Consider the following 57,671-nt stretch of genomic DNA (forward strand, 5'->3'; position numbering starts at 1 on the left):
CATCGATCTCGAGTGTCACGTTCTGCCGGTTCATGAGGCGCCCTCCCCTGCTTGCCGTGCTCATTGAGATGAGTGTAGGCAGGCGCCTTCCCTGCACTCCAATGCTCATGTCCGGCCCCGGCTTTGCCCTGCACCCAGCCCACCGGCAATCAGGTGCGCCGTGCGCAGCGGCTCGGGAATCGTGCCGTTGACGGCAGTGCTTCGCAGCACTGCCTCGGCCTCGCGCAGGCTGAGCCCCACGCGCTGCACGTGCACGCCGGCCAGGGGTTCCATCGGCCCGAGGCGTTCGACGCGCGCCCACTTGGCACCACCGCCGGGAATCCGCTCGAGCAGGGCCCGCCGCATCGCCGCCGGTCGCGGCGCATGGCGGGACACCACCAGCACCGGCACGCCCAGCGCAGCATGTAACCGAGGCACGTCGACGACATTGAAGCCCGCCAACGCCACGCCCTGGAGCATGACGAGCTGCAGGTGCGCGCCGAACTTGCTGTCGCGCACCAGTTCGATGAGCACCCGGGTCGCGTTCACCCCGTCACGCTGCACCTTGCCCGAGACGACGCCTTCCAGTCGCAGTCCCGAATAGATCGTGCCGACGATGGAAACGTCGCCCCGATGATCGCGGGCGAAGGGAAAATCATCGAAGCCGACGATATGCGAGAAGGTGCGAGGATGAGCTTCCCTGCTTGAACGGCTCATGACGATTCATCGCCCAGGCCATGCTTCTTGAGCTTGTTGGCAACGGTCGTATGCGATACGCCCAGGCGGCGCGCCAGCAGGCGGCTGGAGGGAAACTCGGGATACAGCGCCGCCAATACGCGGCGTTCCACCTCGCCGAGGATATCGCCCAGCGAGCCCTCCAGGTCGACCCCGGCAAGCCCGGGCGCCTGGCCGACATCGGGCAGGCGCAGGTGCTGGGGCAGCAGTTCGTCGCCTTCGCACAGCGAGACGGCCTGGAACAGCACGTTCTCCAGCTGGCGCACATTGCCCGGCCAATGGTACCCGGCCAACCGGGCCACGGCCGCCGGCGACAACGAAGGAAGACGACAGCCGATCTGGCGGGCGGCCCTGTCGACGAAGTGCGCGGCGAGCTCCTCGATACCATCGAGGCAGTCGCGCAACGGCGGGATATGCACCGACAGCACGTTGAGGCGATGATACAGGTCCTGGCGAAAGCGCCCCTCGGCGCACAGCTTGGGGAGGTCCTGCTGGGTGGCACAGATCACGCGCACATCGAGATAGGTCTCCTCGTCGCTGCCCACCCGGCGGAACCCGCCATCCTGCAGGAAGCGCAGCAGCTTGACCTGCAGCCGCGGGCTCATCTCGCCCACTTCATCGAGAAAGATCGTGCCGCCGGCGGTCAGTTCCAGCAGGCCCAGCTTGCCTTCCGGACGCGCGCCCTCGAAGGCGCCCGGCGCATAGCCGAACAGCTCGGTCTCGGCCATCGACTCGGGCAGGCCCGCGCAGTTGAGCGCCATGAACGGCGCCTGGCCGCGTGGACTGGCCAGATGGCAGGCGCGAGCCAGGAGTTCCTTGCCGGTGCCGGTCTCGCCCTCGATCAGCAACGGCGCATCCAGCGGCGCCATGCGCCGCGCCTCGTGAACCACCGCTGCCAGCCGCGGGCTGGCCTGGAAGATCGCCTCGAAGCCGCGCAGTTCCTGACGCTGGACATGATAGATACGCTCGCCGACGCGGTCGGCGCGGTGCAGCGTGACCACCGCGCCGGCCAGCGAGGCGACGTCATCCTTCTCGGTGTGCAACGGAGCGATGTCGGCCAGGTAGATCGCGTCCTTGAGCACCAGGCGCAGGCCGTTGACGCGCGCGTTGTTGCGCCTGACCAGGTCGGGCAGGTCGATATCGTGGACGTAGCGGTCCAGCGACAGGCCCGGTACTTCATCGACACGCACCCCGAGCATCTGACCCGCCGCACGATTGGCGGCAACGATGCGTCCGTCCATATCGATGGACATGACGGGATCGGACAGTGACGAGAGCAACGCGTCGAGCTCCAGGTGTCGACGCTCGCTGGGCATCAGGCTCACCCGCTTGACGCTGAACACCCCGGGCACCGCCTCGAGACGAGGCCGCAACGTCGCCAACTGGGCATTGAGCAGGTTGGGCACGAAAAGGTAGATCGTGTTGCCCTGATCCCCGCCGACCTCGCCACGCGAGACGTTGAGGCCGTAATCGGCAAAATGCGCGACGATATCGCGCAGGATGCCGATGCGATTCTGGCAGTGAAACTTGAGACGCATGAAAAGCTCATCGATGAAGATAAACACGTCACGTCGCCGTGACTCGTCTGTCACGATAACTTGACGCCATCGCCCTCTCAATTCGCCAAAGATCGATAACCCCCGCATTCCTGACGGCCAGCAAGTCCAAGCTGTCAGGAAAGGTTTACGAAGACAGGCCCGCGCTACCTGGCCCTGGCTGCCTGACAGGCTTTGCTTCGTCAGCGCTCCCCCTATGCTGGAACCAGATCCCGCACAACGACAACGCGATGGGGAGCCCGACATGAACGACAAACCCGCCAAGAAACCGAGCAAGTACCAGGCCCACCAGCCGGACGCCGACGGGTTCATTCAATACAGCGACACTGAGCACAGCACATGGCAGACGCTGATGCAGCGCCAGCTGGGCATGATCGAGGGCCGGGTGTGCCAGGAATATCTCGACGGTCTCGAGCGCCTGGCCCTGCCCGAGGATCGCATCCCGCAGCTCAAGGACATTGACCGCGTGCTGCTGAAGTCGACCGGCTGGCAGACCGCCCAGGTACCGGCCCTGATACCCTTCAACACCTTCTTCGAGCTGCTGGCCAGCAAGCGTTTTCCGGTGGCCACGTTCATCCGTACGCCGGAAGAACTCGACTATCTGCAGGAGCCGGACATCTTCCACGAGATCTTCGGCCATTGTCCGATGCTGACCAACCCCTCGTTTGCCGAGTTCACGGCAACCTATGGCAAGCTGGGCCTCGCCGCCAGCAAGGAAGAACGCGTCTATCTGGCACGGCTATACTGGATGACTGTCGAGTTCGGCCTGGTCGACACGCCAGCGGGACGGCGCATCTACGGTGGCGGCATCATCTCCTCGCCCAAGGAGACCCTGCATTCGCTCTCGGATGTGCCGACCCATCATCCCTTCGACCCGGTGGACGCGCTGCGCACGCCCTACCGCATCGATATCCTGCAGCCGCTCTATTATGTGATCGACGACCTGCGCACGCTGCATGACCTGGCCAATCGCGACATCATGGCCCTGGTTCATGAGGCCATGCGTCTCGGCCTGTTCGCCCCGACCTTCGAACCCAAGCAGGCAGCCAACGCCTGAACAACGACTACACTGAAACCCTGACAGGAGACATTGCAATGAGCCAACTTTCCGAACAGGCCTGCGAAGCCTGCAGTTGGGATGCGCCGCATGTGACGCCCGAGGAGATGGAAACGTATCGCGCCGATATCCCCGATTGGCAGATTGTCGAGCGCGATGGCATCATGCAGTTGGAGCGTGTCTTCAAGTTCCGCAACTTCAAGCAGGCCCTCGCCTTCACCAACCGCGTGGGTGACATCGCCGAGGAAGCCGGCCATCATCCGGCGCTGCTCACTGAATGGGGCAAGGTCACCGTGACCTGGTGGTCCCACGAGATGAAGGGCCTGCACAAGAACGATTTCATTCTGGCCGCCAGAACCGACGAGGTAGCACAGTAAAATGTTCGAGCAGATAGAGCGCGTGCCCGGGGATGCGATCCTCGGGCTGATCGAGGCCTTCAACAAGGATAGCAATCCGCAGAAGGTCGACCTCGGTGTCGGCGTCTACCGCGATGCCCACGGCAACACGCCGGTGATGCGCGCCGTCAAGGAAGCCGAGGCGCTGCTGCTGAAGAACGAGACCACCAAGAGCTATATCGGTTCTCACGGCGATCCGCGCTATGGCCAGGCCATCCTGTCCATGGTGCTGGGCGATGCGTCGCCGGTGCTGGCTGCCAAGCGTGCCAGCGCGACCCAGTCGCCGGGCGGCACCGGCGCCCTGCGACTGGCGGCAGACTTCATCAAGACCCATTTGCCCGGCAAGGGCATCTGGCTGTCCGACCCGACCTGGCCCAACCACCTGGGCATCTTCCACGCCGCCGGCGTCGAGATGCACAAGTATCCCTATGTCGATGCCGATAACCGCCTCGACTTCGATGGCATGCTTTCCACCCTCAAGCAGATTCCGCAGGGCGATGTGGTGCTGCTGCATGCCTGCTGCCACAACCCCTCCGGTTTCGACCTGAGCAAGGAGCAGTGGCAACAGGTACTCGAAGTGGTTCGCGAGCGCGGCCTGCTGCCCCTGGTCGACTTCGCCTACCAGGGCTTCGGCGACGGCCTGGAAGAGGACGCCTACGGCGTGCGTCTGATGGCCGAGAATCTCGACGAAGTGCTGGTTACCAGCTCCTGCTCGAAGAACTTCGGTCTCTATCGCGAGCGTACCGGCTGCCTGATCGCCATCGCCAAGAACCAGGAGCAGATGGAAAACGTGCGTTCGCAGTTCGCCATCGTCGCCCGCGAGAACTACTCCAACCCGCCGGCTCACGGCAGCGCCATCGTCGTCGAAATCCTCGACTCCGCCGAACTGGCTGCCCAGTGGCGCGACGAACTCACCGAGATGCGTGACCGAATCAACGGCCTGCGCCGCGACTTCGTCGACGCGCTCAAGCCCTACGGCCTCGATCAGCAGTTCGCGCATATCGCCGAGCAGCGCGGCATGTTCTCCTACACCGGCCTTACGCCGGAGCAGGTCGACCGCCTGCGCGACGAGTACGCCATCTACATGGTGCGCTCGGGACGCGCCAACGTGGCCGGCCTGGCCACCGAGAACCTGCCCTACGTGGCCAAGGCGATCGCCGCCGTCGTCAAGTAAGGCTTGCCATGCTTGCCTAGCAGACCAGACGCCCGGGCCATCCCGGGCGTCTTGCGTAGAGGCAGGCCTTCGAGGATAACCATGGGGCACTCGCCCCCTTTCGCCTGCCTCACCGCTAGGCCTGAGGCTGAGCATCCTGCCGCGCCTGCCAGAACAGGGCAAACAGCTCCGATTGCGAATTGATGCCCAGCTTGGTGTAGAGGTGCTTCTTGTGGGCACGCACCGTCTCGACGGAAATATTCAGCCGTCGTGCGATTTCCTTGGTCGAACAGCCGCCCAGCATCAACTGGCTCACTTCGCGTTCCCGATCGGTGAGACTGTTCACCGCAGGCGGTGGTGACTGAACCCCCTGCGGATGCCAGGGATGTGGCCCCGAGACTTGTTCGGCCAACGCTTCGAAGTGCATGCGCTGGCGCATCAGCGGCAGCAGCCAAGGCTGGATCAGCAGCAGCGTGCCCATTGCCTCGCTGTCGAAGCGCTGCGACGAGCCTAGCGACAGGCACAGCACCTGCTCGTGGTCCAGGGCGACATTGAACTGGATCTCGTCGGCGACGATATTGCGCCGGAAATAGCGCTGGTAATACTCGGTACTCGTGAAGCATTCGGGCGCCACATCATCGAGACGCAGCAGGCCACTACGCGCACGGGCACACGCTTCGATGTAGAACGGGTCGAGCAGATAGAGTCCCCGCTGATAATCCTGGAACAGTTGTTCGTCGCTGCCGTCCTCCTCGTCGCTTTCGGCGAAGATCGTCGGCGGCCGATGCGGTGAGAACAGCAGCGCCACCCAGGTGTCGAACGCCACGTGATCGCCTAGCAGACGCGCCACACCAAGCCAGAAATTCGGCGCGTCGAGCTTGTCGACCAGCAGCCCGAAGCCGCGATGCCATACGAGTCCTTCATGCAGCCTCGAGGCGTTATCCCCCACTTGCGTTACCCCTCACATGGAATAGGCAGTCGTGTCGCAATAGGCATACTGAAAGCATCCCCAGCACCCAAGAATAACCCAACAGGAGTGGTCGAATGCAGATCGAACTCGCCCAGTTGTCAGGACGAGAGGGCGATATCGCCTATAACCTCGACCGAGCCCTGACTCAGATCGAACGCAGTCACGACGACACGCAACTGATCGTGTTTCCCGAAACCCACCTTACCGGCTTTGCCGAACCAAGCCATGTCGAGGATCGCGCCCTGGCCATCGACGGACCGGAGCTGACTGCCCTCAAGGAAGCCAGCCGGCAACGCGACCTGGCCATCGCCATCGGCTTTCTCGAACGTGACGCCCAGCGGGTCTTCAACACCACGGTGCTGATCACACCCGAGGACGGTATCGCCCTGCGCTATCGCAAGACCCACCTGTGGCCCGACGAGCGCGAGCTGGTCACACCGGGCGATCGCATGGTGTGCGGCGTGTGGCGCGGCCGACGCATCGGCCTGCTGGTCTGCTACGACATCGAGTTTCCCGAGACTGCCCGGGCCCTGGCGGCGATGGACACCGAACTGATCGTGATCACCAACGGCAACATGGATCCGTACGGTCCGGTGCACCGCAGCACAGCCATCGCTCGCGCGCTGGAGAACCAGGCCTTCGTGGCCATGACCAACCGCGCCGGCAACGGCGTCGACATGACCTTTGCCGGCGAGAGCGCCATTGTCGATCCACTTGGCCAACTGGTGACCGAGCTTGGCCGCGATGAGGGGGTGGCACGCGCGACGCTCGACTTCTCGCGTCGCGATGTGGCAAGGCGCGATTACCACTATCTCGACGACCGACGCATCCCGTTGTTCGGCCGGCTCGATGAACTGCCCGACGGCCAGCGCCACTGGTTGCTGAACTGACAACCCATTCCCCACTCCACCACAACAACGACAGCAAGGAGCCGACCATGTCGGAACTCAAGAAAACCCTGTCTCTCAGTCAGGTCGTCCTGTTCGGCCTGGCCTACATGACCCCCATCATTGTGCTGGGCACCTTCGGGGTGCTTGCCGTGGTTTCCGAAGGCGCCGTGTCCGGGACCTATCTCATTGCGCTATTGGCCATGCTGTTCACCGCGCACAGCTATGGGCGCATGGCTAGTGCCTATCCCGTGGCCGGCTCGGCCTATGCCTACGTGCGTCATGCCATCGATGACCGGCTGGGTTTTCTGGCCGGCTGGGCGATTCTGCTGGACTACCTGTTCCTGCCCATGGTGATCTGGCTGATCGGCGCTGCCTACCTGTCCTCCGCCTTTCCCGCCATTCCTCAGGCCGTCTGGCTGCTGGCCTTCATTGCGGTAACCACGCTCATCAATATCCTTGGCCTCAAGCTCGCCAGTGTCGTCAACAGCGTAATGATGCTGGTTCAGGTCCTGGTACTGGTCGCCTTCGTGGGCCTGAGCATGCACTACATCCTCGGCGACCCGACGCAGCCGTTCTGGAGTCTGGCACCGTTCCTCGGCGCCGAGTCCTCGGCCTCGCTGTCGACGCTGATGGCCGGGGCGGCCGTGGCCTGTTACTCCTTCCTGGGCTTCGATGCCGTGACTACCCTGACCGAGGAAACCAAGGACCCGAAGCGCACCCTGCCGCGCGCAATCCTGTTGATTACCCTGATCGGCGGCCTGATCTTCATCATCGTGTCCTACTTCGTGCAGCTCGCCGCCCCCAGTACCGATTTCGCCAATCCAGATGCTGCCGCCTATGGCATTGCGCGCAACATCGGCGGTGACATCTTCGTCTCGATCTTTCTGATCGGCCTGATCGTCGGCCAGTTCGCCTCGGGCATCGCCGCCCAGGCCAGTGGCGCCCGCCTGCTCTACGCCATGGGCCGTGACGACGTGCTGCCCAAGCGCCTGCTGGGTCGGCTGGGAAAGTTCGGTACGCCGGTTGGCGGACTCTGCCTGAGTGCGGCGGTGGCCCTGCTGGCACTGACCATGGACGTGCTTTCCGCGGCCTCGTTCATCAACTTCGGCGCCTTTTTGGCTTTTGCCCTGGTCAATACGGCAGTCATCTTCCATTACTACCTCAAGGAACGCCGTCGTGGCGGTCTCGATACCCTGTGGTTCCTGATCTGTCCGTTGATAGGGTTAGGGGCCATCCTGTGGCTGATGGCGAGTCTTGATCACTTGGCCATCACGCTTGGAAGTCTCTGGCTGGCCTGCGGACTGGCCTGGCTGGTCTGGCTGACCCGCGGCTTCCGCCAGCCGCCGCCGGCGCTACACTTCGACGAAGGGTGACCAGTCACCCTGACACGAAAACACCCACCACGGTTTGTGGTGGGTGTTTTCGTTTACCGCAAATCATTACACGGCGTGGCTACCGTCACGCCTCGCCAGCTAGAAGCCACGCTCCTTGAGCCGGTTCTTCTGACGCTGGGTGTTCGGGCGCCGGCGGCCGTGGCTGCCACGAGTGATCTTGCCACGCTTGCTACGATGATCGCCTTTGGCCATGGAAAAGCCTCCTTGCGGTAAAAATGAGCGAATAGCGAAGAATCAATGACCGGGTTACCGGCTATCCCCAGTGTTGGAGGTGATACCCCTCATCGTCAAGGACATCCCCGAAGCATTCGTAAACCTCCAACACGAAAAAGGCCGGAGCATTCGCTCCGGCCTTTGAGGGGCAGATCCGTTTGGCAATCAGGCGCGCGAGCTGCGGCGGATCGGCGCGTCACCATCGCTGGTGCGGCGACGCGGTGCACGTTCCGGCGCGCCACGGTCCTCAGCGATTTCCAGGGAGCGACCGGCCACCCGCGCCCGAGCCATCTTGGCCAGGATGCTGGCCGGCAGACTGCTGGGCAGTTCGACGACCGAGAAGGCGTTGCGGATGTCGATACGACCGATCCGCGAACCTTCGATGCCACCTTCGTTGGCCAGCGCCCCAACCAGTTGGCCGGGTTTGACGCCATCCTTGTGACCGACGGAAACCCGGTAACGGGTCATGCCCTCAGACGGACCGCTGTCGCGGCGACGCGGCGGCTTGCCGTCACGCGGGGCACGCTCGCGATCGTTGCGTGCGCCCGGCTTGGGCAGACGACCGATCGGCGCTTCATCGGCTCGCGCCATGGCAGCAAAGGCACAGGCCAGCTCGACCGGATCGTGACCTTCCTCGACCAGGCGCTCGACCAGCGCGCGCTGCTCTTCTGCCCCGGCAGTCAGTGCACCGACGACCCGCTCACGGAAGCGCTCGTCGCGATGGGCACGAATTGCTGTCTCGTCAGGCAGTTCGGTATCGGCCATGGTCTGGCCGGTCGCCTGCTCGAGCCAACGTACCTTGCGGGTCTCACGGAAGCCGGCGAAGGTGATCGCCACGCCGGAGCGACCGGCACGACCGGTACGACCGATACGGTGCGTATACGCTTCGGAATCTTGCGGCAGATCATAGTTGACCACGTGCGTGATACGCGGCACGTCGAGACCGCGCGCGGCCACATCGGTCGCGATCAGTACATCGATCTTGCCTTTCTTGAGGCGTGCCACGGTACGCTCACGCAGGCTCTGGTCCAGATCACCGGACAACGCAGCGGCATTGATGCCGCGGGCGGTCAACTGCTCGACCAGGGTGGTGCAGGCAGCACGCGTACGTACGAAGACGATCGCCGCATCCACCGGCTCCACCTCGAGGATGCGCGACAGCGCCTCCAGCTTGGCGGCACCGTCGACACGCACCAGGCGCTGGTCGATGCTGGCTGCCGTATCGGCCTTGGACTCGATGGCCACCTTGACCGGATCGACCAGGTAACGGTTGACGATACGCTCGATCTCGGCCGGCAACGTGGCAGAGAAGAATACGCGCTGCGCCGTCGTCGGGGTATCGGAGACGACACGCTTGACGTCGTCGATGAAGCCCATGCGCAGCATCTCGTCGGCTTCGTCGAGCACCAGTGCCGACAGGCCGGTGAGCTTGAGGCTGCCACGGTCGAGGTGGTCGATCACACGGCCGGGCGTACCGACGATCACCTGGGCGCCACGACGCAGGGCGCTGAGCTGGTCACGATATTCCTGACCGCCGCACAGGCTGGCGACTTCCAGCCCGGGCAGATTCTGGCCGTACTTGCCGAACGACACGGCCACCTGCTGGGCCAGTTCGCGGGTCGGCGCCAGCACCAGTACCTGGGGCTCGCGGCGGTTGAGTTCGAGTTTGCTCAGCAGCGGCAGCGCAAAGGCAGCCGTCTTGCCGGTGCCGGTCTGGGCCTGGCCCAGCATATCGCGACCTTCCAGCAGGGCCGGAATGGTCTGTGCCTGGATCGGCGAGGGCGTTTCGTAGCCCAGGGTGTCCAGTGCAGAGAGTACAGCAGGCAACAGTGCCAGGTCACCGAAGCTCGGTGAGGCAACAGAAGTCGAGGTCATATCACACCTTGAATCACCGGTGTCGTTCACCGGTCGATGAATGTCGTGGTGCCCTGTCGCTTCCGGTTGCCGTTCACTTGAACGTGGCAACGAGACATGGCACCGGGTCGCACCTGCGTCCTGTCCGTTTCATGACCGTCACCGCGGTATGCAGTGAAAGACGAACAGTGTGGCGACCTTTACGCCGGCCCGAACAGGCCCTCTTGGCGTTCCATCTTGCACCGGGCGCTCACTCTTCGGCTCGACAGGAGCCTTACAACGCGCCATGGAGAGAAACGTCCCCTGCCGCTTGGCAAGTCATGGGGGCGAATCGATATAGGATGGTGGGGGTCAACACATGCGAGGAAGTGTCATACTACACCTTCGTGAGACTTTTTTCTACATTTTCTTCACCTGCGAATTATTTGGAGCCTTTGATCGATGCCCACCCTCTGGGTCGATGCCGACGCTTGCCCGCGCGTCGCGCGAGACATCTTGATACGCGCTGCCGAGCGCACCGAAACGCCGACCTGGATGGTGTCCAATCATGCCCTACCCCTGCCGCCTTCGCGCTGGGTCAAGCCGTTGTCCGTGTCCAGTGGCTTCGATGCTGCCGACAATGAAATCGTCAGCCGCCTCTCTGCGGGGGACCTGCTGGTCACGGCCGACCTGCCGCTGGCCATGGAAGCATTGGACAAGGGCGCGCAGGTGATGACCAACCGCGGCGAGGCACTGACACCGGACAATATCCGCGCCCGGGTACAGATGCGCGACTTCATGGAGACCCTGCGTGCCAGCGGCGAACATACCGGCGGGCCCAAGGGCTACTCGGACGCCGACCGGCGTGAATTCGCCAATGCCCTGGATCGCTGGCTGGCGAAGCAAAGAAACTGATCCGAGAATGGCCCCGCCAGCACGGCAGTACGTTCTGCACCTCACAAAGCGAATCCTGGCGACATGCTTGCGGCTTGTGCGAACCGGATAGGAACAAGGTCCCTCTTGCCTATCATTGATCGACATTCTGTCGATCATCGCTAGCCGCTTCACAGTCGCCAGCGCTTTGCTGACGGTGCATCGCGTACTGCGGTGCTTGTATGCCCCACTCGAACCAGGCTTAGCCTTTCTCGCGAATCCCTCGTCCCGTCAACCGTTCACGGTCATGAGGCCGCTCCAGACCCAGCAAGGGTCCCTTCGGCACGATACGGGTCGGATTGATCGTATCGTGGCTGTAATAATAGTGGCGCTTGATATGCTCGAAATCGACCGTCTCCTTGATCCCCGGCCACTGATACAACTCGCGCAGGTAATTCGAGAGGTTGGGGTAATCCTCGATGCGTCGCAGGTTGCACTTGAAGTGCCCATGGTAGACGGCATCGAAGCGCACCAAGGTGGTAAAGAGTCGGATATCCGCCTCGGTCAGCCACTCGCCAGCCAGGTAACGTTGCCCGTCGAGACGAGCCTCCATACGGTCCAGCGCCTCGAAGAGTGCCGTGACATGTTTCTCGTAGACGCCCTGCTCGGTGGCAAAGCCCGACTTGTAGACCCCATTGTTGATGTGATCGTAAACATCGGCATTGATCGCATCGATGGTGTCGCGCAGATCGGCCGGATAGAAATCCAGACGATTGCCGGTAATGTCGTCGAAGGCCTCGTTGAAGATACGCACCAGTTCGGCTGACTCGTTGTTGACGATGCGCTTGCCGAGCTTGTCCCACAGCGCCGGCACCGTGACACGTCCGGTATAGTCGTGCTGTGTCAGGGTATAGAGCTGGTGATGGTAATCGACGCCATTGAGCGGATCGCCACTCGCCCCTTCGCTGACACGATAGTTCCAGCCTTGGTCCAACATCAGTGGACTGGTATGCGACACGCCGATCAGGCGCTCCAGCCCCTTGAGCTTGCGCATGATCAGGGTGCGGTGCGCCCATGGGCAAGCCAGCGAGACATAAAGGTGGTAACGATCCGCCTCGGCCGGCAACGCCTCCTGCCCTTGCGGCCCCGGCGCACCATCGGCGGTAATCCATTTGCGCAACTTGGCCGATTCACGCACGAACTCACCGCCGTGTTTCTTGGTGTCGTACCACTGGTCGTGCCACTGACCATCGATCAACAAACCCATAATTTTCTCTCCCGCTTCCACTGATACGCTATCGCTGGCAGACAGGGTAAGCCGGAATGAAATGGCATGCCGTGCAACTTTTTCCGCCAACCATTCGACGGAATCGAATCATTCCGCCACCAGACAGCAGCTAGCAACGGCATCAGCCAAGGCGTGAGCCATGGCATGCGTGGCGGGGCCCGCCCGGTCCCGGTCGCTGAAAATCAACTGCATAGGCACTTCTCGGATACCGCCCGCACTCAGCGGCAACGGCTTGAGCCTCCCGCAGTCGAGTTCCTCGCGGATACGCGTCTCGGGGAACCAGGCAAACCCCAGGCCACGCATGAGCATGTCCTTCGAGGTGGCAAGGTGGCTGACCGTCCAGCGCTGCTCGGCCTTTAGCCAGCCGGCATCCATGGCCTGGCGTAATGCCGAGTCGCGCACGACCAGTTGGCGATGCTGAACCAGATCGCGCAGATCGAGCGTCCGACCCAACCCGTGCAGAGGATGGTCGGGATGCGCCACGGCGATGAAACGCAGCGAGGCCAGCGGCTCACCTAAAAACCCCTGCGCCGCCAGGCCAGAGACGACGATATCCGCACGGCCGTCGTAGAGCATCTCGATTCCGCCGTTGAGCACCGTTTCGTGCAGTTGGACACGTACGTGCGGGTAATGTCGGGAAAACGTTTCCAGGGCATGGGCCAGGGCATCGGCGGGAAAGATCTGATCCACGGCCAGCACCACCTCGGTCTCCAGCCCTGCCGACAGACTGGCCGCGACCTCTTCAAGGGCCGAGGCATTCTCGATCAGTTGCCTGGCCCGGCGCAGCAGCATTTCCCCGGCTTCGGTCAAGCGCACCTGGCGGCCGACCGGCTCGAGAAGCTGCACGCCGAGCTGATCTTCCATCTTGTGGACGGCATGATTGAGTGTGGACGCACTCTTGTGAATGGCGTCGGCCGCCCGTGCGAAGCCGCCATGATCCACAACAGCGGCAAGCATTTGCCATTGTGCCAATGTTACCCGCGACATTTCGTTTTCCTCGAATGATTCAAGCTAAATTATGCGCTTAATCTTCGAAAAATACGGACTAGAATGCGAAGCATATCAACGTATCCGGAGGTAACCATGGCCCTTCGCCCTGTTGAACGCCTGATTCGCAGCCACCCCAGCCAGGATGGCGATGGCGTCAAGATTTCCCGCATTCACGACTTCGGCGGCGGTCTCGACCCCTTCCTGATGCTCGATGAATTGGGATCGGATCGCGCCGACGATTACATCGGCGGCTTCCCTCCGCATCCACATCGCGGCATCGAAACGCTGACCTACGTCGTGCATGGCGGCCTGTCGCATGAAGATCACCTGGGGCATGCCAGTACCATCGGGGCCGGCGACGCCCAGTGGATGCATACCGGGCAGGGCATCATCCATTCTGAAATGCCACTGACCGATAGCCAGGGGCTGCACGCTTTCCAGCTATGGATCAATCTGCCGGCCAGAGACAAGCTCAGCCCTGCAACCTATCGCGACGTGCGTGCCGCCGAGATGCCACACCTTACCGCCGAAAAGGCGGAACTGGTCGCGCTGGGCGGTCAGTGGCACAGCGGGGAGCAGCGTATCGATGGCCCGCTGGATACGCTAGCCGGTCAGGCTGCCATTGCCCATGCCAGACTTCAGCCTGACGGCGAGATGATGCTGAACCAGACCTCGCCGACCCTGCTGGTCTATGCCTTCGAGGGGACGCTCGTCGTCGGCGAGACTCCGGTCCCCCAAGGTCAACTGGCCAGGTTGGGCCCGGGGGATCAGGTTCGTCTGACGAGTGAGCGCGGCGCTCAGGCCTTGCTGCTGGCCGGTACGCCCCACGAGGAGCCGATCGCGCATTACGGTCCATTTGTGATGAACACGCGAGCCGAACTCGAACAGGCACTCAGTGATTATCGCGATGGCACATTGACCGGATAGGCTCGGCCCGATAGGCTTATTGGCCCCGGTAATCAAACCGGGGCCAATCATGTAATAAAATGATAGGCTTGGTAATTTCTTGTAGCCGTTGGCTATGAGTTTAATAGCTGTAGTTATTTACAGCTAGGCATGACGTGTCTCGATAGGTTAAGGTTCCTTCGCCTTTTTCTATTCACTTGACACGTTACCAGGCCATCATGTTGCGAATACTCCATTCGCTACCCCGCACACATAAGTTACTTATTTTACCTGTAGCCACCATGGTTACAGTGCTGGGTACGCACAAGATCATTTCGGCTTTCGACACTAGCGGCACTCACTCGCCGTCCCTCGTCGCGGTCAATCTTCCCAGCGTTACCCTGCCTGCCGACCTTCAGGCGCATGCCAGTACAGCATCGTCGGTAACGACGCCCCCTGCCGACACCGGAAAGGATACCGCCAGCGATACATCGTCGGGCGGCGACGTTACGGGACAGACTATCCCACTGGCCAGTCTCAAGGCGCACGACATCGTCGACGTCAGCTTCCTGGCCAAATCGGATGCCACCGATGCCGAGATCGTCACCCCGCTCAAGCCGGCGCCGGTCGCTACCGATACTACAGCGCCTTCCGTCAAGGAAGCCGCCAAGGTAGACGCCCAGGCCCTGCATCTCGCCATGCAACTGCCTTGGAACGCACCGGAGGCGGCCGAATACGAGGATATCGGCGGTACCTCCTATGAAGACCTTTCCGCCGACCCGCTGATCCTCAGCGATGGCGATATCGAGCTTGAAGAAGAGCTGGCGGCCAATGAAGTCTTCGTCCCGAGCTGGGAGACCTACACCATTCAGCCGGGCGACACTTTCGCCGTGATGGCTGAACGCACGCTGGGTCTCGGCTACAGCGAAGTGTTGAAGCTGCTCGACGAAATGCCGGAAAAGAAAGCCCTCACGCGCTGGCGTGTCGGCGATAGCTTCGACTTCAAACTCAACGAAACTGGCGACCTGTTGGCTCTGCGCGTCATGAAGAACGCTCGCACCGGCTACCTGATCGAGCGTAACGTCGAAGAAAAGAGCTTCGAGGTCACCAGCTTCGAGAAGACTGCCCAGGCCACCGAACGTCTGTTTGCCGGTACCGTCAGCGGCAGCTTTGCCCAGTCCGCCAGCGCCACCGGCCTCTCCTATGCCGAAGTCGCGGAACTTTCCGTGCTGCTCTCCAAGAAACTCAACTTCCGTCGCGATACGCGCCGTGGCGACAAGTTCGAGGTCCTGGTCGAGACCGACATGATCGAGGGCAAGGCCACCGACTCGCGCATCCTCGCGGCGCATTACGAAGGTGCCCGGATGGACCTGACCGTCGTCCGCAACTCTGCGGACGATCGTTTTTATACACCCGACGGCCACAGCCTCGACCCGGCCTTCAGCCGTCATCCGTTCAATGGCAGCTACCGGATCAGTTCATCGTTCAACCTGCGTCGCAAGCACCCGATTACCGGCCGCATCAGCCCGCATCGCGGTACCGATTTTGCCATGCGTACCGGTTCACCGGTCACCTCACCCGCCGAGGGGCGTGTCGTCAAGGCGGCGTTCCAGAAAAACGGCGCCGGCAATTACCTGGTGATCCGCCACGACAACGGCTACAAGACACGCTACATGCACCTGTCAAAGCGTCTGGTGTCCGAAGGCGACCGCGTCAGCATGGGCCAGAAGATCGCGCTGTCCGGCAATACCGGCCGCAGCACCGGACCGCACCTGCACTACGAAGTGATGGTCAACAACAGCCAGGTCGACCCCATGCGCGTCAAGTTGCCCGAAAGCAAGAACCTGACCGGCCAAGCCTTGGCGGCATTCAAGAAGGAGTCCCAGCAGCTCCTGGCCAAGATGGACAACGACAACGACGGTACAGTGGTCGCCAGTCGCTCGGCCTCCTCGAATCGCCCCGACGGTTCATGAGCGAGAGCCCCTCCTGCGCTCCTAACGACACGGCCCGCCTCATGGCGGGCCGTTTCATTTGCCTCTCGTCCGGTATCAAGCCTATTCAGGGGCCGTAGTGACGCCCATCGAGAAAGCGATCCGCCATCATTACGATGTCGCCACGGTCGCCCGCCAGGCGCCAAGCGGCGTCATGCGCCCCTTCGGCTTTGCTGTCGACCAACGGTACGGAAATACCCAGGTCGGCGGCGGCCTGCCGATACAGATCGGGACGCACGCAGCGCTCGACGACACCCTGCAGGTCGATATTCTTGTCCAGGTGCCCCCAGCGTTGCATCTGTCGGGCATACCACAGCGTCTGCGAGTGCCAGGGGAAGTTGGCAGCATGCCGGTGGAACAGGGTCGCTCCTGCCAGCCCGCCCTCCTCCCGGCTCGACGAGGCCTGTTGAGGATCGCGCAGTCCTGACTCGACGACTGCCGGAGACACGTCCAGATACCCGCCCAGGCAAAGCAGCCTGGCTGCCTGCTCCCGGTTGCCAGGTTCGTCGAGCCATCGGCACGCACGCAGCAGGGCCCGCAGCAGAGCCCGATGCGTATTCGGGTATTGCTGCGCCCACGCCTCACGTACGCCGAACACTTTTTCCTGACTGCCACCCCAGATATCGAAACTTCCGCACAGCATACGCCCCTGGCCGCGGCTCGCCGCCAGCCGGTTCCAGGGCTCGCCGACACAATAGCCGTCGAGCCGCCCGGACTCGAGCTGTGACGCCATCAACGTTGGCGGCACCACACGCAACTCCAGATCGTTTTCCGGGTCGATCCCCCCGGCCGCCAACCAGTAGCGCAATAGGTAGCGATGCGAGGAGAACGCGTACACATTGGCAAAGCGAAGCTTCGACTCGCCGGTCTCACGTCTCGTCTCGATCACCTGTGCCAGCGCCTTCGCCTGAGCCACCGGCGAGCGCATCGCATCAGGATCCAGCGCGATCATGTGCGCGTGAACCGCCTGCGAGACCGTAATGGCATTACCGCCCAGGTTCAGCGTCATCGCCGAGATCAGTGGAATGGCGCGGCCATCCAGACCCAGCGTAGACGCCAGAGGCATCAGCGCCAGCATCTGGGCCCCATCAAGCATGCCCAACTGCATGCCGTCTCGCAGACCTGCCCACGAGGCCTCGACGCTTAACGACACATCCAGTCCTTCATCGGCAAAAAACCCTTTTTCCAGGGCGACGATGAGCGGCGCGGCATCGTTGAGCGGCAACATTCCCAGCGTCAGGCGCTGCAGCTCAGGCTTTGGATTATTCCCGTCAGCCAGGGTCGAGTTCATGCACTTCTCCTACTTTGCTTTCTTGCCCGTGGCGGACAGCAGTTCCTGGGCCAACTCATGGATCGTCATGCGTCGGTTCATGGCCGTCTTGCGCATGTATTGGTATGCCGCATCTTCGCCAAGGCCTCGCATCTCCATGATGGCGGCCTTGGCGCGATCGATCGCGCGGCGCTGTGCCAGGCTCTCCTGGGTACGGCTCAATTCTCCCTTGAGCGCACGATAGGACTCGAAGCTGGAAATCGATACGTTGAGCATAGACCGCACCAATGCCGGGTTGATGCTGTCGACGACATAGGCGCTCACGCCGGCCTGGGTGGCCTGCTGCGTCAGATCCGGCGTTTCTTCCTCGGCCAGCATGATCATCGGCTTGGGATAGCGTCGCCCCAGCTGCCCCAGGTGCTCCAGCGTATCGCGGCTGGGCAGTGCCGCATCAACGATCACGGCGTCCGGCTGCAGCGCCTCCATGGTGATGTAGAGGTCGTCCTGCTCGTCCACGGTCGAGACAACGTCGAAACCGGCCTCGACGAGTGCTTCCTCCAGTGCCCGGGAGCGCTCGTCCTTGGTGTCCACGATCAGCACCCTGATAGCCATCCGTACTCCCCATGCTGATGGATGCTTTGTCTGGCCTGCCTGCTCGAATCGCTCCCCGCTGATTCGTGTGCGTGCAATTGGGCAGACCTTGTTTTGCCCTTTGTTCTAGCAGGTTTCGTGCCATACCCACATGCACCTGCCACGGGTCGTTGCACGCGATAGGAACGGTAAACACGCACCAGGCAGAGGCAGGGGCCGACACGTTGCACCAGAAGAATGCGCTGCGAAAAACAAGGAGGGAGCCGTCAAGACCATTTGCAACGGCGGGGAAGTTTCGACACGACCATGCATTGCCATTGTGCAAAGCGGCACGAGGATGCGCCAACGCTGGGCCGCATCCACGATAGACCAGCGTCATCTTCTTATTCCATGAACACAAGCTTCTGAAAGATAATTTATTTTTATATTTGGCATGCAAGGTGCTTGTTGAAAAACACAGGACGTGGACCAGGCTTGCGCGACCAAGTACGAGTGCGTCGAACCCGGACCTTCAATGCCGAAGGCCCATGAATCCGTGTTCGATAGCGACTCGACGAGGACCGTCCCATGGACATTCGCAACAAAGCCAACAGGATACGACTGTTCAATTTCAGCACACCGCAGATGCAGGCCTTTCACTTCTCCTGGTTCGCCTTCCACATCTGCTTCTTCGGCTGGTTCGGCATTGCACCGCTCATGGCGGTGGTACGTGACGATCTCGGCCTGACCAAGACCCAGATCGGCAACACCATCATTGCCTCGGTGGCAATCACCGTTATCGTCCGTCTGGCGATCGGCGTGCTGTGCGACAAGATCGGCCCGCGCAAGGCCTATACCTGGCTGCTGTGCCTGGGCTCCCTGCCGGTGATGATGATCGGCTTCGCCGACAGCTTCGAGAGCTTCTTCCTGGCGCGCCTGGCCATCGGCGCGATCGGCGCATCCTTCGTCATCACGCAATATCACACGTCGGTCATGTTCGGCCCCAATGTAGTGGGTACTGCCAATGCGACCACCGCCGGCTGGGGCAACCTCGGTGGCGGAACGACCCAGATTCTCATGCCGCTGATCTTCGCCGGCATCCTGATGCTGGGTGTCGAGGAAACCCTTGGCTGGCGCCTGGCCATGGTGGTGCCCGGCATCGTGCTGTTTTTGACCGGCCTGGCCTATTATTTCTTCACTCAGGATGCACCCAACGGCAACTTCGACGAACTGCGCGAGCGCGGCGAACTGCCCAAGGCGGAAAAAGAGTACAGCATGGCCAGTACCTTCGGTGCCGCTGCCAAGGACATTCGCGTGTGGGCGCTGTTCGTGGTCTACGCCGCCTGCTTCGGTGTCGAGCTGACCATCAACAACATCGCCGCCATCTACTTCTTCGATACCTTCGACCTCGACCTGGCTACTGCCGGCATGATCGCCGGCCTGTTCGGCCTGATGAACCTGTTCGCGCGTACCTTAGGCGGCGTGTTCTCTGACCTGTTCGCCAAAAGCGGCGGTCTCAAGGGCCGTGTGCGCTGGCTGTTCATCGCCATGCTGTGCGAAGGGGTAGCATTGATGTTCTTCTCGCAGATGCATGTACTGACGTTGGCCATCGGCATCATGCTGGTGTTCAGCCTGTTCACCCAGATGGCCGAAGGCGCCACCTTCGGTGTAGTGCCCTTCGTCAATCGCAAGGCCTTGGGTGCCGTGGCCGGCATCGTCGGTGCAGGCGGCAACGCTGGCGCCGTGGCGGCCGGGTTCCTGTTCCGTTCCGAATCGCTGACCTACCAGCAGGGCCTGTTCTACCTCGGCATTGCCGTATCGATTGCCGCCTTCGCTACCATGCTGGTGCGTTTCTCGCCCCAGGTGCTGGCCGAGGAGGATGCGGCCTATCGCGAGGCAGCCGGTGGCAGTGCCGCTCCGGCCGAACTGTCGCTGCGCTGAGCTTTACCGGCTTGCTCCGCGACACACCGCCGCCCTTCGGGGCGGCGGTTTTCGTTTGCCGGGTCATGCTAGGCTATGGCGTTTGTCGCCGAATCGGATGGTCGTGTGCCGCGTCTCTCACAGCCCCCAGCCAAGTCCCGGCATCTCCTGCCCGGATTCTTCAGCGTCTTCCGCTATAGCCGCCGTGCACTGGCCCTGGTCTGGAGCACCTCTCGCGGCCTGACCATCGGCTTGGCCATTTGCACGCTGGTCGCCGGTATCTTACCTGCCGTGGCGGCCTACCTCGGGCAACTGATCGTCGATGCAGTGGTAGCAGCCATGGAACAGCATGCCCAGCAGCCCGGCCTCGACTGGCAGTCCCTGCTCTGGCCACCCATGCGCTACGTGCTGATGGAGATGGGCGTGATTGCTCTGATCGCCCTCGCCCAACGCGGGCTATCGGTCCAGCAATCGCTGCTGCGTGCTCTGCTCGGCCAGCGCGTCAATGTGATGATTCTCGAGAAGGCTGGCACCCTGTCGCTGTCGCAGTTCGAGGATTCCGAGCTCTACGACAAGCTGACCCGCGCCCGTCGCGAAGCCTCGTCACGCCCTCTGGCACTGGTCAATAAGACCTTCAGCCTGATCCAGAACGCCATTTCGCTGGGTAGCTTCGCGCTGCTGCTGTGGCAGTTCTCGCCCTGGGCACTGCTGATCCTGGTCATTGGCGCCCTGCCGGTATTCGTCTCCGAGGCCAAGTTCTCGGGCGATGCGTTCCGCCTGTTCCGCTGGCGTTCGCCTCAGACTCGCATGCAGTCCTACCTGGAAACGGTGCTGGCCCGTGAGGACAGCATCAAGGAGGTCAAGCTGTTTGGCCTCGAGTCACTGTTTCTGGGACGCTATCGCGATATCTTCCGCACCCTGTATGCCGAGGACCGGCGCCTGACGATCCGCAGAGATGCCTGGGGTTTCCTGCTCGGCCTGCTGGGCACCCTGTCGTTCTATGCTGCCTATGCCTGGGTGGTCGTGGATACCATCCTCGGTCGCCTGACGCTGGGCCAGATGACCATGTACCTGAGCGTGTTCAAGCAGGGCCAGTCCGCCCTATCGGCCAGCTTGACCGCGATCAGCGGCATGTACGAAGACAACCTCTACCTGTCGAACCTCTACGAGTACCTGGAGCATCCGGTGGCGACCGACAGCGGCCACCTGACCGCAGGCATCCGACCCGGCGACGGTATCCGCTTCGAGGGCGTGAGCTTCACCTACCCCGGCGGCGAACGGCCGGTATTGCAGGATATCGACCTTCACCTGCAGCCCGGCGAGAGCCTGGCGCTGGTCGGCGAGAACGGCTCCGGAAAGACCACCCTGATCAAGCTGCTGACCCGGCTCTACGAACCCTCTCGAGGGCGTATCCTGCTCGACGGCAGCGACCTGCTCGATTGGGATATTGGCATGCTGCGCCGGCGTGTCGGTGTCATCTTTCAGGATTTCGTGCGTTATCAGCTACCGGTCGGTGAGAACCTGGGGGTCGGCGATGTCGAGGCGTTTACCGACACGGCACGCTGGGAACGTGCGGCAAGACAGGGCATGGCCGACGACTTCATCGCACGCATGGAGAACGGCTACCATACCCAGCTCGGCCGCTGGTTCCAGCGCGGCCAGGAACTTTCCGGCGGGCAATGGCAGAAGATCGCCCTCTCTAGGGCCTACATGCGCGAAGACGCGGACATCCTCGTGCTTGACGAGCCCACCGCGGCCATGGACGCCGCTGCCGAAGCCCAGGTCTTCGAGCAGTTTCGTCGCCATGCCCAAGGCCGTATGACCCTGCTGATCTCGCACCGCTTTTCCACGGTGCGCGCCGCGGACCAGATCGTGGTCATCGACAACGGTCGCATCATCGAGCGCGGCAATCATTCTGCCCTGCTCGCCCGCAATGGACGGTATGCCCAGCTGTTCCGCCTGCAGGCAGCGGGGTATCAATGAGCCAGTCAAGCCTTGCCCCGGGCGGAGCAAGGCTTGACGTTTACAACCCCATTGTCTTGCGGAACCCTTTCATGAACGGCTCATCGGCCGGCTCCGGACGATCAGTCCCGTTCATGGCCCGGTGCCAGTACGGGTAGATGGGTACCGGCCGAGTCACTTCCTCGATGCGATTGATCTCCTCTTCGCTGAGCTTGAGCTCCATGCTCGCCAGGTTGTCCTCGAGGTGATCTTCGTTGCGGGCACCGACGATCAGCGAGGTTACGCCAGGCCGGTCATTCAACCAGGCCAGAGCCACACGCGCGGCAGAGACACCCTGGCCGTCACCAATCTCGACCAGGGTATCGATGATGTCGTAGGCACGCTGCCAATCATGCACGTAGGGTTCGGGCCAGTCGGTTCCCTGTCGATGATCGGAAGAAACCTGCTTATCACGACGCACCTGACCGGAGAGCAACCCTTCGCCCAGCGGGCTCCAGACCAGCGTCCCCAGGCCCTGGTCGCGGCCGACCGGCAGAATCTCGTACTCGGCCTCGCGAGACTCGGGCGTATAGTAGATCTGCTGGCTTATCGGCCGGACCAGCGCATGCTCACGCGCCGCCGCCATGGCTTTCATCATCTGCCAGCCGTTGTAGTTCGAGGTGCCGACATAACGCACCTTGCCGGACTGCACCAGGTGGTCGAGCGCCGCCAGGCTCTCCTCGATCGGCGTTTCGCCATCCCACTGGTGCAACTGGTAGAGATCCAGATGATCGGTATTCAGCCGGCGCAGGCTGTTCTCGCATTCACGGATGATGTGGTAGCGCGAGGCCCCGCCATCGTTGGGCCCTTCACCCATTGGCGTGCGCACCTTGGACGCCAGCAATATCTCGTCGCGCTTGCCCTGCAGGGCCTTGCCAAGCACTTCCTCGGCCAGTCCCATGGAATACATGTTGGCCGTATCGACCAGGTTGACGCCATGGTCAAGGGCGATATCGAGCATACGCCGCGCTTGCGTCGCATCGATATTGCCGGCCTGCTCGAAGCCTGCCCGACCACCGAGTGTCAGCGTCCCCATGACCAGCTTGGAGACCTTCAGACCGGAGTGACCCAATTGCCGATATTCCATACCTTCCTCCCTGAATGGATCGTTAGCAGAACACCTTTCGACTTTAGTCGGGTCTCGCCCGGGGGCAAGTCATGTCGGGTAAGCGCTTGTAGCCCGGCTTGCGCAACCAACGGCTTCCGGCCTGCCAAGCCTCTTGCTACAGTGAATTTCACCCAATCGATGAAGAAGGACACCGCATGACCATTTCCACCGGCGACAAGATTCCTGACGTAACAATCAAGACCAATGGCGCCAGCGGCCCCGAGGACATCTCGACCGGCGAGCTGTTCGCCGGCAAGCGCGTGGTGCTGTTCGGCGTGCCCGGCGCCTTCACGCCCGGCTGCTCGAATACCCATATGCCCGGCTTCGTGATCAAGGCCGACGAGATCCGTGACAAGGGGGTGGACACCATCGCCTGCATGGCGGTCAACGATGCCTTCGTGATGGGCGCCTGGCAGGAAAACCAGAACGCCCAGGCATTCACCATGCTCGCCGACGGCAATGTCGAGTTCACGCATGCCCTTGGCCTGGAAATGGACGCCAGTGGCGCCGGCATGGGAACACGCTGCAAGCGCTTTGCGCTGATTGCCAACGACGGCGTGGTGGAATACATCGGCGTGGATGCCAAGGGAGTTCACGAAAGCAGCGCCGAGGCGGTCCTCGACAAGCTTTGATGCCTGTGGCTTCCTGCGGGCTGCAACGGCCCGCAGGACATGCTAGAACGAGGCTTTGATGCTATCGAGCCTCACCATGACCCGCACACGTCACACTACGCCTCGCTTCCAGTTACGCCTCGTCGCAGCCAAGGACGTCGTGCTCGGTCCCGGCAAGGCCGACCTGCTGGAAGCCATCGAGCATACCGGCTCGATTTCCTCGGCCAGTCGCGAACTCGGCATGAGTTACAAGAAAGGCTGGCAGCTCATCGACACCATGAATCGCCACTTGCCGGCGCCGGTCGTCGAGACCCGTACTGGCGGGAGTGAACGCGGCGGCGCCTACCTGACACCGTTGGGTGAGGAAGTGCTGATGCGTTACCGTGCCCTGCAGCAACGACTGGATCCACAGACCTGCCGCGAGGCTCGGGAATTGCTGGCCTTGCTGGAAACGACACCGGAGACTCCCTCCTGACACAGATGGCGTCTCCTCGGCTGGCGCACGAAAAACCGAGACGCTATAGTTGCCCCGTTATTTCCTTTCATACATAGCGAGAACGTCATGCTACCCTGCAACGCCTTGTGCCACCGTCTCGCCCGACTTTCCCTGATCACGCTCGCCATGCTGGCCCTGCCGGTAAATGCCGCGTCATCCGTTCACGTCTACGCCGCCGCTTCGCTCACCGATGCCCTGGATGCCGCTGCCGCACGCTACGAACAGAGCCACGATGTCGATATCGTGCCGGTGTATGCCTCGTCATCCACCGCTGCCCGCCAGGTCGCCAATGGCGCGCCGGCCGACCTGTACATTTCCGCCAACGAGCGCTGGATGGACTGGTTGGCCGAGCAGGGTATCTCGCTACAGGCACGCACCGAGCTGTTGCAGAATCGCCTGGTGCTGATTGCTTCGCCCCAAACTGATATTGAACCGTTCTCGCCCGGTGAGGGCGCGTCTCTGGCAGAACGCCTGGAGGACAGACAGCGGCTTTCGGTGGGCGATCCGGCCCATGTTCCCGCCGGCATCTACGCCAGGCAGGCCCTGAAATCAATCGGTGAATGGAACGCTCTCGAGCCGCGACTGGCCCGCGCCGACAACGTGCGTGCCGCCCTGGCACTGGTCGAGCGCGGCGAGACACCGCTGGGCATCGTCTATCGCACCGACGCCCTGGCCAGCGACAAGGTACGTCAACTGGGACAATTTTCGAGCGACAGTCATGCACCGATCACCTATCCCGCCGCGCTGATCGGCAAAGCACCTGACGCGGCGGCCCAGGCCTTCCTGAACTGGTTGAAAGGCGACGAGGCCATGTCGGTCTTCAGCGGCTTCGGCTTCCTGCCTGCTGACACCGGCGCTCATTGACCTCGGATACAACGATGCTCACCGAGGCCGAATGGCAAGCCATCCTCATCAGTCTACGCGTGGCCGGTACCGCGGTCGGGGGTATTCTCGTGCCCGGGGTGGCACTGGCCTGGCTGATGGCCCGCCACGAATTTCGCGGCAAGGCGCTGCTCGACGGCATCGTGCACCTGCCGTTGGTGCTGCCACCGGTGGTCGTGGGCTATCTACTGCTGATCTCGCTGGGCCGCCAGGGCTGGCTGGGGCAATGGCTGGATGCCTGGTTCGGCGTAACGCTGCCCTTCACCTGGCAAGGCGCGGCGGTCGCCGCCGGTGTGATGGCCTTTCCATTGCTGGTGCGCGCCGTGCGCCTTTCCCTGGAAGCCGTGGACGTCAAGCTGGAAGCCGCGGCCAGTACCCTGGGTGCCAACCGCTGGCGGGTATTCTTCACCATCACGTTGCCGCTGGCGTTGCCGGGCCTGCTTACCGGTACGGTACTGGCCTTTGCCCGGGCCCTGTCGGAGTTCGGCGCGACCATCACCTTCGCCTCCAATATCCCCGGCGAGACACGCACCCTGCCCCTGGCGCTCTACACGCTGATCCAGACGCCAGGCGCGGAAGCCGCCGCCGCACGCTTGTGCGTGCTTTCAATCATCATTGCCATGCTGTCGCTGCTGGTTTCGGAGTGGCTGGCCCGCCTGGCCCGCCGCCGGCTGCGCGAACGCGACAGTCAGCGCTGACTTCGGCCAACACTCATGCCCGACGCGACTTCCGTCACCCATTTCCATGCTAACAACGGCACGGCCCTGAGCCTGGACGTGGAGCGACGCCAGGGCGAGTTCCACCTGCAAGCTAGCTTGACCTTGCCCGGCAAGGGCGTCACGGCATTGTTCGGCGCCTCGGGCAGCGGCAAGACCAGCCTGCTGCGCATGATTGCCGGGCTCGATCGCCCCGACAGCGGCACCATTCGGCTCGGTGAGAAGACATTGACCGACACCCGTCGCGGCATTCAGGTACCGCCGCATCGCCGCCGCCTGGGCGTGGTCTTTCAGGAAGCCCGACTATTTCCCCATTACCGGGTACGCGGCAATCTCGCCTATGGCCTGCACCCTTCGATGCGCTCACGCGTCGATGCTATTGTCGAGCTGCTCGGCATCGGCCACCTGTTGCAGCGTTTACCGGCCACGCTTTCCGGTGGTGAGGCACGCCGCGTCGCCATCGGTCGGGCCCTGCTTACCGCACCCCGCCTGCTGTTAATGGACGAGCCCCTGACCGGCCTCGACGGTGCCCGCAAGCAGGAATTGCTGCACTATATCGATCAACTGGCGAGAGATATCGATATCCCTATCGTCTACGTCAGCCACGACCCGCACGAACTCACCGCCATCGCCGACCACCTGGTCCTGCTCGACCAGGGCCAGGTACGCGCCGAGGGCCGCCTGGACGTCCTGCTCAACCGCTTCGATCTCACCGAGCACCTAGGCGGATTCGATGCAGCCTCGGTCATCGCCGCCCGTGTGGAGATGCACGATATTCACTACGCCCTGACTCGGCTGACGCTCGAGGATGGACAGACACTGAGCGTCCCCAGGCTCGATGCCAGCCCCGGTCAACGCTTGCGCCTGCGTATTCCGGTGCGTGACGTGGCGCTTGCCCTGACCGAGCCAAGAGACATCAGCTATCGCAACCGACTCCATGCAGTTATCCAACGCATCGAGCCTCTGGACGGCTCCCGCGCCAGCGTCGAGTTGGGCCTGAGCGTGAGTGGCCAGGCACTGCGCGCCCGGCTGACACGCCATGCCCTCGACGAAATGGGGCTCGACGTGGGCATGCCGGTGGTAGCGTTGATACGCAGCGTGGCATTCGAGACACGTTGATGGGTAACATACTGAAACAAGCGTTCGTCACACTGCGTACGCTGAAGAATAACGATAACGGGATATCGCCGATCACATGGGGTGACGGCACGAAAGACAGGCCATGCCATGGAACTCAATACGCAGGAACGGCCACGCCAGGTCGAGATTACCGACGCCGCGCATATCGCCGATGTCGTCGATAGCCTGGGCAACGCGACCCACTCGCTCACTGTCACTCTCGACAACGCCCCTACCGCCTTTCCGGTGCGGCTTTCCGTCGTCGATCCCGAGCGGCGCCAGCTTACCCTGACGCTGACCGACGCCCAGAGTCTCAACGCCGCGGAAATTGGCGAGCAGGCCCTGACACTGAGAGCGGAAAGCCTCTCCGACACGCTGCACTTCAAAAATTTGGCTCCGCTCGACGTCTGTCGCGATGGCGATTGCCTGACAATCGAGTGCCGCCTGCCACGCGCCCTCTACACGACCTCGAAACGCCGCAGCCTGCGTATCCCCTTCATCCAGGGCATGCACACCAGGGCCTACGCCGCCGTGTTGCCCACGCAGCCCCCGGTAGCCGGGGAGTTACGCAACCTGTCGGCAGGCGGCTGCCTGATGGAAGTCCCCTTCGCCGACAGTCCCTTCTTCAAGGTCGGCGATACCCTGCCCACGGTGGGCTTCGAATTCCCCAACGGCGAGAAATTCATTGCCTCGGGCACCGTCCGTCATGTCGGACCGGCCGGACGCACTCACAACGCGGCGGTGGGCATCGCATTTCACAACCTGTCCCCCGAGCGCCAGAACCGCCTGGTGCATTATGTCAACGAGGCCGAACACGAAGCCGCCTACCGCAGTGGCCACGGTGGACGCCTTGCCCGACCATCGCCGCTCTTCCAAACGCCGCTGCGCAGCCGTCGCCAGGCCCAGCGGCAACGCGACCTGACCGAAAGTACGCCACTGGTGCGCACCCTACGCGAAGTCGCACGTCAATTGCACATCACCCTGCTTGCCCTGAAGAACGACCAGCCGATATCGAGCGATGCCATGCTCGGCTGTGCCGATACGCTGCTGCGTCTACTGACACAACGCCGCCAGCAGTGCCTCTATGCGCTGGCGTGTCTGGGCAGCGAGCCACAATGGATCCAGCATTCCATCAACGTGGCAGCCAAGCTCGGCGACCTGATGCTGGCCGAGCCGGAGTACGCCTCACGCGCCCGAGCCGCCGTCGCCGCCGCCCTGCTGCATGACATGGGCAAGGTCCTGCTGCTGGACGAGTCGTTGCACAGCCTGGAAGGGGCGCTGGATGACGCGCAGCGCGAACGCCTGCGCGAGCATGTCGTGCTATTGCTGGATCGTCTGGCGCCGCTGGAGGGGATCGACACCTCCCTGCGTCACAACATCATCGGCTGCATCAATGAACGCCTCGACGGATCGGGCTACCCCCACGGCTATCGTGCCGAGTCGCTATCGGCCATCGCCCGCATGGCGGCGGTCGTCGACGTACTCGATGCGATGACGCGCCCACGTGGCGACCGTCCGGCCAAGACCGCGATCGAAGCCTACCGGTATCTCTACAACCGCCCCGACCGTTTCGACAAGCACTGGGTGACCCGCTACGTGCAGCGCCACGGTTTCTACCCCATCGGCAGCCTGGTCAGGTTCAGCCATGGCTACCTGGCCTGGGTCATGGAGCTCGACGAGTCCGGCCAGCCCTGCCGCGTCCGCGTGGTCAGGAACACGTCACGCAGCGAACTTGCCATGAATCACATCCTGTCCAGAGTCGATTTCGGCCAACTGGGGCAAGTCAATAAATTGGTCAGGCCCGAAGCCTATCGATTGGCCCCCTTCTAACCGTCATTCAACCCAACGGCAACCTCAGGTTGGCCCAAGACCTCTGTCTTCGGTCCCTAGTATTTCCTTTACCGATGGCTGATTATGGAGCGTTCAGTGCTTACCCGGTCAGACCAAGGAAAGACGAACCATGAAAGATGACAATCCCACCAGTGCCAGGCCGACCGGGAAGTCTCAGGGCGAATCGAGAGTCGTGCAGATCGGTACCAATCACGGTGAAAAGCCGACAACTGTGGTCGGCATCGGCGCCTCCGCGGGGGGACTGGCCGCGCTAAAACGATTTTTCGAACGCGTCCCCGCACATTCCGGCCTGTCCTTCGTCGTGGTCATGCACTTGTCGCCGGAGTACAAGAGCCATCTGGCCGATTTATTGCAGCCGTCGACCAGCATGCCAGTACAGCAGGTGACCGACACCGTGCCTCTGCTGGCAGATCATGTGTATGTGATCCCTCCGGGCCGCAACCTCAATACCATCGATACTCATCTGCGGTTAACTGAACTAGAAGAGAAACGTCGCGATCGCGCCCCCATCGACCATTTTCTCCGCACGTTAGCCGAGACCCACGATGGCGACTCCATCGGCGTGATTCTCACCGGGACCGGATCCGACGGTACGCTGGGCATCAAGGAGATCAAGGGCCGCGGCGGTCTGACGATCGTGCAGGATCCCAACGAGGCGGAATTCGATGGTATGCCACAAAGCGCCATCTCTACCCGTATAATAGACAAGGTACTGCCCATCGACGAAATCCCCGGCGAGATCCTGCGTTATGCCCATACCCGCCCGCGTATTCAGGTGCCGCAGGACGGTGAGGAACTGGACGAGGTGCAACGGCATGCATTGCAGAAAATCTTCGTACAGATCCGTGCCCGTACCGGCCGAGACTTCAGCCGCTATAAACGCTCCACGGTCATGCGCCGCATCCAGCGGCGCATGCAACTGCACCATGTTGAAGAACTGAGCCACTATCTCGACTTGCTGCGTGAAAACCCGGAGGAAACCCGGGCGCTGTCCGATGAGTTCCTGATCACGGTCACCAATTTCTTTCGGGACAATGAAGCCTTTGACACACTCGAAAGCGACGTGCTCCCCCAAATATTCCAAGGCAAGGGGCCAGAGGATCAGGTGCGTGTCTGGTCAGTGGGCTGCGCCACTGGTGAAGAAGCCTATTCACTGGCGATCTTGTTGCTGGAAGCGGCCGCCAACCACGACGCGCCGCCACAGTTGCAGGTTTTCGCCTCGGACCTGCACGAGCACTCCCTGCAGACGGCTCGTGAAGGCCTGTATACCGGTGATATAGAAATCGATATCTCGGAAGGCCGGCTGCGGCGCTATTTCACTCAGGAAAGCGGAGGCTACCGGATCCGCAAGGAAGTCCGGGAAATCGTGGTTTTTGCACCGCACAATTTGTTGGGCGACCCTCCCTTTTCCAAGCTCGACTTGATCACCTGTCGCAATGTCATGATCTACCTGCAGCGCGACATTCAGCAGGATGTCATCGAGGTCTTTCACTACGCGCTTAAACCGGACGGCCACTTGCTGCTCGGCACCTCGGAAACCGCCGACCGCTCCGACCTCTTCTATACTGAGAACAAGCAGTTCTGCTTGTATCGCAAGCGTAACGTGCCCACGCATGCCTTGCACTTGCCGGTGTTTCCCCGCCCCCAGAGCCACCAGCGCCCCCCCCCCGACAGCAATCAGGCTCCCGTACAGGTACAACGCTCCTATGGCGAGTTGCACCAGAAGATGGTCGAGCGCTATGCGCCTCCCAGTATCCTGATCAACCCCGAACACAAGGTCGTGCATTTTTCCGAGCATGCCGGGCGCTTCCTCGTGCACCCCGGTGGTGAGCCTACATCACAAGTCTTCAAGCTGGTCCGTGAAGAACTGCGCCTGGAACTTCGTGCCGCCATCGTGGCTGTCGACAGGGATACCCTACCTGTGCGCTCGAAGCCGATTCCGCTCATGCTGGAGGGTGAATGGCGCCACGTGATCATGCATGTCCGGCCTGCGGAGAGGCAGGAGGATCAGGGGCTGATACTGATCCTTTTCGAGGAGCGCAAGGAAACGGTGCGCGAAGGCGGACCACCGGCGGAAGACAATATCGAACACTCATCGAGGGAGCTCGAAGCCGAACTGGATCTCAACAAGCAGCGGCTGCAATCGGTGGTTGAAGAATACGAGACCAGTCAGGAGGAAATGAAGGCAGCCAACGAGGAACTGCAGTCCGCCAACGAAGAGTTGCGCTCGACCATGGAGGAACTCGAGACCTCCAAGGAAGAACTGCAGTCGATGAATGAGGAACTGGCCACGGTCAATCAGGAAAACCGCCACAAGGTTGAGGAACTCAGCCGTCTCTCCAATGATCTGCAGAACCTGTTGTCCGCCACCGACATCGCGACGATTTTCCTGGACCGTGAGTTGCGTATCCAGCGTTTTACTCCCCAGGTCGGCTCGCTCTTCAACATCCGCGTGGCCGACCGCGGCCGGCCGCTCTCCGACCTGACGCACCGGCTCGGCTATGCCTCGCTGACCAACGATGCCCAGCATGTTCTGCACGAACTCGCCCCGCTCAGCCGCGAGATCCAGGACGACTTGGGACGCTGGTATCTGACACGCATCCGCCCCTATCGCAGTTCCGACGATTATATCAGCGGCGTGGTCATTACCTTCATCGATATCACCGACCGCAAACGGTTTGAGGAGGATCTGCGAGCCAGTGAGGAGCGCTTTCGTGTGCTCGTGGACACCTCGGCCCAGATCATCTGGACTACCGAGGCCGATGGTTCGGTGAGTGAAGATTCGCCTTCCTGGCGTGTTTACACGGGCCAGACCCACGAGCAATTCAAAGGCTGGGGCTGGCTTCAGGCCGTCAAGGCCGATGATCGCCAGCGAGCACAAGCAAAATGGCAAAAATCCGTCAAAGCAGGCAAGCCACTACATATAGAATTCCGCCTTTTTCATGCTCCCAGCGGCCAGTATCGCTGGACCGAGGTTCGGGCTAGCCCACTGCGCAACCCGGACCGCATGATTCGCGGCTGGGTCGGCATGAATATCGACATTAATGAGCAGAAGCTTGCCGAGCAAAAGCTGAAGAATCTCAACGAAACCCTGGAAACGCGTATCAATGAACGCACCCAGGAAGTCCGTGACCTGGCCTCGAAGCTGACCATGGCCGAGCAGGAAGAGCGCCGCCGGGTCTCGCAAGTCCTTCATGATGATCTGCAACAGTTGCTCTATGGGCTGCAAATGAAGATGCGCCTGGTTCAAGAGCAACTAGGCGCTTCCGGCCCCGAGAAATCGAAAGAGACACTCGCCTCGACCTTGGCCTGGATCGGTGAAGCCATCGAGACGACCCGTCAGCTTACCGTGGACCTGAGCCCCCCCATCCTCAAGCAGGAGGGACTGGCCGAGGCGCTCGAATGGCTGCAGCGCCAGATGAAGCAGCTTCATGATCTCGATGTCGAACTGCAAACGCGGACGCCGCCCTATACGCCTGACGAAGACCTGCGCGTGTTGCTCTTCCAAGTCGTACGGGAGTTGCTGTTCAACGCCAAGAAGCATGCCGGGGTAAACCGGGTTCGTGTCGAACTGGATCATTCGGAAGACTACATCTGCATCCGCGTCAGCGACTCGGGGCACGGCTTCGACCTGGCCGCCATGGAAGCGAAGCAGCACGAGCAACCCGGCTTCGGGCTCATCAGTATTCGCGAGCGGCTTGGTTTACTGGGGGGCAGCATGAAAATAGACAGCACTCCCGGCGACGGGACTTCTATACTCGTGAAGGTACCTGCACGGAAAGCATGAAGCGTCCGAACGAGTAACGAATATGTCAATTATCAAGGACGATATTGCATGAACATGGACACACCGGCACGCATCTTCGTTGTCGAAGATCATGCCTACATGAAAGAGATGTTGCGCGAATTCCTTTCACTGGAAGAGGACATGGAAGTCTGCGATACCGCCGACTCGGGCGAGGATGCGTTGCAGCACCTTGACGAGGCATCGCCGGATTTCGTTCTCGTGGATTTGTCCCTGCCCGGCGTGAGCGGTCTCGATTTCATTGCCACGCTGAGAGCCAGCCGCCCCGAGCTACCGTGCGCCATTCTTTCGGGCCATGGCGAACGCCGCTATGCCGAGCAGGCGTTGGCCGCGGGCGCGCGTGGCTACGTCCTCAAGGGTGACCCGGACGAGCTGCCTAACGCCATCCGCCAGATGCTGCGTGGTGAGCGCTACCTCAGCCAGGCATTGCAGTATTGATGGCTGCACACACCGGAAGATGAAGTTTCGCTGCCGTTGGCGCTCAAGATGACCTGCTGTGGCATCATGCCGAGAAGGCCCTGCGACAACTGGCGTTGCCCATGACTCACGATTCGTACAACAACTTCTGGTTATCCTCGCTTGCCGAGCGCCTTGCGCCACGCCCACGTCTCGAAGGCCGGGTAGAGGCTGACGTCGTCATCGTCGGTGCCGGGTTCACCGGTCTATGGACGGCCTACTACTTGAAGACCCTCGCGCCGAGCCTCGACATTGCCGTGCTCGAGGCCGAGCGTGTCGGCCATGGGGCCTCCGGTCGCAACGGCGGCTGGGTCATCGGCAACCTCGCCGGCCTGGAGCGTCATCTCGGCACCCTGCCGCTGGAAGCGCGGCGCGCCTGTTGCCGGCTGCTGGCCGACAACGTCGATGCACTTGGTGACGTGCTGGCCCGCGAGGGCATAGCAGCGGATTTCCACAAGGGCGGGGCCGTCTATGCCGCCGCCCGCTACCGCGACCAGATCGCCATTCAACGTGACTATCTGCACCATCTTCACGAACTCGGCCATGACGAGGACGCCTGCCAATGGCTGGACGCCGATCAACTGTCGGAAAAGGTGCGTTTTCGCGAGGCCTACGGCGGTATCTTCCATCGCCACGTGGCTACCGTGAATCCCGCCAAGTTGGTCCATGGACTGGCCGAGACGCTCGAGCGACTGGGCGTGACGATTCATGAGCATAGCCGGGCCATTGCCATCGACCACCACACCGTTACCACCGCGCATGGCATGATCGAGGCGCCGATGACCGTCTGTGCCAACGAGGGCTACGCCCAACGTTTCCATGATTTCAGGAAGCACGTCATCCCAGTCCAGAGCATGGTGATCGCCACCGAGCCTTTACCCGACGCTGTCTGGCAGGAAATCGGCATGGCCGGCCGCCCCGCCTTTGCCGACGCCAGCCGCATCATCACCTACGGCCACCGCTCCGCCGACGGTCGGCTGGTTTTCGGCGCACGCGGCACCTACCGCCTGGGCGCCCGCCCCAAGCACGACCAGGCGATCACCGAGGCGGAAATTCGCATGCGTCATGCCTTGCTGAGCGACTTCTTTCCGATCCTGAAAGAGGTGAAGATCACGCATGGCTGGGGTGGTTCGCTGGGGCTGTCGCGCAACTTCCGCCCCCATGCCATCGTCGACCGTCAGGCCGGTATCGCCACGGCGGGAGGCTACGCCGGTGAAGGCGTGGCGGGCTCGCACCTGTTCGGCCGCACGCTGGCCGATCTGATCCTCGAGCGTGAGACCGAATTCACCGCCAAACCGTGGGCCTATGCCAATGCCAGCCACCGGCGGATCATCAAGCGTTGGGAGCCTGAACCGCTGCGCTGGCTGGCTGCGCTGGCCATTACCGGCAGCTACGGCGGAAGAGGCGTTGATGAAGCGGGAAACGCCGGTACCCTTGATCAAGCCTGCACTGACCAAGATCAACGATGTCTTTGCTTCGGTGATCGAGTAGGCAAGGCCACTACCGGTCCTGCCCCAGGTTGCCGTTTCAGCAGGTTGCCCTTGCCGCATTGATCGCACTGACGCCGGCCACGACCGTGGCCTAGGCCATGCTGCTGTTCGACGAGCGCGCAGGGAAGTGTCGGTGTGCTGTTTGGTTTACTCGGCGCGGGGATGGCCCTCGCTCGTTGGCCGACGCAGAAGCGCCGAGAGATGTCCGTCTCACTCTCTTTACAAACTCAGATTTCAATTTCACCACATCGACTCCCCGACCTTGCAGTCAATGTCATGGTCACCCTCGACGAGCCAATATTCCTGCCGACTTTGTACCCTTGTGAGGAGCCCTTGTGCTTGAGATTCATGACCACACTAGAGCGGTTTTATTTTAACTGACTCGTTGGCAGTACCTGGAACAGGCTACCAAAATGACACAAGGCACATGAGGTAGCGCTCAGGGAGGAGGCTCTATGGGATGGCGACGGGGGCAGGCCTACGGGCAGGATCTACGTGACCGGGTCATGGTGGCCAGCGGTTCCCTGCGTGAAGTGGCCACACGCTTTTCCGTAAGCGAATCCTATGTGGCCCGGGTACGGTCACGGCAGCGACGGGGCCTGCTTGCCGCGGGCCCCCAGTGCAGCCATGTTCCCTTCCGGCTCCGTGGTCTCGAAACCGCCCTAGCCGAACGGGTGGCGGCGACACCTGACCAGACACTGGCCCAGTTATGCCAGTGGGTCGAGGATGAGCATGGCCGCCGGGTATGTCTGGCAACAATGTGGAAGACCTTGCGCCGGCTGGGGCTCACCTTGAAAAAAACAGTTCACGCGGCCGAACAACACGTCCTGATGTAACCCAGGCAAGGCACGCCTGGGCGGCTGAGCTGCCTTATCTCGATACGCGGCGGCTGGTCTTTCTCGATGAGACCTGGGCCAGTACCCACATAACTCCTCGCCGGGGTCGCTCGCCTCGCGGCCAACGTTGCCTCGGCTACGTCCCCTACGGCCACTGGAAGACCACCACCTTTCTCTGTGCGCTTCGTACCCAGGGACTGGTCACCCCGCTGGTTCTCGATGGACCCATCAACGGACGAGCCTTCCGCGCCTGGGTTGAACAGGCATTGGCCCCGACGCTGGGTGATGGCGATATCGTCGTCATGGATAACCTGGGCTCGCATAAGGTCGCTGGCGTGCGGGACGCGATCGAAGCGCGGGGCGCCGAGTTGCGCTACCTCCCCCCTTACAGCCCCGATTACAACCCTATCGAGCAGGTCTTTGCGAAGCTGAAGACACTGCTGCGCAACGCCGCTGCCCGGACCGTCGATACGCTCTGGTCGACGGTTGGCTCACAACTCGATCGGTTTACCGTCAGCGAATGCGAGCGCTATATCCTTCATTGCGGTTATGGCCGGTCAGGATGAAAGCGCTCTAACGGTGCTGTGGCCCCGCAGAGGATTGCCGTAGCTTGCCAATAAATCCCTGAAATTAGCTAAAAAAGCTATTCCGCACGCATTATTACTCCAGTTCAGCCGCCCCAGACTCATCAACGTAGGTTCGTCTGTTTTGCAATAAGACTTTGAAACATCTCTTAACTAGGTATAGGCTTGAAATGCATGCCCTTATTGGTAGAGGAGACTGGCATTTAATCGCAAACTTTTTCACTAGAAGACTAGTCACTACAACTGTCATTACCTTTTTATTCAAGGAACGAAAAAGTAATTCATGGAGGCGCAACCCTTCTTCATGCACTGTTAGAGGAGGATTTACTTTGCAAACAGAACCATACAATTCAAGTGAGACAAGCATGGAAAGACGTCTTTTCAGATGTCGCTTTTGTAAAATAATTGTATACGCTAAAAAAGAACATTCTTTACCGGCATGCCCTCAATGCCATCGTCGCGACTATCACCTTTTAGCCATACCACCCTCTTCTAATTATTGTGCATCCAAGTGGTTAGAAACATGTGTCTTTTAGCTATTTATCACAAAAACGAATAACCTTAAATTAATTTCACCTGACATGCCTGTAACACAAGGGGCTAGAGGAATTTTAACATGCGATTAACACAAGCCCCTCCCTCAAAACAGGATACGTTACCTTTCCTAACCGAATTTCCGGACTTTGATGCGCTCCTCGATGATTACAGCACGCTCCCTGCTCTTAGGCGAAAGAAAATACTTGTTAAGCAAAACGAACGTTTCCATGGATTATATGTCGTGCGATGCGGGATGCTGAAACAAAGTTACCGGGACGTGGGCTTAGGGGAACAAGTCACACACTTCTTCCTCCCTGGTAATGTTATCGGGCTGGATGCAATCGAGAGCAGAAGGTATTCGGGTAAGGTAACAGCCCTAGAGACTGCCGGTATCATTCATATCCCTTTTTCTCGACTCGAGGAATTTCCTGGAGCGCGAGAGAATTTTTTGAGATTGTTATGTTACCTGAGCCGAGCCATGCAGCATGAACGTAACCATATGCGGTACGTGCTGATGCATTCCTCGGACGTTCGTCTGGCTCGCTTTTTCTTGACCATGTCGTCGAGTTTTCGGTCGCAGGGTTTTTCTGCCTATAATTTCAGGCTTCCCATGACACGCTGTGAGATTGCTAATTATCTGTGCATGGCCTTTGAAACTGCCAGTCGGCTGGTTAGCCGCTTTCAATATAAAAAAATATTGATGGCGCGTGGCCATGAATACTCTATAACCGATTTCGAAAAACTGGTTGAAATTGCTGAGTCTGAGCGATGAGCGCAACTCCAACAACAGACCACTGCAGAAGCGCCATGGTGAGCGGGGAAAAAGAGGCAAGAATAAAATGAAGACTTTGCTCGTATGCTATAATCTGAAAATGCATGACGATTATGCCGTTTTTTACGAAACCCTGGAATCTTATGATCACTGCTGGGCAATGGACCAGCACTGCCTGATAAAGACAAACAATAGAGCGGAAACAGTGAGAAACAGACTCATCCCCTGCATTGGGCGCAACGACTCCGTAATGATTTGCTGTTTCAATACCGACTGGTCTGGGATAGATTACGAAGCCGAAACCTGGCTTAGGTCAACAAATATCACTAAAAAAATTTAATGCGCACGAAGCAATATATTGATAACCGCTGCTTAATAAACATAAAAAAACCACCAACCCCAAATGTCTATTTACAACAACCCCGTTTAACAAAACTGGCCTTTTTATTGCCTTCTTCGATATAACTTGGAGGCGCCTGTATTGAGCGCCGTAATCCACCACGCCAAGAACTGAGTCCTTCTGAGGGCGTATTTCCAAGCTTTGTCGCCAGCCGATACGGCTATGCTAGAGCCTTGAAAATCGGTCTTCACCGAAAGTATCGGCAGGTATCGCCGTTACTTTAGTAAATCGCAGCCACTCGGGGCCCCGCATGAATCCTTCCACCCTCATCGGTATCGTCGCCAGTAGCCTCATGCTGGCCAGTGTCTTGCTGCTCAGCGCGGAGTCGTCGATGAGTTTCGTCAACCTGCCCGGGCTGGCGATCGTCGTTACCGGTACGCTTGCGGCTACCTTCATCAGCTACCCGCTTCGCGAGGTGCTGCGCGTGGTACGCCTGGTGGGCATCGTCTTCCGCCGCGAAGACAGCTATGTCAATGACGACATCAAGGAATTGGTCGACATGTCGCGGCTGTGGTTCAAGGGCAACGTAAGGGCCGTGGAGAAGGCGCTGCAGGGGACTCGCAATCCCTTCCTGCGCACTGGCGTGCAACTGGTAATCGACCATACCAAGGAAGAGGAGATCATCGACCTGCTGCGCTGGCGCATCGCCCGCCTCAAGGCCCGCGAACTGGCCGAAGCGCATATCTTTCGCACCATGGCCAGCTATGCGCCGGCCTTCGGCATGCTGGGCACGCTGGTGGGGCTGGTCAACATGCTGGAAATCATGAACACCAGCAACCTGGCCGAGATCGGACCGCGCATGGCCGTTGCCCTGCTGACCACCTTCTACGGCATCCTGCTGGCCAACCTGGTCTTCAAGCCGATTGCGGTGAAGCTGGAGCGCCGCACCGAGGAGCGCCTGATCGCCATGAACATGGTACTCGAGGGCATCGCGCTGATGTCCAAGCGCCGCCTGCCCTCCTTTATCGAAGAAACGCTGAATTCGTTCATGGCCAATTATCATGACGAGATTCGCGAGGTATCGCCGGACAAGTCCCTGGGCAACAAGACGCCCGGTGGCAATGGGGCGATGACCCATGCTTGATCGGCACGCCTCCGGACATCGTCACGATGCCCTGCTGGCCATTCATCCCGAAGAACGCGACAGCGATGGGTGGATGGTCAGCTACCTGGACATCATGACCCTGCTGGTCGCCTTGTTCGTGCTGTTGCTGACAGTCTCGGGCCAGGCGAGCGGACTGGTCGATCTGCTGCGCCCTCCAGCCACCGTGAACGCCACCGAAACGGCAGCCAGCGTGCCACCCGCACCGGCGCTCGCCGACGAGGCCGTGCAGGCCGCAATCGACTCGGTCGCACTCGCCGAAGCCCCACCCTTGGTCAACGAAGCGGCCATCGCCGCAGCAGTCGATGTCGTCAGGGTGGCTGAAGTCACTGCCGAAGCACAGGCAGCCGCCATTGCCGTGGTGACACTGCCAACGATCAGCGAGACTGCCGTGGACGCCGCACTGGCCGTAGCCAGGCCGCTCGTCGATCCCCTGGCGGTAGCGGCAGCCGTCGCTATCGACCAGGCCGTCCAGGAAGCCAACACGTTGCCGACAATCGAGGGGGTGGAGGTGTCGCGCATCAAGCAGGGCATCACCCTGCGTATCCAGGATCACCTGCTGTTCGACTCCGCCGACTCGGCCCTGACGGAAGAAGGACGCCAGGTTATCCAGCGTCTGGTGACGATGCTCAACGACCTGGAGGGCACGATCTCGGTGGAAGGTCATTCCGATAGCCGTCCGATCAACACGCCACGCTTCCCGTCGAACTGGGAATTGTCGAGCATGCGCGCGACTTCGATCCTGCGCTACCTGAGCGAAGCCGGCATCGACGCCTCGCGGATGCGCGCCATCGGGTATGCCGACACTCAGCCGATTGCCAGCAACGACACTGTGGCAGGACGCGCAGCCAATCGCCGCGTGGAAGTGATCATTCACGAGACTCGGTGAGGTTGCTCTCCTGGCTTCGGTGAACAGCAAGAGCCACGTTACGGGGCTGGCTCATCCTCGCAGACCATGCCCGGAATGACCCGGGCATGGCTCCACCTCGAAAGTGACATGCACGAGCTGAGGCAGTCGTTGTTGCAGCCTGGTTCGATAAACGTGAGGTGGGGCCGGATCATTGGAAACCAGGGCGATAACACCTGCGTAGATACCCGGCCCGATCGACCAGAGATGTAAATCGCTGATCCGGTCGCTGGCATGAGTTTCGATGACGCTTCGCACCTCATCATCGAGTTCATGCGCTTGGCGATCGAGTAACACCTGGCTGGTATCTCGCAGCAACCCCCAGGACCAGCGGGTGATGAGGACTGTGCCGACGATCCCCATCATCGGGTCCATCCATTGCCATCCCAGATATTTTGCCGCCAACAGGGCGAAGATCGCCAGCAAGGACGTCAAGGCATCAGCCAGCACATGGAAGTAGGCAGAGCGACGGTTGTGGTCATGGTGGTGATGCTCATGTCCATGCTCGTGAGCATGATCATGCGCACCGAGTATCCAGGCTGACAGGCCATTCACGATCAGCCCGACCAGGGCCACCAGAATGGCCTTGTCGAATACGATGGCGACCGGGTTGAAGAAACGGTTGACGCTCTCGATGCCCATGTAAACGGCAAAGCCAACCAACAGCACTGCCCCGGTGAACCCTCCCAGTGCATTGACCTTGCCAGTACCAAAGCTGAAGCGACGATCCCTGGCATGGCGGCGAGCATAGGCATAGGCGAACGCTGCGATACCCAGCGCCGTGGCATGCGAGCCCATGTGCAGGCCATCGGCCAGCAATGCCATCGAGCCATACACCACCCCGGCGACTATCTCGATGAACATCGTCACCAAGGTCAGGAACACCACGATCAAGGTCCGTCGCTCCCCCGAGTGGAACTTGTCCTGATCGAAAGTGTGGTCGTGCCTCCAAGCGTTTACGTCATGTGTATGCATGGCCCTTCCGTTATTACGCAGCGTGATACGTCCTGTCTAGGCAGCATAGTGCAACACGGATAGCGACTCGCCGAATGGCTTAGCGCGACACGATGGATTGACCTCTCGCGACGATCCGCCGGATGTTGTGCGGTAGCGTGTTTTGCAGGAGGAGTCCCTTTCTGCTACGCCAGAATGATGCTTATTCACCAGCATGTGTTCCGCACAGGGAGGTGGTCCATGACCGATCCAGTGGAAAAAGGCGATATCTATTTTTTCTATCGTCCCAAGGTCAATGTCGAGAAGATCGACAGCCTCGATGATATCCAGCGCCTGCACGTGGTGCTGGTGCCTGACGATACGCAGAACGCCCGGCTCTTTCTGGTAGGCAAGAAGCGCATGCCGGACATCGTCAAGGGCAAGTCCCGATCCACCCAGCGCGAGTGGATGATGAACGACATGACAGGCAAGCCGCAGGATATTGGCGAGGCGCTGGCTCCGATGGAATACGAGACCAAGACCCGGGGCGAGCAGGAACAGGGCGAGGCCATTCCTGCCGGCGAGGGTCGCTATGTGATCTTAGAGCGTGATAATAGCTCGCGCCTGGCCTACCGGCTTTTCAGCCCGGAAAAGCCCGGCAAGGCGCAGCAGGAGTTGAGGATTCCGGCCGAGGCCAGCTATATAATCTCGGTACGCAACCCCGCTATCGATGTGCCCGGATTCCCTGATTCCAAGCCGAACTATCCCAAACGGTTACAGGATAAGTTTGCTGACAAGCGCTGGATCGATATCGATGACGGCAAACTGCTCGATTACGAGAGCGCACAGTTTCTCATGATTGGCGCACATGCAGAGCTGAGCGAGGAAGGTGTCACGATTACCGGCAAACCGAACCTGTTCAAGACGCTGGGCCTGAAGAAGCGGGAATGGCCAACCGACGCCCTGGAGTCCGGCAAACTTGCGGAACCGCACATGCAGCCCGAGATCACCGAACCCAAGGGCGATCGCAGCAAGGGCGGTGAACGCGGCGGCAAGGCAGCCAGCGCCACGGCCTCGGCAGCCGGCATCACCAAGGCCCTCAAGGGCACGGGCTTTCCCTGCTCGAAAGCCGACCTGATCAAGCAGGCCAAGGCCAACCAGGCTGCGAAAGAAGTCATCGAGGTGCTGAATGAACTTCCTGGTCGACGTTACGAGACGATGGCCGACGTACAGAAAGCGCTTGGGGAGATACGCTGATGGCACAACTTAGCGACCGACCTGCCACCGCAAGGCCGGAGCCCCCAGAAACGGGACAGGTAAGCTGAGACGCTTCATGCCCGTTGTGTCTTCGCCTCGTGCTGCCGTGCCTCTTCAGCCATCCGAACCACGCTACCCACCACGATCAGGCACGGCGATGGCAGCGGATTTTCGGCAAGCGTCTGTGGCATGTCTGCCAGCGTCCCGATCAGGGTCTGTTGTTCCGGCAGGCTGGCATTGGCGATGAGCAACATCGGCCAGTCGTCGGGCAGTCCTGCGCCACGCAGGCCACGGCTGATCGCTTCGACCTTGGACAGCCCCATGTAGAACACCAACGTCTCATCGGTGCGCGCCAGTGCTTGCCAGTCAGGTGTACCGTCGACCCGGCATTGCTGGGCAGTAATGAAACGCACCTGCTGGGCGTGGGCACGATCGGTCAGCGCCATGCCCATCGCGGCGGCAGCTCCCGAGGCGGCGGTGATGCCAGGAACGATCTCGGACTCCACATTAGCGGCGTACAACGCGCCGAGCTCCTCGCCCATGCGGCCGAAAATGCCAGGGTCCCCTCCTTTCAGGCGCACCACCGACTTGCCCTGCTGCGCCAATTTGACCAGCATCGCGCCGATCTCGGCCTGCGGCACGCTGTGGTGCCCGGCGGCCTTGCCGACATAGTAGCGCTCGTGACCGGTGGGAATCATCGCCAGGATGTCATCACCGACCAGGCGGTCGTAGACGACGGCATCGGCCTGGGCCAGCAGGCGTGCGGCACGCAGTGTCAGCAAGTCAGCGTTGCCCGGCCCGGCCCCTACCAGGTAGACCTTGCCCTGCCGGCACTCGCCTCGTGTGGTCAGGGTGATGTCCAGGTCATTCCGCTTCAGGTCATTCGTGACCGAAAGGGCCCGCGAGCCGCCTACCAGGCGGGGCAGGAAACCCAGGAAGTCAGGCAGTTTCGGCTTCCACTGCTTGAGTAGCGTGATCATGGGCATGTTCCTCTTCGATCAATGATTTCAATTCCGGAATGCAGGAGCCACATTGGGTGCCACAGGCCAGCCGTGCACCCAGGGCCTCGACACTGGTATCGCCATGACGGATGGCCTCGACGATGGCCTTGCGACCGACCTGATGGCAGCTGCACACGGTCGGGCCGGCATCGGCCTCACCGGCATCGCAGCCAGCCAACAGGCGGCGGCGCAGGTCACTGGGCAGCGGTGTGTCGAGTGCCGCCTCGGCAAAGCGTGCATCCAGCCAGTTGAGGGCGGGCAGCTCGGCAGGCGAACCGACCATCAGCCACCAGCTCAGCCGGCCGTTTTCGAAGCCGGCGGCACGCAGCCTCCCACTGCCGGCATCCTCGGCCCACAGTGCCGGCTCGCCAGGGAGGTAGGCTTTCGCCCAGGCGAGCCAGTCGCGCTGCACTTTATCCACCCCGCCGCAGGCGCTTCCTGACTCCCCGCCGGCCAGTTGCCAGCGTCGGCAATTTTCCAACGGGATATAGGCCCAATAGGTACTGTCGTCGCACCAGGCCGGGGCGCAGTCGCTTTCGGCGGCGAGAACCAGCGTGGCCTCCCAGCCGATGTTCAGCGGCGCCAGCCCGACGGCGCCATGCTTGGACTCGGGCTGACCGGAGACCGGGTCGAGATAGGCGGCAAGCAACCCGCCCATGCGTGCCTTGCCACTGAAGCTGTCGTTCCAGTGCATGGGCACGAAGACCTCGCCGCGGCGCATGGCATGCGAGACACGCACGCGACCAATGTAGTCACCGCCCGCCCCGTCCAGGCGAGCCAGTTGCTGATCGTTCAGGTCAAGGCTTGCCGCATCCTCGGGATGCACCTCGATGAACGGCTCGGCGCGATGGTTCATCAGCCGCGGAGCGCGGGCAGTGCGTGTCATGGTGTGCCACTGGTCACGCACGCGGCCGGTATTGAGGCGTAATGGACGAGACTCACTCAAGGCCTGTTCAGGGCCACGCGGGCGAACAGGGATCAACCTGGCGCGGCCATCCGGGGTGGCAAAGTGCCCATCGGTGAACAGCCTTGCCGTGCCCTCAGGCGCCGTGGCATTGACCGGCCACTGGATCGGCGCGAGCGCATCATAAGCGGCGCGATCGAGCCCGGCCAGTCCGGAAATATCGAATGGTCGGGTGCTATCGCCTGCGTTTTCGAATCCGGAAAGCCGCGCATGCTCGTCGAATATATCGCCGGGATGCGTGTAATCGAACGCTTCGCCGAAACCCATGCGGGTCGCTATCTGAGAAATGATCCACCAGTCGTGGCGTGCCTCGCCCGGCGGCGGCAGCATGCCGCGTTGACGCGAGATACGCCGCTCGGAGTTGGTAACGGTGCCATCCTTCTCGGACCAGCTCGAGGCCGGCAGCACGATATCGGCGTATTGAAGAATGTCGGCATTGGCCATGCAGTCGGAAACGATCACCAACGGGCAGGCCGCCAGGATGCGACGCATGCGATTGGCGTCGGGCAAGCTGACACCGGGATTGGTCGCCATGATCCAGACGGCCCGGATCTCACCGCGCTCGATGGCCTCGAACAACTCGACCGCCTTGTACCCCGGCTCCTCGGGCAGACTCGGCGCCAGCGAGCCGGTCGCCCAGAAACGCGTGACACGATCGATGGCACCGGGGGTATGGTAGTCCATGTGGGCCGCAAGCTGGTTGGCCAATCCCCCCACCTCGCGCCCGCCCATGGCGTTGGGCTGGCCGGTGATCGAGAACGGTCCGGCGCCGGGCAGGCCGATCTTGCCGCCCGCTAGATGGCAGTTGATGATCGCGTTGCACTTGTCGGTGCCGCTGCTCGATTGATTGATGCCCTGGGAATACAACGTCACCACGTGAAGCTGTGTGGCGAACCAGTAGAAGAACGTTTCCAGGCGTTCGGGATCGACATCGCAGTCGCTGGCAATGGCATCGATGCGACAATCTTCCTGATGGGCGGCAGCGAGTGCCTCGTCGATGCCCTGGGTATGGCGCTCCAGGTAGATACGGTCGAGTCGCCGTTTGGCGTCCATCCAGGCCAGCAGGCCATTGAACAGCCGCGCATCGCTACCGGGCCGAATCCCCAGATACAGATCGGCGATCTCGCAGGTATCGGTAACGCGTGGATCGATCACCACCACGCGCATCAGCGGGTTGCGCTGCTTGGCAGTACGCAGGCGCTGGAACAGCACCGGGTGGTTCCAGGCCAGGTTGGAGCCGACCAGCACCACTAGCTCGGCCTCTTCCAAGTCCTCGTAGTTGCAGGGCACGGCGTCGGCGCCCAGCGAGCGCTTGTAGGCGGCCACGGCCGAGGCCATGCACAGCCGAGAATTGGTATCCAGATGCGGCGTACCGAGAAACCCTTTGAACAGCTTGTTAGCGACGTAATAGTCCTCGGTCAGCAACTGGCCGGACAGATACGCCGCTACGGATTGGTGGCCATGCTTGCGCTGGATATCGGCCAGGCGTGTCGCGACCGTATCCAGAGCGGTATCCCAATCCACTTCGCCACCATCGACCCGGGGCCGGGTCAGGCGCCCATGATTGCCCAGCGTTTCATGCAGTGCCGAACCCTTGACGCAAAGACGCCCGTAATTGGCAGGGTGGTCACGGTCGCCTTCGACACTCATCACGGTACAGCCGTCATGCGTGGCAATCACGCCACAGCCGACCCCACAGTACGGACACGTCGTGGAAGCCTGATTCATGTCGCCTCCTGTCAACGCAAAGGGGCCCGACCCGCCATTGGCGGATCGGGCCCCTTTGCCCGGAATCATTGGTTCACCTGTCGTTCCCTCAAGACTGCTGTCTAGCGATGTGCCGCCGTTGGCACAGCACCGGGAACACGGCGCGAAAATCTAGACCTTACTGCAGCAACAACCGAGCCTGGTAAACGACAATCCTTACAAAACAGACATTTGCGTAAAACCACTTCCTTTGTTTATCGCTGTGCCCGTGGAAAGCGCTCAGTTCATCGCGCCACACTGGTGCAGCAGCAGCCGATTTTGCACAGCCAGTGCACGCCAAGCGACTACCCAACGCTTTCGTCTTGTTAAACAGAACACGGCAATCCATTGAAGATAATGGATAAACTTCGTCCTGGCACACCCTTCGCTAATTCCTGAGCAAGGATAGGGATCACTGTCGATCCCGGGCGATCAGCCACGCTGCGCTCGATATCCAGCAGCCCTTGACAGGGCTGCCATCACAACGCAAGTGAGACCGAATTAGGCAAAGGCGCCTGACGGAGCGAAGACACTGCAGTCTTTCCGCCGTCAGGCGCTTTTTCGTTGATGGGAGACACGCAACATGCGAACCCACGAAACGCAACCCGGCATCCAGGCTTGCCTGGACGAGCATCTGGTTATCGTCGGCAACGGCATGGCCGGGCATCGCCTGCTCGAGGCGCTGCTCAAGCATCAGCGCCGGCCACAACGCATCACCGTGATCGGCGAGGAGCGCGCGCCGGCCTACAACCGGATTCTGCTCTCGCCCTGGCTGGCCGGTGAAACCGAGCGTGAGGCCCTGACCCTGCGCGACACCGGCTGGTATGCCGACCAGGGTGTCGACCTGATCCTTGGCGAACGGGTCATCGATGTGGACCGTGCGCAGCGTCATGTAATGACCGATAGCGGTCGCGTGCTTGCCTATGACCGTCTGGTTCTCGCTACCGGCTCGCGTCCGGCCATGCCCGACGTGCCGGGCATCGACCTGGCCGGTATCCATGGCTTTCGCGATCTCGACGATGCCGCCGCACTGACCCACGCTGCCGAAACCGCCACACCCGACGGCAACCGCGCGGTTGTCGTGGGCGGCGGTCTGCTCGGCCTGGAAGCCGCCGAAGGGCTGCGCAAGCGTGGCATGCAGGTCACCGTACTGCAGCGCAGCCAGCAATTGATGAACCGCCAGCTCGATATTACCGCTGCCACGCTGCTGCAGGATGAGCTTGAACGTCGCGGTCTGGAGGTTATCACTGGCGCGCAATTGAGCGGTTTCGATGGCGACGCCGAGGGCAACGTACGCGCCGTGCAACTCGCCGATGGTCGCCGCCTGGCGGCAGATTGCGTGGTGGTGGCCGCCGGCATTACCCCCAATGCGGAACTCGGCACCTGGATGGGCCTGACCATGGCACGTGGCATCGTCGTGGACGCCTGGCTGACGTCCAGCGATCCCGCTATCCATGCGTTGGGCGAGTGCTGCGAATTCGAAGGCCGCACCTATGGCCTGGTCGAGCCCATCTGGCGTCAGGTCGAGGTGCTGGCGGCCCGCCTGTGTCACGACAGCGTCGAGGGCTATGTCGAGGCGCCCACCGCCACCAAGCTCAAGGTCAGCGGTGTCTCGCTGTATGCCTTTGGCCCCATCGAGCCCGATGCCGGTCACGAAGTGCTCACCTATCACGACCCGCAGCATGGCGACTATCGCCGACTGCTGCTGCGCAACAACCGTCTCGAAGGCGCCGTGCTTTACGGGGACACCGCCTTCGGCCCCTGGTATTTCGAACAATCCCTTGCCGGGCGCGATCTCGGCGCCTGTCGTCAGGCCCTGCTGTTTGGCGCCGGCGATGCCAAACCGCTTCTTGAGGAGGCCGCATAACCATGAGCAAGCAACGTCTGATCATCATCGGCAACGGCATGGTCGGCCACCATCTGGTCGAGCAACTCATCGAACGCAATGCCACCGAACGCTACGACATCGTGGTATTCGGCGAAGAGCGCCATCGCGCCTACGACCGCGTCCACCTTTCCGAGTACTTCGGCGGTCGCGATGCCCAGTCGCTGGCCATGTGCGACGCTGATTTCTATGCCGCCAACGGTATCGAGCTGCGCCTGGACGAGTGCGTGACACGCATCGACCGCGATGACAGCCGGATCGTCACGCCGCAGGGTGAATACGCTTACGACAGCCTGGTCCTGGCGACCGGCTCCTACCCCTTCGTGCCGCCGATTGCCGGCGCCGAAGAAGGCCAGCCCAACCGTCTCGTCTATCGCACCCTGGACGATCTCGACCAGATCCGTGACGCTGCCGACGGCGCCAAGCGCGGCGTGGTGGTCGGCGGCGGCCTGCTCGGCCTCGAAGCGGCGAATGCGCTGAAGTCGCTGGGCCTCGAGGCCCATGTGGTCGAGTTCGCGCTCCGCTTGATGCCGGTACAGCTCGACGACCAGGGCGGTGAGGCACTGCGCACCAAGATCGAGGAACTGGGCGTGGGCGTGCATCTCAACCGCGCCACCACCGAGATCGTGGCAGGCGAGACATTCCGTTACCGCATGAACTTCAAGGACGGCGAACACCTCGAGACCGACCTGATCGTCTTCTCGGCCGGTATTCGTCCTCAGGATGCGCTGGCTCGCGAGTGCAAGCTGGAGATTGGCGAACGGGGCGGGGTCGTCGTCGATGACCAGTGTCGTACCTCCGACCCGGAGATCTTTGCCATTGGCGAATGCGCCCTATGGAGCAACCGCATCTTCGGTCTGGTCGCCCCCGGGTACACCATGGCGCGCAACGTGGCCGACTCCCTGTGCTGCAACGAGGGTGACGAAGAGCCGAGCTTCAGCGGCGCCGACATGTCGACCAAGCTCAAGCTGCTCGGGGTTGACGTCGGCTCGATCGGCGATGCCCATGCTGCCACCGAGGGTGCCAAGAGCTATCGCTACAGTGACGAGTCCGAAGGCGTCTATCGCCGCCTGGTAGTGTCCAAGGACGGCAAGAAAGCCATCGGCGCCGTGCTGGTCGGCGACAACAGTCTCTACGACACCTTGTTGCAGTATGCCCAGAACGGCATCGACCTGCCGGCCGACCCGGCATCGCTGATCCTGCCGAGTGTGGAAGGCGCGCCGACCCTGGGTGCCGACGCCCTGCCCGATTCGGCCTCGATCTGCTCGTGCCACAACGTCACCAAGGTGGCGATCTGTGCCGCCATCGACGCCGGCGCCAGCGACCTGGCGTCGGTCAAGGGCGATACCAAGGCGAGCACCGGCTGCGGTGGCTGCGCGGCCCTGCTCAAGAGCGTGGTCGATAGCGAGCTCGAAGCTCGGGGGGTGGAAGTCGACCAGTCGATCTGCGAGCACTTTGCCCATACGCGCCAGGAGCTTTACTCCATCGTGCGTGTCGAGGGCATCAAGACCTTCAGCGAACTGATCGCCAAGCATGGGCATGGCCTGGGTTGCGATATCTGCAAGCCGACAGTCGCATCGATCCTCGCCTCGTGCTTCAACGAACCCATCACCGATGCCGCCCATGTGCCGCTGCAGGACACCAACGACACCTTCATGGCCAACATGCAGAAGAACGGTACCTATTCCGTGGTACCGCGCGTGCCCGGTGGCGAGATCACCCCGGACAAACTGCTGGTGCTCGGCCAGGTGGCCCAGAAATACAATCTTTATACCAAGGTCACCGGAGGCCAGCGCATCGACCTGTTTGGCGCGCATCTCGAGGATCTGCCGAATATCTGGGGCGAGTTGCTCGAGGCTGGCTTCGAGACCGGTCACGCCTACGCCAAGTCGCTGCGCACGGTGAAGTCCTGCGTCGGCAGCACCTGGTGCCGCTACGGCGTGCAGGACAGCGTGGGCATGGCGATCCAGCTGGAAAACCGCTACAAGGGCCTGCGCTCACCGCACAAGCTCAAGCTCGCCGTGTCCGGCTGTACCCGCGAATGCGCCGAGGCACAGAGCAAGGATGTCGGCGTGATCGCCACCGAGAACGGCTGGAACCTCTACGTCTGCGGCAACGGTGGCATGCGCCCGCGCCATGCCGAGCTGCTGGCCACCGACCTCGACGACGAGACGCTGATCCGCTACATCGACCGCTTCCTGATGTTCTACGTGCGCACCGCGGATCGCCTGCAGCGCACCTCGGTGTGGCGCGAAAACCTCGAGGGCGGTCTCGATTACATCAAGGACGTGGTCTGTAACGATAGCCTGGGCCTGGGCGAAGAGCTCGAACAGCAGATGCAGACGGTCATCGACAACTACGAGTGCGAGTGGGCCAATGCCATCAGCGACCCCGAGAAGCTCAAGCGATTCCGCAGCTTCGTCAACGACGCGCGCCCAGACCCGGACATCATCATGACGAGCGAGCGTGGCCAATTGCGTCCGGCTTAATTCGAGGAGAACCATCATGAGCACTGCAACGGCATTGAAGAATGAAGTTACCTGGCAACCCCTCTGCTCCAAGGCGGATCTGGTCGCATTTTCCGGCGTGGCGGCGTGGTTGGAGACGACCGGCGGTCCCGCCCAGGTGGCGCTGTTCTATATCCCGGGTCACGAGACGGAGCTGTTCGCCGTGGACAACCACGACCCGCTGGGCAACGCCAACGTGATCGCCCGCGGCATCATTGGCGATGTGAAGGGAGAACCAGTCGTCGCCTCACCGCTTTACAAACAGCACTATCGGTTGCGCGACGGGGCATGCCTGGAAGAACCAGGCGTTAGCCTGCGTACCTGGCCGGTGAAGTTCGAGGGCGACAGGGTCATGGTCGCCGCCTGACTGCGGTGACACGCCCTCGGTCAAAGCCGGGGGCGGCTTTGTGAGCCAGCCAGCGCCTATTCAGCACCCTCGACTCGATTGCGCCCGCCCTGCTTGGCCCGATAGAGGCGACGATCGGCCTCGACATGGGTTCCCTCATTGAGCGGGAGTGAGTCGACAATACACGGCGACAAGCGACAGGGGTAATTGCCGAATAAGCATCGCAGTATGGGGTATTCAACGCTATGCTGAATTGTGCAGCGCATCATAGCGCCCGGAGATCCCATGCCACACACCAAGGCCATCGACCTTGCGCTACAGGGCGGCGGCGCCCATGGCGCTTTTACCTGGGGGGTACTCGACTACCTGCTGGAGTCGCCCCAGGTGCGTATCGAGGCCATCAGCGGCACTAGCGCCGGAGCCATGAATGGCGTGGTCATGGCGGACGCCCTGACCCGCGGCGGCGAGCCGGCCGCCCGCGAGGCGCTACGCGGGTTCTGGCAGGCCGTGAGTCGGGCCGCCATGCTCAGCCCCATTCGGCGCACACCGCTGGATATCTGGATGGGCAACTGGAGCCTCGACTATTCCCCCGGTTATCTGGCGCTCGACTTCATGAGCCGCGTGGTGTCGCCCTACCAGTTCAACCCGCTGAACGTTGATCCCCTGCGCGAGATCGTCACCGACCTGGTGGATTTCGAGCGTGTGCGCCAGTGCGAATACTTGAACCTGTACGTCTGCGCGACCAATGTGCGTACGGGCAAGCAACGCATCTTCTCGCGCGAGGAAATGACCTGCGATGCTCTCATGGCCTCGGCCTGCCTGCCTTTCCTGCATCAGGCGGTGGAAATCGACGACGAGGCCTACTGGGATGGCGGCTACATGGGCAATCCCGCGCTGTTTCCGCTGATGGAGGAATGCCGGGCGCGGGATATCGTCATCGTCCAGATCAACCCCATCCAGCGCGACAAGATCCCGCATACCGCAGCCGAGATACTCAACCGTCTCAACGAGATCACCTTCAACGCGTCGCTGATCAAGGAAATCCGTACCGTCGCCATGCTCAAGCGTCTAATTCATGAGAACGAGGTAGATATCGCCTGCTATCGCGACGCCCTTTTTCATCGCATCAACGCTGATACCACCCTGGAAGGCCTGTCGGTGTCTAGCAAGCTCAATGCCGAATGGGCTTTTCTGTGTCGCCTGCGCGATGCCGGCAGGCAGGCGGCCCGCGCGTGGCTCGAGGCCAGTTACGACGCGCTCGGTGAGCATTCGACGCTGGATATCGATGAGGTCTACATGTAACGCCGTGTCGCTAGCGTGGAAAGAATTCATTGGCGAAGCGCGCCCGGACACTGCATCTTGAAAGCAAGACCGACATGAGGAGGAGTGCCCGACAGGAAACACCGACGTCAGGAGACGATGCTGGCAGTTGGCCGTGCCCGGTCATCCGGAAGTCATCTTGGCCTGTCAGCGTCGACATTGCCGTTACTTCAAGGAGTGCTTGCGCCGATGGTCCGAATCGACAAGAAAGCGAACCGCCTCTATGTACTCGACACCAACGTCCTGATCCACGATCCTGCCGCCCTGTACCAGTTCGAGGAACATGACGTAGTCATTCCAATGACCGTGCTCGAGGAACTCGACAAACACAAGAACGGCATCCGTGAAATTGCCCGTACTGCACGTCAGATCAGCCGCACCCTTTCCGAACTCACTTCCGAAGTCTCATTCGACGAAATCCAGCGTGGCATCCCCTTGCCCGGAACGGGACAGACGGGCCGCCTGCGCTTTCTATGCTACAACGATCTCCGTCCGCTGGATCATCTGGACGATACGCCCGACAACCGACTCCTGGCGGAAACCTGCCGCCTGCGCGACGAGCGCCCCGATGCCTCAGTCATTCTCGTCTCCAAGGACATCAACCTGCGCGTCAAGGCCGCCGCCCTCAACGTGCCGGTCGAGGACTACTTGAACGATCGCGTCTTCAGCGACAGCGATGCGATGATCGATGGGGTCAAGGTCTACACACCGACGCGAGACGGCAAGAGCCTGTGGGAGGCGCTCAATGTCGAGGTCCAGGTCGAACGTGTCGATCATCACACCTTCTACGAGCTCAGCGGCGACATGCCCGAGGACTGGCACGTTGGCATGCTGGTCTCGGACAGCGACAACGGCGCGGATTTCGAGGCCATCGTTCGCGAGCTGACCCCACGCAGCGCGCGCCTGCAGCTGTTGACCAACTACCGTCACCACGCGGGCGTGTGGGGGGTCCATGCCCATGACAGCCGCCAGAACTTCACGCTCAACCTGCTCATGGACCCGGAAATCGACCTGGTGACCATTGCCGGCAATGCCGGCACCGGCAAGACGTTCATGACCCTGGCCACGGCCTTCCAGCAAACACTCGATAGCAAGGTTTTCGAGCGCATCGTGTTCACTCGCGCACCGATCCCCATGGGCGAGGACATCGGGTTTCTGCCCGGCACCGAGGAGGAAAAGATGTCGCCCTGGATGGGCGCGTTTCACGACAACATGGACAACCTGCTGCGCGACGAGAAGGACGGCACCTCGAGCTGGAGTGAAGGTGCCACACGGCAACTGATCGGCTCGCGGGTACAGATCCGCTCGCCCACGTTCATGCGCGGCCGCACCCTGAACGACACTTTCCTGATCATCGACGAGGCGCAGAATTTCACGCCCAAACAGCTCAAGTCACTGATCTCGCGGGCGGGACGCAACACCAAGATCGTCTGCCTGGGCAACGTCGGCCAGATCGACACGCCCTATCTGACCGCCAACACCTGCGGCATGGCAGCCGTGGTCGAACGTTTCCGCGACTGGGCGCATGCCGGACACGTCACGCTCAAGAGCGTCGAACGTTCACGCCTGGCCCTGGCGGCAGAAGACCTCCTCTAACACCATCATGCGTCAGTAGAACGCAGCCAGCCCGCTTCATGCGGGCTGGCTGCGTTGCATTATTCGTGGTTTGCCGTCAGGAGTGTTTCGGTGGCAGTTCGCGCTCGTCCTTGTTGGTCGCTTTCTCGATCATTTCCTCCGACTGGCTCTTGGGATCATTGTCGAGACGATCCTCGGCTTCTCGATAGAGACAGACGTAGGTGTTGCAGGATGAACAGAACACCTTGTCATCCGGGTTCCGCGCCTGGGAGACGCGCATGCGATGACTGCCGCAGTTGGGACAGCCCTTGGGCAGACGGAACTCCGTGGAAAAATCGCTCATGAAGCCTCCTTTCGTGGTCTGGCGTGTTGGGCACGCGTACCGGATATCCTTAACTACAGTCTTTGGGTCAGCAGGCGATTAATCAAGCACTTCCGCGTCGGCGGCGCATCACCACACTGAGATTGTTGGCCGGCATCTCGACGATACGCTCCAGTACCAGGCCGTGGCTCTCTCCTTGCGCCTTCACCTCTTCCAAGTGACGGATGCCCCATTGTGGGTCGCGACGGCGAAGGTCGGCATCGAAAGTGGCATTGCTCGGCGCCAGTGGCTGGTCACGTCGCTGGAACGGTCCGTACAGGTACAGTACACCATCGACAGGCAGGTGCATGCCGGCTTCGGCAAACAGGGCCTGGGTCGCTTGCCAAGGCGAGATATGCAGCATGTTGATGCATACCAGCGCGTCAAAGTCCTGGCATGGCCAGGGACGTTCGGTGACGTCCAGGCGAATCGGCTCAAGGAGATTGCCAAGGGCCTCAGTGTGGCGCCAGGCGGCGATCGAGGCCAATGCCTGTTCGCTGGGATCGCTCGGCTGCCAGCGCAATGAGGCTAGATGATGCGCGAAATGCAGCGCGTGTTCGCCACTGCCACTGGCAATTTCCAGCACCTTGCCATGTTCGGGCAGCACCTCGCGCAGCACAGCCAGAATCGGCTCGCGATTGCGTGCCACGGCCGGGCTGGAAAGGCGTTGCTGACCTTGTATCGAGTCCATGCTATGCATTGCTTGTACTCTCGTCGAAGATTGACTTCAGGCTACGTCATTGGCCTGCCAGGCGCATGTATCGCTTGCTTCTCGGCCATGTCAGGGATGGCTTACCGGCAAAGTGCAATGAACCAAAAAAAGACCCGCACAAGGCGGGCCGAAACAACAGCTCAGGCTGTCGAGAGAGAGGCAAGCATCGTGAAAGCGTTTCAGCCAAAGCGCGCGACCGCTTCGCGAGCCAGCTGGCGAATACCGTCCCAGTCGCCGGCATCGATCAGCTTCTTGGGGGTGATCCAGGAGCCCCCTACGCAAAGGACATTGGGCAGCTTGAGGTAGTCCGCCGCGTTGTCCGGGGTGATTCCCCCCGTGGGGCAGAACTTCGCTTCGGGAATCGGCCCGGCGAACGATTTGAGCGCAGCAGCGCCACCGCTCGACTCGGCCGGGAAGAACTTGAACCGCCGGTAGCCGTACTGCCAGCCATTCATCAATTCGGAAATGGTCGCCACCCCCGGCAGCATCGGCACCGGGCTGCTCACACCGTAACGGTACAGCGCATCGGTCGCCCCCGGGGTAACGACGAAATCGACCTCGGCCTGCTCGGCAAGACGATACTGAGCGGTGGTCAGGATGGTACCGGCACCGATGCTGGCCTTGGGCAAGGCCTCGCGCATGCGGCGGATGGCGTCCAGCGCGCAATCGGTACGCAGGGTCACCTCGAGTACCGGCAGCCCGCCCTCGAGCAGGGCGCGACCTAGCGGCACGGCATCTTCCAGGCGCTCGATGGTCAGCACGGGAATGATCTCCGCCTTGGAACAGATGCTGTCCAGTTCGGAAGTACGGGTCGACGGCAGTTGCTTTTCAATGGTCATGTCTGGCTCCGGAAAACGGTTCAGGGCGCCCAGTAAACGGCAAGCGGACAGGCGAGGAAGGCACGGATGGGCAATTCCCGGACGTCGTCGCCGGCCATTGCCCTGGCCAGCACGGCCCGCTTGTCGTCACCGGCAATGTGCAGTACGTGGCGACGCGCCTGATGCAGCAGCCCGGCACTCAAGGTAATGCGCGGCTGGGGTACGCTTGGTGCCCGAACCGCAACCGTGGCCTCGTCGGTGCTCAAGGCCAACCCCAGTTCGCCACTGTCGGGAAACAGCGAAGCGGTATGGCCATCACTTCCCATTCCCAGTATGACCATGCTGGCGGGCCATGGCAGGCAGGCAATACGCTTGGCGACTTCTGGTGCACCAATCTCTGGCGTACCGTCCGCTGTTGTCAGCGAATGAAAGGTTGCCGCTGCCGCCGGCCCCTGGAGCAGGTTCTCGTGGACCAGGCGCGCGTTGCTGTCCTTGGCGTCCTCGGCGACCCAGCGCTCATCGGCAAGGGTCACGTCGACCCGCTGCCAGGGCAGGTCCATGGCAGCAAGGCGGTGAAAGAACGGCACCGGCGTAGAGCCGCCGGAGACCACCAGCAGCGCGCGCTCCTGGGTCGCCAGGTCGGCGCTCAGGGCAGCGGCGACAGACTCGGCGAGCTGTGCCGCCAACTGATCGCGGGGCGCCTCGGACACGGCACAAGAAGTGCTGTCGTTCATGTCAGTAATCCTCGTACCAGGACCGGCCGTCCTGGGTGATCATGGCGATCGAGGCCACTGGCCCCCAGGAGCCGGAGGGATAGCGGCGCGGCGGACGGTCGAGCTGCTCCCAGGCTTCCACCAGTTGATCAGCCCAGCGCCAGGCGTATTCGACCTCATCGCGGCGCACGAACAGATACTGGTTGCCCTTCATGACTTCGAGCAGCAGACGTTCGTAGGCATCTGGAATCCGTGCCTTGGGAAAGGCGCTGTTGAAATCCAGGTGCAGCGGCCCGGGCCGCAGGCGCATGCCCTTGTCGAGACCGCCGTCCTTGGTCAGCACCTCGAGAGCGATGCCCTCTTCCGGCTGCAGGCGAATGATCAACTTGTTGGCAGCCAGGTTGCGCTGGTCCGGATCGAAAATGTAGTGCGGCTGCTGCCGGAAGTGGATGACGATCTGCGACAATTTCTCGGGCATGCGTTTGCCGGTCCGCAGATAGAAGGGCACGCCCGCCCAGCGCCAGTTGGAGACCTCGGTGCGCATGGCGACGAAGGTTTCGGTATGACTGTCGGTGTTGGCGCCTTCCTCGTCGAGGTAGCCGGGAACACTGGTCCCGTTGATTGAGCCGGCGATGTATTGCCCACGCACGACATCACGGCCGACATTCTCGCGATTGAATCGCTTGAGCGCCTTGAGTACCTTGACCTTCTCGTCGCGAATCGCGTCGGCATCCAGGTTGGACGGGGGGTCCATGGCAATCAGGCACAACAACTGCAGAAGATGATTCTGCACCATGTCACGCAACTGCCCCGCCTTGTCGAAATAGCCCCAGCGTCCTTCGATACCCACCTGCTCGGCTACCGTGATTTCCACGTGAGAAATGTGGTTCTGGTTCCACTGGGTGCCGAACAGCGGATTGGCGAAGCGCAGGGCGATCAGGTTCTGGACGGTTTCCTTGCCCAGGTAATGGTCGATGCGATAGACCCGCGTTTCGGGAAACACGACCCCGATGGCATCGTTAATTTCCTGGGACGATTCCAGGTCATAGCCGATCGGCTTTTCGACCACGACCCGCGACTCGTCATCAAGGCTGCCGCTGGCCTGCAGATTGCTGCAGATCGCGCCATAGATGCTGGCCGGCACGGCCAGGTAGACGGTCATCGGCCGCCCGGAGCCTTCGTGCCATTCACGAATGGCCTTGTAGCCCTCGACATCGGTAAAGTCGAGCTTGATGTAATCGAGTCGGTCCAGAAAACGCTTGATGCAGGTCGACTCGAGTTCCGCCGCCTTCACGTACTTCTTGAGCGTTTCCTGAACCTTCTTGCGGAATGCCTCGGCGTCGATATCCTGACGCGCCAGCCCCATGATCCGCGTATCATCGGCAAGCAGGCCATCCCGGTCGAGGTGATACAAGGCCGGATAGAGCTTGCGCAGGGCCAAGTCGCCCATGGCGCCGAACAACGCCAGATCGATGTCAGGCGTGGTGTCTTGAATCATGCCGCGGACCCCTTCAATCTGGTTAAATTACCGATAAAATATGCCAAATACTGATAAAAATGCAAATATTTTGGTAACTTTACTACCAAAGCATGCATAACCTTTCTCGACTATGGCAGCCATAAGTGGCTCGCGCTACGATTTAGCCACAATGTAGTTTAATAACTACATCATGACTTGCACGGAGTAACCCATGGCCAGCCATGATCTTCTCGAACGCATCCGCGAGCGCCTGGACGAGCTCAATCGCTCCGAACGCAAGGTGGCTGACGTCATATTGCAGGACCCGGCGACGGCCACGGGTCTGAGTATAGCGACGCTGGCCCAGGCCGCATCGGTCAGCGAACCGACAGTCAACCGGTTTTGTCGCACCTTCAATGCCAAGGGCTACCCGGACTTC

Annotated in this window: 49 protein-coding genes (2 of these 49 only partly in view); 30 read left to right on the forward strand and 19 right to left on the reverse strand. The window is 61.4% G+C overall.

Going from position 1 to position 57,671, the window contains the following annotated elements; genetic code table 11:
- The 3 genes from BM194_RS00295 to BM194_RS00305 form a co-directional block, all read right to left on the reverse strand.
- Positions 1–34: the beginning of a dienelactone hydrolase family protein gene (locus BM194_RS00295; RefSeq protein ID WP_092842648.1), read on the reverse strand. It extends 617 nt beyond the left edge of the window; the window shows 34 of its 651 coding nt (coding positions 1–34); it begins with the start codon at positions 32–34; its stop codon lies beyond the left edge, outside the window.
- Between the two features lie 71 nt (positions 35–105).
- Complete coding sequence (locus tag BM194_RS00300) at positions 106–696, reverse strand: endonuclease dU (protein ID WP_092842649.1); 591 nt, start codon at positions 694–696, stop codon at positions 106–108.
- Positions 693–2,252, reverse strand: a complete 1,560-nt coding sequence (locus BM194_RS00305; RefSeq protein WP_092843009.1) for a sigma-54-dependent transcriptional regulator — start codon at positions 2,250–2,252, stop codon at positions 693–695. The genes BM194_RS00300 and BM194_RS00305 overlap by 4 nt, the downstream gene beginning before the upstream one ends.
- A 262-nt stretch (positions 2,253–2,514) precedes the next feature.
- Between BM194_RS00305 and phhA the strand changes: the two genes are divergently transcribed.
- The 3 genes from phhA to BM194_RS00320 are packed head-to-tail and all read left to right on the forward strand — an operon-like array spanning position 2,515 to position 4,896.
- Positions 2,515–3,327, forward strand: a complete 813-nt coding sequence (gene phhA, locus BM194_RS00310) for a phenylalanine 4-monooxygenase (protein ID WP_092842650.1) — start codon at positions 2,515–2,517, stop codon at positions 3,325–3,327.
- 38 nt (positions 3,328–3,365) lie between these two features.
- Positions 3,366–3,704, forward strand: a complete 339-nt coding sequence (locus BM194_RS00315) for a 4a-hydroxytetrahydrobiopterin dehydratase (protein WP_092842651.1) — start codon at positions 3,366–3,368, stop codon at positions 3,702–3,704.
- Position 3,705: 1 nt separating this feature from the next.
- On the forward strand, positions 3,706–4,896 hold the full coding sequence (locus tag BM194_RS00320) for an amino acid aminotransferase (RefSeq protein ID WP_092842652.1): 1,191 nt from the start codon (positions 3,706–3,708) through the stop codon (positions 4,894–4,896).
- A 115-nt stretch (positions 4,897–5,011) separates the two neighbouring features.
- Here BM194_RS00320 and BM194_RS00325 read toward each other — a convergent pair whose 3' ends face one another.
- Positions 5,012–5,824 carry a helix-turn-helix transcriptional regulator gene (locus BM194_RS00325; protein WP_218155340.1) on the reverse strand — a complete coding sequence of 271 codons (813 nt, stop codon included), beginning with the start codon at positions 5,822–5,824 and terminating at the stop codon, positions 5,012–5,014.
- Between the two features lie 95 nt (positions 5,825–5,919).
- Between BM194_RS00325 and BM194_RS00330 the strand changes: the two genes are divergently transcribed.
- Together BM194_RS00330 and BM194_RS00335 are read left to right on the forward strand one after the other, a co-directional pair.
- The gene (locus tag BM194_RS00330; protein WP_092842653.1) at positions 5,920–6,735 is read left to right on the forward strand and encodes a carbon-nitrogen hydrolase family protein; all 816 of its coding nucleotides are present in this window, start codon (positions 5,920–5,922) and stop codon (positions 6,733–6,735) included.
- Positions 6,736–6,782: 47 nt separating this feature from the next.
- On the forward strand, positions 6,783–8,108 hold the full coding sequence (locus BM194_RS00335) for an APC family permease (protein ID WP_092842654.1): 1,326 nt from the start codon (positions 6,783–6,785) through the stop codon (positions 8,106–8,108).
- Positions 8,109–8,207: 99 nt separating this feature from the next.
- Here BM194_RS00335 and BM194_RS00340 read toward each other — a convergent pair whose 3' ends face one another.
- Both BM194_RS00340 and BM194_RS00345 read right to left on the reverse strand, forming a co-directional pair.
- Positions 8,208–8,321 carry a 30S ribosomal protein THX gene (locus BM194_RS00340; RefSeq protein WP_092842655.1) on the reverse strand — a complete coding sequence of 38 codons (114 nt, stop codon included), beginning with the start codon at positions 8,319–8,321 and terminating at the stop codon, positions 8,208–8,210.
- 186 nt (positions 8,322–8,507) lie between these two features.
- On the reverse strand, positions 8,508–10,217 hold the full coding sequence (locus tag BM194_RS00345) for a DEAD/DEAH box helicase (protein ID WP_092842656.1): 1,710 nt from the start codon (positions 10,215–10,217) through the stop codon (positions 8,508–8,510).
- Positions 10,218–10,637: 420 nt separating this feature from the next.
- Between BM194_RS00345 and BM194_RS00350 the strand changes: the two genes are divergently transcribed.
- Positions 10,638–11,090: a YaiI/YqxD family protein gene (locus tag BM194_RS00350; protein ID WP_092842657.1), complete on the forward strand. Its 453-nt coding sequence runs from the start codon at positions 10,638–10,640 to the stop codon at positions 11,088–11,090.
- Positions 11,091–11,310: 220 nt separating this feature from the next.
- Here the strand turns inward: BM194_RS00350 and BM194_RS00355 are convergent, their stop codons facing one another.
- Positions 11,311–12,315: a glutathione S-transferase family protein gene (locus BM194_RS00355; RefSeq protein ID WP_092842658.1), complete on the reverse strand. Its 1,005-nt coding sequence runs from the start codon at positions 12,313–12,315 to the stop codon at positions 11,311–11,313.
- Between the two features lie 108 nt (positions 12,316–12,423).
- Positions 12,424–13,323 carry a LysR family transcriptional regulator gene (locus BM194_RS00360; RefSeq protein ID WP_092842659.1) on the reverse strand — a complete coding sequence of 300 codons (900 nt, stop codon included), beginning with the start codon at positions 13,321–13,323 and terminating at the stop codon, positions 12,424–12,426.
- A 96-nt stretch (positions 13,324–13,419) separates the two neighbouring features.
- Here BM194_RS00360 and BM194_RS00365 point away from each other — a divergent pair, with 96 nt between their 5' ends.
- Together BM194_RS00365 and BM194_RS00370 are read left to right on the forward strand one after the other, a co-directional pair.
- Entirely contained in the window at positions 13,420–14,253 is an 834-nt protein-coding gene (locus BM194_RS00365; RefSeq protein WP_092842660.1) for a pirin family protein, read from the forward strand.
- A gap of 260 nt (positions 14,254–14,513) precedes the next feature.
- Positions 14,514–16,184 (forward strand): peptidoglycan DD-metalloendopeptidase family protein, encoded by a 1,671-nt coding sequence (locus tag BM194_RS00370; RefSeq protein WP_092842661.1) that lies wholly within the window; start codon positions 14,514–14,516, stop codon positions 16,182–16,184.
- A gap of 85 nt (positions 16,185–16,269) precedes the next feature.
- On the opposite strand, the gene BM194_RS00375 is transcribed toward BM194_RS00370, so the two are convergent.
- On the reverse strand, positions 16,270–17,493 hold the full coding sequence (locus BM194_RS00375) for a CmpA/NrtA family ABC transporter substrate-binding protein (RefSeq protein ID WP_092842662.1): 1,224 nt from the start codon (positions 17,491–17,493) through the stop codon (positions 16,270–16,272).
- 9 nt (positions 17,494–17,502) lie between these two features.
- Positions 17,503–18,084, reverse strand: a complete 582-nt coding sequence (locus BM194_RS00380) for an ANTAR domain-containing response regulator (protein ID WP_092842663.1) — start codon at positions 18,082–18,084, stop codon at positions 17,503–17,505.
- Positions 18,085–18,630: 546 nt separating this feature from the next.
- Here BM194_RS00380 and BM194_RS00385 point away from each other — a divergent pair.
- Both BM194_RS00385 and BM194_RS00390 read left to right on the forward strand, forming a co-directional pair.
- The gene (locus tag BM194_RS00385) at positions 18,631–19,983 is read left to right on the forward strand and encodes an MFS transporter (RefSeq protein ID WP_092842664.1); all 1,353 of its coding nucleotides are present in this window, start codon (positions 18,631–18,633) and stop codon (positions 19,981–19,983) included.
- A 105-nt stretch (positions 19,984–20,088) separates the two neighbouring features.
- Positions 20,089–21,945, forward strand: a complete 1,857-nt coding sequence (locus tag BM194_RS00390; RefSeq protein WP_244890826.1) for an ABC transporter ATP-binding protein — start codon at positions 20,089–20,091, stop codon at positions 21,943–21,945.
- Positions 21,946–21,985: 40 nt separating this feature from the next.
- On the opposite strand, the gene BM194_RS00395 is transcribed toward BM194_RS00390, so the two are convergent.
- Entirely contained in the window at positions 21,986–23,050 is a 1,065-nt protein-coding gene (locus tag BM194_RS00395; protein ID WP_092842666.1) for an aldo/keto reductase, read from the reverse strand.
- A gap of 176 nt (positions 23,051–23,226) precedes the next feature.
- Between BM194_RS00395 and BM194_RS00400 the strand changes: the two genes are divergently transcribed.
- The 13 genes from BM194_RS00400 (at position 23,227) to BM194_RS00465 (ending at position 39,617) form a co-directional block, all read left to right on the forward strand.
- A complete protein-coding gene (locus tag BM194_RS00400) occupies positions 23,227–23,703 on the forward strand; it encodes a peroxiredoxin (RefSeq protein WP_092842667.1) in 477 nt (158 codons plus the stop codon).
- 76 nt (positions 23,704–23,779) lie between these two features.
- Positions 23,780–24,157, forward strand: a complete 378-nt coding sequence (locus BM194_RS00405) for a winged helix-turn-helix domain-containing protein (RefSeq protein WP_092843015.1) — start codon at positions 23,780–23,782, stop codon at positions 24,155–24,157.
- A gap of 87 nt (positions 24,158–24,244) precedes the next feature.
- Entirely contained in the window at positions 24,245–25,042 is a 798-nt protein-coding gene (gene modA / locus BM194_RS00410; protein WP_092842668.1) for a molybdate ABC transporter substrate-binding protein, read from the forward strand.
- A gap of 14 nt (positions 25,043–25,056) precedes the next feature.
- Positions 25,057–25,758: a molybdate ABC transporter permease subunit gene (gene modB, locus BM194_RS00415; protein ID WP_092842669.1), complete on the forward strand. Its 702-nt coding sequence runs from the start codon at positions 25,057–25,059 to the stop codon at positions 25,756–25,758.
- 15 nt (positions 25,759–25,773) lie between these two features.
- On the forward strand, positions 25,774–26,895 hold the full coding sequence (modC, locus tag BM194_RS00420; protein WP_092842670.1) for a molybdenum ABC transporter ATP-binding protein: 1,122 nt from the start codon (positions 25,774–25,776) through the stop codon (positions 26,893–26,895).
- A gap of 108 nt (positions 26,896–27,003) precedes the next feature.
- Positions 27,004–28,725 carry an HD domain-containing phosphohydrolase gene (locus tag BM194_RS00425; RefSeq protein WP_092842671.1) on the forward strand — a complete coding sequence of 574 codons (1,722 nt, stop codon included), beginning with the start codon at positions 27,004–27,006 and terminating at the stop codon, positions 28,723–28,725.
- Positions 28,726–28,855: 130 nt separating this feature from the next.
- Positions 28,856–32,533: a chemotaxis protein CheB gene (locus tag BM194_RS00430; RefSeq protein ID WP_092842672.1), complete on the forward strand. Its 3,678-nt coding sequence runs from the start codon at positions 28,856–28,858 to the stop codon at positions 32,531–32,533.
- A gap of 48 nt (positions 32,534–32,581) precedes the next feature.
- Positions 32,582–32,989 carry a response regulator gene (locus BM194_RS00435; RefSeq protein ID WP_092842673.1) on the forward strand — a complete coding sequence of 136 codons (408 nt, stop codon included), beginning with the start codon at positions 32,582–32,584 and terminating at the stop codon, positions 32,987–32,989.
- Between the two features lie 101 nt (positions 32,990–33,090).
- The gene (locus BM194_RS00440) at positions 33,091–34,560 is read left to right on the forward strand and encodes an NAD(P)/FAD-dependent oxidoreductase (protein ID WP_244890827.1); all 1,470 of its coding nucleotides are present in this window, start codon (positions 33,091–33,093) and stop codon (positions 34,558–34,560) included.
- A gap of 392 nt (positions 34,561–34,952) precedes the next feature.
- Positions 34,953–35,899, forward strand: a protein-coding gene (locus BM194_RS00445) for an IS630 family transposase (RefSeq protein ID WP_092842674.1) whose coding sequence is annotated in 2 segments (ribosomal slippage) — positions 34,953–35,319 and positions 35,319–35,899 — 948 coding nt in all. Because the reading frame shifts where the segments join, the coding sequence is not laid out codon by codon here.
- Positions 35,900–36,533: 634 nt separating this feature from the next.
- Positions 36,534–37,226 carry a helix-turn-helix domain-containing protein gene (locus BM194_RS00450; RefSeq protein ID WP_092842675.1) on the forward strand — a complete coding sequence of 231 codons (693 nt, stop codon included), beginning with the start codon at positions 36,534–36,536 and terminating at the stop codon, positions 37,224–37,226.
- Between the two features lie 650 nt (positions 37,227–37,876).
- Entirely contained in the window at positions 37,877–38,710 is an 834-nt protein-coding gene (locus tag BM194_RS00460; RefSeq protein ID WP_092842677.1) for a motility protein A, read from the forward strand.
- Complete coding sequence (locus BM194_RS00465; protein ID WP_092842678.1) at positions 38,703–39,617, forward strand: OmpA family protein; 915 nt, start codon at positions 38,703–38,705, stop codon at positions 39,615–39,617. Before BM194_RS00460 ends, BM194_RS00465 begins: the two co-directional genes overlap by 8 nt.
- Positions 39,618–39,668: 51 nt before the next feature.
- Here BM194_RS00465 and dmeF read toward each other — a convergent pair whose 3' ends face one another.
- A complete protein-coding gene (gene dmeF, locus BM194_RS00470) occupies positions 39,669–40,610 on the reverse strand; it encodes a CDF family Co(II)/Ni(II) efflux transporter DmeF (protein WP_092842679.1) in 942 nt (313 codons plus the stop codon).
- A 219-nt stretch (positions 40,611–40,829) separates the two neighbouring features.
- Between dmeF and BM194_RS20835 the strand changes: the two genes are divergently transcribed.
- The gene (locus BM194_RS20835) at positions 40,830–41,825 is read left to right on the forward strand and encodes a DUF2795 domain-containing protein (RefSeq protein WP_244890828.1); all 996 of its coding nucleotides are present in this window, start codon (positions 40,830–40,832) and stop codon (positions 41,823–41,825) included.
- A gap of 74 nt (positions 41,826–41,899) precedes the next feature.
- Here the strand turns inward: BM194_RS20835 and cobA are convergent, their stop codons facing one another.
- Together cobA and BM194_RS00485 are read right to left on the reverse strand one after the other, a co-directional pair.
- Positions 41,900–42,805, reverse strand: coding sequence for a uroporphyrinogen-III C-methyltransferase (cobA, locus tag BM194_RS00480; RefSeq protein ID WP_092842680.1), 906 nt, complete (start codon positions 42,803–42,805; stop codon positions 41,900–41,902).
- Complete coding sequence (locus BM194_RS00485) at positions 42,765–45,518, reverse strand: nitrate reductase (protein WP_092842681.1); 2,754 nt, start codon at positions 45,516–45,518, stop codon at positions 42,765–42,767. The genes cobA and BM194_RS00485 overlap by 41 nt, the downstream gene beginning before the upstream one ends.
- A gap of 601 nt (positions 45,519–46,119) precedes the next feature.
- Here BM194_RS00485 and BM194_RS00490 point away from each other — a divergent pair.
- The 5 genes from BM194_RS00490 to BM194_RS00510 all read left to right on the forward strand — a co-directional run bounded on the left by BM194_RS00490 (position 46,120) and on the right by BM194_RS00510 (position 53,190).
- The gene (locus BM194_RS00490) at positions 46,120–47,403 is read left to right on the forward strand and encodes an NAD(P)/FAD-dependent oxidoreductase (RefSeq protein ID WP_092842682.1); all 1,284 of its coding nucleotides are present in this window, start codon (positions 46,120–46,122) and stop codon (positions 47,401–47,403) included.
- Between the two features lie 2 nt (positions 47,404–47,405).
- On the forward strand, positions 47,406–49,910 hold the full coding sequence (gene nirB / locus BM194_RS00495) for a nitrite reductase large subunit NirB (protein WP_092842683.1): 2,505 nt from the start codon (positions 47,406–47,408) through the stop codon (positions 49,908–49,910).
- Between the two features lie 16 nt (positions 49,911–49,926).
- Entirely contained in the window at positions 49,927–50,295 is a 369-nt protein-coding gene (gene nirD, locus BM194_RS00500; protein ID WP_092842684.1) for a nitrite reductase small subunit NirD, read from the forward strand.
- A gap of 264 nt (positions 50,296–50,559) precedes the next feature.
- Complete coding sequence (locus BM194_RS00505) at positions 50,560–51,576, forward strand: patatin-like phospholipase family protein (protein WP_092842685.1); 1,017 nt, start codon at positions 50,560–50,562, stop codon at positions 51,574–51,576.
- A 207-nt stretch (positions 51,577–51,783) separates the two neighbouring features.
- The gene (locus BM194_RS00510; RefSeq protein WP_092842686.1) at positions 51,784–53,190 is read left to right on the forward strand and encodes a PhoH family protein; all 1,407 of its coding nucleotides are present in this window, start codon (positions 51,784–51,786) and stop codon (positions 53,188–53,190) included.
- Positions 53,191–53,266: 76 nt separating this feature from the next.
- Here BM194_RS00510 and BM194_RS00515 read toward each other — a convergent pair whose 3' ends face one another.
- From BM194_RS00515 to zwf, 5 genes are all read right to left on the reverse strand, one after another.
- Positions 53,267–53,512: a hypothetical protein gene (locus tag BM194_RS00515; protein WP_092842687.1), complete on the reverse strand. Its 246-nt coding sequence runs from the start codon at positions 53,510–53,512 to the stop codon at positions 53,267–53,269.
- Between the two features lie 82 nt (positions 53,513–53,594).
- Positions 53,595–54,221, reverse strand: coding sequence for a DUF938 domain-containing protein (locus BM194_RS00520; RefSeq protein ID WP_243835989.1), 627 nt, complete (start codon positions 54,219–54,221; stop codon positions 53,595–53,597).
- Between the two features lie 200 nt (positions 54,222–54,421).
- Entirely contained in the window at positions 54,422–55,081 is a 660-nt protein-coding gene (locus BM194_RS00525; protein ID WP_092842689.1) for a bifunctional 4-hydroxy-2-oxoglutarate aldolase/2-dehydro-3-deoxy-phosphogluconate aldolase, read from the reverse strand.
- A 20-nt stretch (positions 55,082–55,101) separates the two neighbouring features.
- Complete coding sequence (pgl, locus tag BM194_RS00530) at positions 55,102–55,794, reverse strand: 6-phosphogluconolactonase (RefSeq protein ID WP_177223299.1); 693 nt, start codon at positions 55,792–55,794, stop codon at positions 55,102–55,104.
- A 1-nt stretch (position 55,795) separates the two neighbouring features.
- Positions 55,796–57,271: a glucose-6-phosphate dehydrogenase gene (gene zwf, locus BM194_RS00535; protein ID WP_092842690.1), complete on the reverse strand. Its 1,476-nt coding sequence runs from the start codon at positions 57,269–57,271 to the stop codon at positions 55,796–55,798.
- Between the two features lie 193 nt (positions 57,272–57,464).
- Here zwf and BM194_RS00540 point away from each other — a divergent pair, with 193 nt between their 5' ends.
- Positions 57,465–57,671, forward strand: the beginning of a protein-coding gene (locus BM194_RS00540; protein WP_092842691.1) for a MurR/RpiR family transcriptional regulator. The gene runs 657 nt beyond the window's last position; 207 of the gene's 864 nt are visible here — the first part of the coding sequence; its start codon is at positions 57,465–57,467; its stop codon lies beyond the right edge, outside the window.

The organism is Modicisalibacter xianhensis (genome assembly GCF_900113605.1).
Lineage (GTDB): Bacteria > Pseudomonadota > Gammaproteobacteria > Pseudomonadales > Halomonadaceae > Modicisalibacter > Modicisalibacter xianhensis.

Bases quoted from the DNA above. Each gene is read 5' to 3' on its own strand.
- BM194_RS00460 (WP_092842677.1), top strand. From the start codon at position 37,877: ATGAATCCTTCCACCCTCATCGGTATCGTCGCCAGTAGCCTCATGCTG.
- BM194_RS00515 (WP_092842687.1), bottom strand. From the start codon at position 53,512: ATGAGCGATTTTTCCACGGAGTTCCGTCTGCCCAAGGGCTGTCCCAAC.
- BM194_RS00370 (WP_092842661.1), top strand. From the start codon at position 14,514: ATGGTTACAGTGCTGGGTACGCACAAGATCATTTCGGCTTTCGACACT.
- BM194_RS00350 (WP_092842657.1), top strand. From the start codon at position 10,638: ATGCCCACCCTCTGGGTCGATGCCGACGCTTGCCCGCGCGTCGCGCGA.
- BM194_RS00435 (WP_092842673.1), top strand. From the start codon at position 32,582: ATGAACATGGACACACCGGCACGCATCTTCGTTGTCGAAGATCATGCC.
- BM194_RS00375 (WP_092842662.1), bottom strand. From the start codon at position 17,493: ATGAACTCGACCCTGGCTGACGGGAATAATCCAAAGCCTGAGCTGCAG.
- BM194_RS00485 (WP_092842681.1), bottom strand. From the start codon at position 45,518: ATGAATCAGGCTTCCACGACGTGTCCGTACTGTGGGGTCGGCTGTGGC.
- BM194_RS00355 (WP_092842658.1), bottom strand. From the start codon at position 12,315: ATGGGTTTGTTGATCGATGGTCAGTGGCACGACCAGTGGTACGACACC.
- BM194_RS00440 (WP_244890827.1), top strand. From the start codon at position 33,091: ATGACTCACGATTCGTACAACAACTTCTGGTTATCCTCGCTTGCCGAG.
- BM194_RS00510 (WP_092842686.1), top strand. From the start codon at position 51,784: ATGGTCCGAATCGACAAGAAAGCGAACCGCCTCTATGTACTCGACACC.
- BM194_RS00365 (WP_092842660.1), top strand. From the start codon at position 13,420: ATGGCCCTTCGCCCTGTTGAACGCCTGATTCGCAGCCACCCCAGCCAG.
- BM194_RS00330 (WP_092842653.1), top strand. From the start codon at position 5,920: ATGCAGATCGAACTCGCCCAGTTGTCAGGACGAGAGGGCGATATCGCC.
- BM194_RS00520 (WP_243835989.1), bottom strand. From the start codon at position 54,221: ATGGACTCGATACAAGGTCAGCAACGCCTTTCCAGCCCGGCCGTGGCA.
- BM194_RS00360 (WP_092842659.1), bottom strand. From the start codon at position 13,323: ATGTCGCGGGTAACATTGGCACAATGGCAAATGCTTGCCGCTGTTGTG.
- modB (WP_092842669.1), top strand. From the start codon at position 25,057: ATGCTCACCGAGGCCGAATGGCAAGCCATCCTCATCAGTCTACGCGTG.
- BM194_RS00305 (WP_092843009.1), bottom strand. From the start codon at position 2,252: ATGCGTCTCAAGTTTCACTGCCAGAATCGCATCGGCATCCTGCGCGAT.
- BM194_RS00315 (WP_092842651.1), top strand. From the start codon at position 3,366: ATGAGCCAACTTTCCGAACAGGCCTGCGAAGCCTGCAGTTGGGATGCG.
- BM194_RS00400 (WP_092842667.1), top strand. From the start codon at position 23,227: ATGACCATTTCCACCGGCGACAAGATTCCTGACGTAACAATCAAGACC.
- BM194_RS00450 (WP_092842675.1), top strand. From the start codon at position 36,534: ATGCGATTAACACAAGCCCCTCCCTCAAAACAGGATACGTTACCTTTC.
- BM194_RS00430 (WP_092842672.1), top strand. From the start codon at position 28,856: ATGAAAGATGACAATCCCACCAGTGCCAGGCCGACCGGGAAGTCTCAG.
- BM194_RS20835 (WP_244890828.1), top strand. From the start codon at position 40,830: ATGACCGATCCAGTGGAAAAAGGCGATATCTATTTTTTCTATCGTCCC.
- BM194_RS00525 (WP_092842689.1), bottom strand. From the start codon at position 55,081: ATGACCATTGAAAAGCAACTGCCGTCGACCCGTACTTCCGAACTGGAC.
- BM194_RS00465 (WP_092842678.1), top strand. From the start codon at position 38,703: ATGCTTGATCGGCACGCCTCCGGACATCGTCACGATGCCCTGCTGGCC.
- nirB (WP_092842683.1), top strand. From the start codon at position 47,406: ATGAGCAAGCAACGTCTGATCATCATCGGCAACGGCATGGTCGGCCAC.
- BM194_RS00380 (WP_092842663.1), bottom strand. From the start codon at position 18,084: ATGGCTATCAGGGTGCTGATCGTGGACACCAAGGACGAGCGCTCCCGG.
- BM194_RS00340 (WP_092842655.1), bottom strand. From the start codon at position 8,321: ATGGCCAAAGGCGATCATCGTAGCAAGCGTGGCAAGATCACTCGTGGC.
- cobA (WP_092842680.1), bottom strand. From the start codon at position 42,805: ATGATCACGCTACTCAAGCAGTGGAAGCCGAAACTGCCTGACTTCCTG.
- BM194_RS00490 (WP_092842682.1), top strand. From the start codon at position 46,120: ATGCGAACCCACGAAACGCAACCCGGCATCCAGGCTTGCCTGGACGAG.
- zwf (WP_092842690.1), bottom strand. From the start codon at position 57,271: ATGATTCAAGACACCACGCCTGACATCGATCTGGCGTTGTTCGGCGCC.
- BM194_RS00320 (WP_092842652.1), top strand. From the start codon at position 3,706: ATGTTCGAGCAGATAGAGCGCGTGCCCGGGGATGCGATCCTCGGGCTG.
- nirD (WP_092842684.1), top strand. From the start codon at position 49,927: ATGAGCACTGCAACGGCATTGAAGAATGAAGTTACCTGGCAACCCCTC.
- phhA (WP_092842650.1), top strand. From the start codon at position 2,515: ATGAACGACAAACCCGCCAAGAAACCGAGCAAGTACCAGGCCCACCAG.
- pgl (WP_177223299.1), bottom strand. From the start codon at position 55,794: ATGAACGACAGCACTTCTTGTGCCGTGTCCGAGGCGCCCCGCGATCAG.
- BM194_RS00300 (WP_092842649.1), bottom strand. From the start codon at position 696: ATGAGCCGTTCAAGCAGGGAAGCTCATCCTCGCACCTTCTCGCATATC.
- BM194_RS00425 (WP_092842671.1), top strand. From the start codon at position 27,004: ATGGAACTCAATACGCAGGAACGGCCACGCCAGGTCGAGATTACCGAC.
- BM194_RS00335 (WP_092842654.1), top strand. From the start codon at position 6,783: ATGTCGGAACTCAAGAAAACCCTGTCTCTCAGTCAGGTCGTCCTGTTC.
- BM194_RS00505 (WP_092842685.1), top strand. From the start codon at position 50,560: ATGCCACACACCAAGGCCATCGACCTTGCGCTACAGGGCGGCGGCGCC.
- BM194_RS00385 (WP_092842664.1), top strand. From the start codon at position 18,631: ATGGACATTCGCAACAAAGCCAACAGGATACGACTGTTCAATTTCAGC.
- modC (WP_092842670.1), top strand. From the start codon at position 25,774: ATGCCCGACGCGACTTCCGTCACCCATTTCCATGCTAACAACGGCACG.
- BM194_RS00395 (WP_092842666.1), bottom strand. From the start codon at position 23,050: ATGGAATATCGGCAATTGGGTCACTCCGGTCTGAAGGTCTCCAAGCTG.
- BM194_RS00405 (WP_092843015.1), top strand. From the start codon at position 23,780: ATGACCCGCACACGTCACACTACGCCTCGCTTCCAGTTACGCCTCGTC.
- dmeF (WP_092842679.1), bottom strand. From the start codon at position 40,610: ATGCATACACATGACGTAAACGCTTGGAGGCACGACCACACTTTCGAT.
- BM194_RS00345 (WP_092842656.1), bottom strand. From the start codon at position 10,217: ATGACCTCGACTTCTGTTGCCTCACCGAGCTTCGGTGACCTGGCACTG.
- modA (WP_092842668.1), top strand. From the start codon at position 24,245: ATGCTACCCTGCAACGCCTTGTGCCACCGTCTCGCCCGACTTTCCCTG.